Origin of the sequence: Shewanella inventionis, from assembly GCF_014641855.1 — a bacterium.
In the GTDB taxonomy this organism is placed as follows: domain Bacteria; phylum Pseudomonadota; class Gammaproteobacteria; order Enterobacterales; family Shewanellaceae; genus Shewanella; species Shewanella inventionis.
The window spans coordinates 1-47,014 of sequence record NZ_BMII01000036.1; the positions used below are offsets into that span (position 1 = coordinate 1).

Genomic DNA, 47,014 nt, shown 5'->3' on the forward strand with positions numbered 1-47,014 from the left:
TAAGGTGATAATTGTCATCGGCTTTATTTATTGGTCATGTTGATTTGTTTGGCGACAATTATCAGATCATAAATAAGGCCTTTTTTCTATCTAAAATATAGGTTTATTGCTAAAGATCCTGTCTATGAAGCTGTGCATACTCAAACAACGAGACAAGAAATGAAAATGAATAAAACTTTAGTTGCAGCGTTGATTTCTAGCGCACTAATCACACCTTCGGCTTTAGCTACCGAAATTTTTAAAGATGATGTTAATGCCGTTAGCATTGGTGGTTTTGTTGATGCTCGCGTCATCAATACCCAAGGTGAAACTGAAGTCGTTAACGGCGCGTCACGCATTAATTTTGGGTTTGCTCGCCAACTACAAGATGGCTGGAACGCATTTGCAAAATTAGAGTGGGGAGTTAACCCTGTCGGTAGCACAGACATTGTTTACAACAACCGTTTTGAATCAATTCAAGATGAGTTTTTTTATAACCGTTTAGGCTATGCAGGTCTTGCACATGACACCTACGGTAGTCTCACAATTGGCAAGCAATGGGGTGCTTGGTATGACGTGGTATACGGCACAAACTACGGTTTTGTGTGGGACGGTAACACTGCTGGTGTATACACTTATAACAAAGATGACGGCGCAGTAAACGGTGTAGGTCGCGGTGACAAAACCGTGCAATACCGTAACAGTTTTGGCGACGTGAGCTTTGCCGTACAAGTGCAGTTAAAAAACAGCGAGTTTTATACTTGCGACTATGAAGATATTACCCAAGATGATTGTGAAGCGTTATGGGAAACAGGCTCTGCAGAAGCACAGCAGGTTGAATATAACTACACTTACGGTGGCTCGGTAACTTACCAAGCAACTGACAAGCTTGTGTTAGCCGCAGGTGTTAACTATGGTGAGTTTGATGTTGAATTTGGTAACGGCACTAACTCTACCGCTGAAGACATCATTTACGGTGTAGGGGTGACCTGGGGTAACTTCGATCAGTATGGGTTTTATGGTTCGGCAAACATCAACAAAAACGAAAACCACGACACTGACAACATTGGTCGCTTAATTGATGAAGCCGTTGGTGTTGAGTCGTTATTCTCGTACATGTTTGAAAATAACATTCGTGCCTTTGTGTCGTACAACATCTTAGATGCTGGCGATGATTATGTGATTCAGCCAAACTACAATGCTGATCCAGAAGACGAATTTAAGCGTCAGTTTGTGGTGATGGGGCTACATTATGTATTTAACCCAGAAACCGTTGTGTATTTAGAAGTACGTCGTGATTACAGCGACTTTACAAGCAACGATAAAGACCAACAAGCAAGAATGGAACTGTCTGAAGACGACGGCGTAGCTATTGGTATTCGTTACACTCTTTAATGTGACGCAAACTGAATGATATGACTTAGGTTTTATCGTTTAACTGCAAATTAAAAAAGGTTCGACAGCGATGTCGAACCTTTTTTATTGGGATGAGTCTTGCGAAAGGCTCATCCCAGATAACTCAAGCAAAGCCAGTTAAGCCACCGTTGGCTCATCAACAATAGTGACTTTTTCAACCACGATTGGCTCGCGCGGCACATCTTCATGGCCGGCAATAGTGGTGGTTTTTACCCGCTCAATTTGATGAATCACATCCATCCCGGCGGTCACTTTGGCAAATACAGCATAACCCCAACCCGCATTGGTTGTGCCTGTATGGTCTAAAAAGTCATTATTGGCCACGTTAATAAAAAACTGCCCAGTTGCTGAATGTGGCGCATCTGTTCGCGCCATGGCTAACGTACCTATCACATTTTTAAGGCCTTTATTCGCTTCATTGGCAATAGGGTCACGAGTCGGCTTTTCTTTCATTTTGGCCGTTAAGCCGCCACCCTGAACCATAAAGCCTTTAATCACCCGATGAAAAATTGTGCCTTCATAAAAGCCATCTTGGCAATATTTTAAAAAGTTTTTTGAGGTAACCGGTGCACGTTCCATGTCCAGTTCTACAGTAAAATCGCCAAGGTTGGTGCTAAAAATAATCATAAAATGCCCACAAGGTTAAAACAATAATAGCGACCATTATAGCCGCTATTAGTGTTATCACGTTCGAATTTATTGCCCTGTTTTTTGATTAAATAAATCCATCGCAGATTTTGTCATAGCACGAACGCCCGTGCGGATCGTGAGTGAGTAATCAGGTGCAAACTGGCTAGAATGCAACGATGGCAATGCTTCACCCGAGTCAATACTTGCCTGATATTGCTTAGGGTTTACGCCGCCAAGCCAAAACAATGTAATGGGGCGTTTTTCTGGCGTGAGGCCATATAAACCAAAGTCTTCACCCGCCATCACAGGTGGTGCAATAAGCACATTGTCACTGCCAAGCTCGGCCTCAATACTGGCTTTAACCATAGCGGCTAATATTGGATCATTATACGTTGATGGAATAGTTTCATCGTCATGCACATACACTACTGGCGCTAACTCGTCAGGCAAGCCAGCACTCATCGCAATACCGGCGGTAATACGTTTAATCGCAGCAATTTGTTGCTCGCGTACTTCAGGGTTATATGAGCGCAAGGTAAGCTGTAGCTTTACTTCATCTGAAATAATATTGTGTTTTGAACCCCCATGAATCGACCCTACCGTGACCACATTGGGCTCTAACGGCGACACTTCGCGGCTCACTATCGTTTGTAATGCCAGAACAGTGCGCGCAGCAAGCACAACAGGGTCAACCGTGGCATGCGGATAAGCCCCATGGCCGCCTTTACCTTTAATGCTAATATCAACCGAGTCGACATTAGCGAGTGCATAACCGCTTACCGTACCAACCTTGCCCGCAGGAATTGACGCACTCACATGTAACCCAATAATGCTATCGGGCGTGGGGAACTGGCTAAACAAACCTTGTTTAAGCATGGCTTTAGCGCCACCGCCCACCTCTTCTGCCGGCTGGGCGACCATCATTAACGTGCCCTGCCAATCAGCTTTGTGCTTAACCAACTGCTCAGCTGCACCAATAAGGCTGGTCATGTGAATATCGTGGCCACAGCCATGCATAATGCCCACGGTATTATTGTTAGCATCAACTGTGGTGACGGTTGAGGCATAGTCTTTTCCGGTTTGTTCAACAATCGGTAGGCCATCGGTATCGGCGCGGATCATCACCACCGGCCCCTCGCCATTTTGCAATATACCTACCACACCATAACCACCAAAATTAGCCGTCACCTCAAAGCCAAGTTGCTTAAGCTCAGCGGCCATACGCTCGCTGGTGGCTTTTTCTTGATACGACAGCTCAGGATGCTGGTGCAAATGCAGATAAAGCTTTTCAAGCTTAGGTAAAGCTTGAGCCACTGACTGATCAAGCTTGGTATCAGCAACAGCATTCAATGACAGTGACGAAGCAGTAAGCGCAAGCGCTAATAAGGGATAAGCAAGACGAAAGCGGGTCATATTATTATTCTTAAATGTCGGGAATTGAATATGTTAACCTAGCGTTTTAACGACATCATTGCCAATACATAATAAAAAATAAGGGAACCCAATGAAGGTGATTACCGAAACACCAAGGCTCATTATTCGAGAATTTACCCTCGCAGATGCCCCCGCAGTATTGCACTTTAATACCCCGGAGCAAGTGAACCGATATACTGGCGATGCAGGCGTGTGTAACACGTTAAGTGATGCCGAAAACATCATTCGCGATATTTGGCTGGTAGAATACAAGCAATATGGCTTTGGCCGCTGGGCAGTCGTCGTAAAAGACACCAATACAGTGATTGGTTTTTGCGGCTTTAAAAATGAAACCCGTATTAATGCGGTCGATATAGGCTATCGTTTACACCCCGATTATTGGGGCCAAGGTTTGGCTACCGAAGCCAACCAAGCTTGTATTGATTATGCCAAAAAGCATATGGATTTAGACATTGTTTATGCTGATGTGGTTGACGCCAATAGTGGTTCAATTAATGTGGTAACTAAGTTAGGCATGGTTTATCACTCACAGTATCAAGAAGGCGAATTTACCGTTAATCGGTATGTTATTTCACTCAAAACTGGCAGTTATGGAGATAACGCTTAGTCGAAACACGTTGCGACTATTAAGCCATTAAAATCGTATATATTCTCTAATTAAAAATCCCTTAATAGAACCACTATTAAGGGATTGTTAGTATTTGACCATGTCGAATGAGTCGTTACATTTTGGTAACTATTCACCCACGAGCTATTGACGTCGGTTTACACTAAGAACACCGGCGTCTGATAATCCTCTTTGAGCATATGATGCTCGACGATTTCACGTAGCCACTTATAAGCTGAGATTTTCTGAAGTTTTGCGGTTTCTATCAGTGAGAACATACGCTCTCGGAACAGGTCGCCTCGATATGAACGAGTCACGTAACAACACTTTCTCATCAATATATAATTACGCAGAACTCGCTCTGCGGCATTGTTCGTCAATGGGCATTCGGAGTCATCCATAAAACGCCAGAGCATAGCGTCATCAGCGAGAAGGTTTCGACACCGGCCTCGATATCGTTTCGAACATTGATAGCTGCCCAGTTTGAGCCAATGATGCCAACTCTTTCTTAACCGCCTGAGTCGACGGTAATAGTGGTTTTCGGTAATATGTCCCTCGATATATCGATGGTGACACCTGAATACACTGTGAGCGATTAACGCGAGTTTTTCTCCGATTTTTTGGTTTTCAGGACAAACGCTCTCTTCGATAGCGATAACGTTCCTTAATATATGAGCCCAGCATAACTGCCGCTTAGATTCATCTATATATTTATAGGCTGAGTATTGGTCAGTGACCAAAAGGTGTGAGACTGCCTCACCAAGTAGTCGCTTGGCGGCATGTTGGTTTCTGCCGCTGTTAATTTGGAAAAAGGCAACATCATTACTCAGTACAGCCCACATCCAACGTTTATCATTATTGCGTTGATGTGAGGTTTCATCCGCCATGAGTAGTTGAGACGCTTTTACCGTCTCATGGATTTGTGTATGGGTATCCGCTAAGTATTCAGTGACTCGCCCTTGGGCCGCAGAGATTGCGCCTGTAGAGAAGGTGAGTTGGAAGACGTCTTTCAGCATGGATTGTATTTTACCTATGCTTTGATGATGCTGCGTTGCTTGAATGGCGATAAAACTATGTAGATTTGGCCCCATCTGAACATCAGGCACATACTCTGGAAGCTCCGCTTGATACTTATCACCACACCATAAACACTCACCCTTGAAGACTTGATGCTCAACTAGTGTGTACGAAATATCAGGCAAATCGAAGATTTGATGCCGTTTGTAAGGTTTGCGATTGGGAACAACACAACCACCGCAGTGGCATGTTTTCTCTGGTAAGTACTGCTCAACCGAGGCACTGTCTTCAATAGGATGAAGCAGTCGGCGATGCCCTTTATGCCCTGGTTGAGCGCCTTGCTTTTTTCCAGATTTTTTCCTGGTAGGCGAAGTATTCTTAGCTTTATTATGCAATGGCTGCTGAGATGATGGCACAGAAGAGTTGCGACTATTTTGATTGAGTCGGTCTTCAAGTTCAGCCAGCTTGTTCCATAAATAATGGATAATATCTTTCGCTTCTTCAGGAGAATCGAAATCTGGCGGCGGAGGTAATGTTTTCTTATTCATACCTTCATGATTACCACCGAAAAAAGATCACTCAAATTAAATGTGGGATCAAGTTAACCCGGTCACATAATTTTATGTGTCAAGACCTTGTGGGTGAATAGTTACACATTTTGAGCTGCACATCCGAGGTAATTTTAGTTGAACAGGCCAACACAAAACCGGCGGCGATTTCGTCTGCGGTTAATGCCATTTGGCTGGTAGATGTTACCGTACCCGAGATAACCTGACATTTACACGCACCACATACGCCAGAGCGACACGCGGCAATAATCGGTAATTTTTCAGACTCTATGCCTTCTAATAAGGTTTGATCGCCCGAGAGAGATATGTCTTTATCACCAATGCTCAACATAAATTGCTCGGTTGATGCCCTGCCCTCTGTTGCCGCTTTAATACCCATTGCGCTACTGTCACCAAAGCTTTCTTGATGAAACTGCGTCATATCAAACTCAGCTGCTTGCAGCAGTAATTTTACTGCTGCCATATAAGGCTCTGGGCCACACACAAACACCGTGCGCTGCTGATAATCGGGAACCAATTTAGTTAACGCCTCTAGGGTTAACCGCCCCGTCGCACAACCGGTTTGCGCATATTTGTCAGTAAGCTGGTGCTGGTTGTCAGCGGACTCAAGCACATAGTTAAGATTAAACTGTTGGCTGCGTGATGCCATTGACGCCATAGCATCGGCAAATATCACATCATCGACACTTTTAGCGCTGTGTACAAAGGCAATATCACTGTCGGTGGTGGTATCGCATAACCAGCGCGACATAGAATGCATGGGGGTTACGCCACAACCTGCACTTAAAAACAAATATTTGTCGGCAACAATATCAACCAGGTTAAACACCCCATCAGGGCCAGTAACCGTGACCTCATCACCCACATTAAGCGACTGCGCTAAGTAATTAGACACTACACCACCAGCAATTTGTTTAACTGTCACAACAAGTGAAAAAGGCCGCGAAGGTGACGATGATATCGTATAGCTGCGATAGGTTTTAACACCGTTAATGTCGAGTTTAAAGGTAATAAACTGCCCAGGTTTAAAGTTAAATTTAACCGGTGTTATCCCCTGAAATCGAAAGCTCACCACATCATGAGTTTCGTTCCATTTTTCAACACAGCGCAGTTGCACCTCTCCTCGTTGCCAGCTGTCGGCTGCCAACAGTGCTTGCGGCAACACGCTAGCGGGGGCAACGTTAACTTTAGGCTCACTCACAGTTGGAGCCTTTTTTGCGGTTTGAGCTGAAAGCGCTTGTGAAAAAGAAAAACCTAAAGAGGGGATACTACTCATTTTGATACCTTTAACGCAGTAAACAATAGAGGTGGCGATACGCATTGCGCCTTATCGCCTTTAATAGATATCGTGCAGTTAAGCTCACTTAACTGCACGATGTTATGGCTGATTACGCCACGTTTAACATTGCTTTTAAGTCAGATTCAACATCTGTTGTTGTGCGCAAACCAAATTGTTGCTCAAGAATGTTAGCAAGATTTTCAGTTAAGAAACCAGGTGCACTTGGGCCAGTACGAATGTTTTTAACCCCAAGAGAAAGCAAGGTTAACAACACCACAATCGCTTTTTGCTCAAACCATGACAACACTAGGCTCAACGGTAAGTCGTTAAGGTCACACTCAAAAATATCTTTTAACGCTAACGCTAACTGAATCGCCGAGTAAGCGTCGTTACATTGGCCCACATCTAATAAACGTGGCACACCATTGATATCGCCAAATTCCAATTTATTGAATTTGTACTTACCACATCCTAAGGTCAAAATGATGGTGTCATCTGGCACTGATTTGGCTAAATCAGTAAAGTAGCTACGCTCTGCCTTATCGCCGTCACAACCACCAATTAAGAAGAAATGCTTAATTGAACCGTTTTTAACGTTTTCAACAACCGTTGGTGCTGCTGCCATTAATGCATTGCGCGCAAAACCAATGGTGATCATGTGAGGGATTTCATCATAAGCAAAGCCTTCTAGCTCAAGTGCTTTGTTAATCACTACGCTGAAGTCTTCACCTTCAATATGAGTCACACCAGGCCAGCCCACAATGCTACGAGTGAAGATACGATCAGAGTATTCGCCCACATTTGGGTCAATAATACAGTTTGAGGTCATCACCACGGCACCCGGGAAGGTACCAAATTCTTTTTGCTGGTTTTGCCAAGCGCTACCATAGTTACCCACTAAATGCGGATACTTTTTAAATGCTGGGTAAGCAAGTGCTGGCAACATTTCACCATGGGTAAATACATTAATGCCTTTACCTGCGGTTTGTTCAAGAATAAGTTCTAAGTCTTTCATGTCGTGGCCAGACACTAAAATGGCCTTACCTTTAACAGACTTGGTATTCACTTGTGTTGGTTCTGGGTGACCAAATGCAGTAGTTTCGCCTAAATCTAGCATCGCCATTACGCGATAGTTTAATTGGCCAATTTGCATTGCAGTGGCAAATAACTTGTCTGCATCAACTGAGTCTTCACCTAAAAACGCCATAATTTGATGGAACTCAGCCGCAATATCCACATCAGTTTGGTCTAAAACGCGAGCATGCTCCATATAAGCCGCCGCGCCTTTTAAGCCATACAAACATAATAAGCGTAAGCCTAAAATGTCTTCATGCACTTCACCGCGATTAAGCAATGCAACTGGTGCTTGGGCTAGAATCTCAGGCTTAGAAGTGGCAAGTAGTAGTTCGCCTTGTGCGCTCACCATTTCAGGTTCAACGCCCTTACCTTTACAGGCTGCAATGTAAGCCGCTTTTAATTGGTCGCGATACGTTTGCGCCTGATAAGCGTAATCAATTAAGCGTTCATCATCGAAGTTTACGTTAGTTAATGTGGCAAAAAAGGCTTTTGGCACAAAGGTGTCAATGTTGTTGTCTACAATGCCAAACTCACGGGCTTTAACGGCATAAGCTGATACACCTTGAAGCATGTAAATTAATAAGTCTTGGATATCAGACGTTGACGCCAACTTGCCACACATACCTTGCGAGTAACTACAGCCATTGCCTGCGGGTGTTCTAATGGTTTGCTCACATTGCACACAAAACATAACTCTACTCCTCAAATTTAAATCATGTATAAATTTTACATGTTATGAATAAGTTTACTCTTTACTTTGTAAATCGAAACCCATTTTTGATGCTAATGTTTCGTTTTATGAGCTATATCACCTTTAGCAAACACTAATATCAATATGGCTATCAATTGGCGCTAGCCGGCTAAAATACCAAAATCACTTGTTTTTTCTGCACATGATGATGAGTAGAATCTCACTTAAAATAGTTTCCATTTATTGATAAAAAGCACGTAGACTTAACGAATTAGTGACTATCACACAGGATGAATAGATGAAAACCAAACTCAACACGATAGCATCTGCCCTCTTTCTATTACTCGCCCCTACGGCAATGGCAGCTGATGTTGCGGTGATCACTTTAGATAATGGCGCACATGTTCGCCTAAAAGACGACTTCACCTGGGAATACATCATTACAGAAACCGTTGCCCAACCCATTAGCCCAAAAGTCATTGCGCCAGATAGCCCAGGGGCGATGTCTCCTGAGGCCAACGAGAAAACAGCCAATGCCGCCGCAGTTGCCCCGTCGGTCACTTCACTTGCGACTCTGGGCACACAAGAGCAAGTCGCCAAGGCAACGGTTACCAGCACAGAAGCTCTTACAACACGACTTACCGCAAACGCTATGGCGCAGCCAGAGTTACTCAGCAGCACAGCCAAAGATGGCGTAAAAATCACGCTGGCCAGTACCCAATGGAAAGGTGATAAATTAGGGCTTATATTTGATTTTGACAGCACCAGCGACGAACACATTACCGTGGTAAATGTTGAAGCCAGTTTTTTTAACGACCAAGGCAGTTTAATTAAAACCGAAACCATAGAAGCATGGGAAGCCATTTTCCGTATGCCTGAAACCTATCTACGTAAAGGCCAGCACCGCCAATCGCCAATATTGTGGATTGAAGGTATTAACAAACAGCAATGGCAACAACAGCTCATCAGCTTAAAAATTGTTGAGATTGAATCGCGTTAGTAAAATTATTTTTAGCTGCTGCTCAGGCAAATGTTAAAACAAAAGCCCAAATGAAATACCAATTCATTTGGGCTTTTTAAACATAAAGCACTGATTATTTAATTCAAAAGCTCATGATCTTTAGGTAATTGCTTACTAATCCACAAGATCAATTTATGTTTACGGTTAGGGCCATCATCTTTGTCTTCAGCTAATGGCTGTATTAGCTTATCTTGCACTAACAAACGGTAAATACACTCCACCTTATCTTTAGGTGAAATCCCTTTACCAAAATCATCAAAGCCGCGCTTTTTCGCGTAGCCTACGCCAATCTCCATTGCGAGCTTGAGTAATTGGTTATCATGCTTACCGGTTTTCATCTGTTGCCCTCATCATGCCTTTTATCCCTTTAAACTACGCGAAAAAACCGCCATTGCCACGCAAGTTTGCTCTAAAGAGTCCTAAAATCTAACAAACATCACCATTGGTAATTTTAGTTACAAAAATTATGTACCTTTCCCCCCATAAATCTAGGCGCTTGGGCGTAGGCTTGTTATTGTATATGGCTAAACCAAACCGCTAAGTGTGAACAAATATGAGTTTGGTGTTATTTAATTCTGTTTTTATTTCAATGTTTAGCGCAACAAATAATGCTGAACCAGCATAAAAACATTTCAAACGGGCGGAGCCCAAGGATATTTCAATGCGTAAAACCCTTATCACCACTGCCGTTAGTGCAGCATTAATGCTCAGTGCATGTTCAGAGCAATCAACAGACACCGCCATGGCAAGCAAAACCACCGCAGAAGCAACAGCAACAACAAAAACGACTGCCACAACAGAAAACGTACTGTTAACACCAAGCCCATTACAATATATGGCGCCGCAGTTCGACAAAATTAACACTGCCGATTTTTTACCTGCGTTTGAGCAAGGCATGCAAGAGCACAAAACAGAAATTGCAACGATTACTCACAATGCCGACGCAGCCACATTTGAAAACACCATCGTTGCACTTGAAAAAACCGGCGCGATTTTAGACCGCACACAACGGGTATTTTTCAATCTTAATGGCTTAATTTCAGATGACGACTTCATCAATGTTGAAGCGCAAGCTGTACCAAAGCTCACCGCTCACATGGACAACATCTACCTAGACGAAACGTTATTTGCTCGCGTGCAAGCCATTTACAACAACAAAGCGACATTAACAGGCGAAGACTTACGTTTAGTTGAAATGTATTACGACCGTTTTGTGCGTGCAGGTGCTGAGTTGTCGGCAGACGATAAAGCCAAAATGCGTGAACTAAACGGTGAACTAGCAAAACTTGAAACCAGCTTCTCACAAAACGTATTAAAATCATTTAAAGACGACGTGATTATTGTTGAAGACAAAGCCATGCTTGACGGCCTATCAGACAATGACATCGCATCATTAGCCGCTGCTGCAAAAGCAGCAGGCAAAACCGGTTACATGATTACCTTAGTTAACACCACAACCCAACCATTACTGTCTAGTCTTAAAAACCGCGACCTACGTAAAAAGCTTTGGGAAACCTCAGCCTATCGTGCAATGGACACCAACTCACCATTAAACATTAAAATTGCCCAGCTACGTGCAGAAAAAGCCAAATTATTAGGCTACCCAACATGGGCCGCCTATTCTACAGGCGACCAAATGGCTAAAAGCCCAGAAGCAGTATATGGCATCCTTGATGACCTAGCACCAAAAGCCCTGGAAAAAGCCAAAATAGAAGCGGCAGACATTCAAGCTGAAATCGTTAAAGACGGTAAAGACTTTACCCTAGAGCCATGGGACTGGGCCTATTACGCTGAAAAAGTACGTGCAGCAAAATATGACCTGGACGACAGCCTTGTTAAGCCCTACTTTGAAATGAACACCGTACTCACCGACGGGCTGTTTTTTGCCATGGAGAAACTCTACGGCATTACCTTCAAGTCACGTACCGACTTACCTGTATGGCACCAAGATGTAACCGCATACGAAATCTTTAACAAAGACGGCAGTTCACTAGGCTTGTTCTACCTTGATATGTACGCCCGTCCAGGCAAACGTGGTGGCGCATGGATGGACGAATTAGTTAATCAGTCATTCTTAAAAAATACCAAACCTGTAGTATACAACGCGCTTAACGTTCCAAAGCCTGCGCAAGGCCAACCTACCCTGTTAACCTTTGACGAAGTGAGCACTCTATTCCATGAGTTTGGCCACGCCATTCACGGTTTATACTCACAAGTTAACTACCCAAGCCTAGCGGGTACATTAACGGCACGTGATTTTGTTGAGTTTCCATCACAAGCTAACGAAGACTGGAGCATCGACCCTGCCGTACTAGCAAACTACGCTAAGCACTACCAAACAGGCGAGCCGATCCCTGCTGAGTTACTGGCTAAAGTATTAAAAGCACACACCTTTAACCAAGGATTTGGCACAGTTGAATACCTAGCCGCTGCACTGCTTGATATGGAATGGCACTCTATTCCTGCTGGCACTGAAATCACCGATGTTGCCGCCTTTGAAAAACAAGCATTAGCCAAACACGGTTTAGACTACGGCCCAATTGCACCACGCTATAAAACCACCTACTTTAGCCACAGCTTCGGCGGCGGTTACTCAGCGGGTTACTACGCCTATCTATGGACAGAAGTGTTAGCGGCAGACTCGTTTGCTTACATGATGGCCAATGGTGGACTCACCGAAGAGAACGGCCAAAAATACCGTGATGCTGTATTGTCAAAAGGTAACAGCCAGGATCTTATGCAAAGCTACATCGACTTTGCCGGCAAAAAGCCCTCAACAGACGCGCTATTAAAGCGTCGTGGTTTAGTGCACTAGCACGATTTGTTATCTCAACCTCTACCGCCCAATTTGGCAGTAGAGGTTACTAACAAATGCAGTAATAAAAACAGAACGCACCAAAGCAAACCGTGGTAGAAGCAACATATTCAATCGCATTAAGCAGAGTAAAAGAGTAAATATTACGCAAACGTAGTCTTTTTTGAGTGATATTGCACATTTGTTGCGCCATCGCACACATCAAGGCTTTACATTTTCGTCAATACCCTTATTATTCACCGCGTTCGGAGGGATGGCAGAGTGGTCGAATGCACCGGTCTTGAAAACCGGCAACGGTTTACCCCGTTCTAGGGTTCAAATCCCTATCCCTCCGCCACATTCAAATAAAAAGGCCTTATCGAAAGATAAGGCCTTTTTATTTGGGCGAAAGATAGGACTTTGAACCCATGGGTTCCTCTTTATTACAAGCAAGCTATCCCTCCGCCACATTATAAAGTGAAAAAGCCATTGATAATCAATGGCTTTTTTGCTTTCTAGCATTTGAAAAATCATATTCTCAGACCAAATACGGATGACTGTGACATATGTACCTATTTCGAGCCACAAATTGTACCTATTACACCCGCATGGTGTTGCCTGCTTATCTGCGTGATAAAGGCTTCTCTGCCGACATCAAAGTATCCCTGCTCACTAAACAGCGCTCCATCGCTATAGGCCGTAATCTTGTCGTTGCGGGTATCTTACGGCCATTAATCAGCAACTTAACCCCACAATCACAGCCAGATGCGTTTAAAGCACACGTTAATCAATTGATTAATGATGCCCGTGCAGGCTTTGTTGGGGCAACAGAAACGCTTGATGAAAATGCCAAGCCTGTGCGGGAAATCATTCAGTTTATTCCCACTCGACCAACGCAATTAGCACATAATAGTGCGACATATGACAATTATCCCTCACCAACAAACTTGGCATTCTCAAATAATTCGAGTAGTAAAAAGCAAACAAATTCAGTCGCTAACGTCACATTAACTGATGCGTTGATTAAGTTTATTGCGTCTAAACAAAAGCAGTCTGTCTCAGTGTTAACGGTAAAGCAGCTTAATCAACGTATAGGCCACTTTATTGAAAGAACCCACCTAGATGATGTATTCGACATAACCAGCGCTGAGGCGATGGAATACAAGGATTGCTTACTTGAAGAGGGCAGAAGCCACAAAAGTAACAAAGACTACTTAGCTGCGGTGTCGCAGTTCTTTAAGTGGTGCAAACTGATGCGCTACACCACCGCCAACCCGTTTGATGAAGTGAAACTATCAAAGCCAAGCAATCAAGCAGGGCATGACCTAGCGCGCCAACGCTGGCAACCAGAGCAACTAAAACACGTACTGCAATCACAAGACTTTATTGATAAGCACCCTGACTTTAAATGGATAACACTATTGATGCTCTATCACGGTCTAAGGCCTTCAGAGGCTTGTCAGCTACACAGCAATGATATAGCCGTAATCGATGGCATAAGCGTCATTCACGTGACTAATGAGGGCATGAGCCAACAACTCAAGACAACTCAGTCAAAACGAACGGTTCCGCTACATCAAAAACTCATTGAGCTTGGTTTTATTGATTTCGTTCAAACCATTACTGACCGAACATCAAAAAGCTGTCAGTTAAAAAATAGTCATTTAACAAACAGCCCGTTATTTCATTATCAACCCAGTAGCGATGGTGTTTGGTCGCACAGATTCTGCCGTGAGTTTGGCAAATTACTCGACCAACTTCACTTTGTTGCAGGTAAACGACCTACAGCATACTCATTCCGTCACACCTTTATTGATGAACTGAAACAACTGCAAACAGAAGAGTCGATGGTGGCACAGCTTGTTGGACACGTTTATCACAACATCACCTATGGACGATACGGCAAGCAATATGATGTGAAAACACTCAAACCAGTGGTGGATAAAGTCAGTTACACATTGAATTTATTTCTACCAGTATAAGAAGTGGGATTATATGAGAGGATTTTTGCTGAAAAGATAAACCGTAGAGCGTTAATCATGACAACAGTCAGTAAATCCTGAGTGACTTTATACGCCAAAATTTGCTCTCACAGCGGCAAAAATCGACTGAGAAATGATGAAACGTACCCGCGACATCATTTCTCAGCCGCACTTATCAAATCCTACGGGCGAAAATCGATAATACATCTTGCTGAGAAATCGAAATTTCACCTTTTTTCGTGTTAATTTCACGCTCATTTCACGTAACTGTTCACTTAAAGAATGCAATTTAAACCGCTTCGCACTCAGTGAGTGCGAAGCCAAAACAGCCCACTTATTAAGTGGGACTACAACGTAACCCGGTACGCTCCTATCCCACTTTTTGTTCCAAAAAGGTCGGATAGGAGCTACGGGCAAGGGGAGAACCCCTTAACCCCAACAGCCACATGCTGCGCATGTGAAAAAGTCAAAAGAGTGAAAGATAAAATCAGCTGGGACACTTTTATATGGTACGCACTGTTTTTATGTACAGTTATAATGGGATTTCATCGATTTACAACTAAAAAACGATTTAAAATCGTTCTTTAGTTGTATCGTATTAAAAATAGAAAAATCGTAATCATCTGATTTTATTGGCTTTAATTTTTAGTGTACTGAGCCAAAATTCTACTTTACGCGCAACCTCGGTTTGTTTTTGTCTGTTAGGCACAATTAATTGCTTTACTTCAATAAGATAGCAAATGTAGGATGATATTAATCAATAACTTAAACGGCCGACTTTAAATTTATTTGGCCCTTTAATAAGCTGTTGAGGCTGTAGAATTACTCATTTTACAGAAAAACAGCCTTTATTATGGGTTCCAAATGCATTACCTAGTGTTTTAAAAGGGTTTAGGATTGATTTCAGGAGCTCGTTTTTTAATTGAATTTGGCTGTTAGAGTTATTCTACAGTCTCGTTATATTTCAAGGAGGATTAGTGAAGCATTTAGTTTTAGTTTTTTCTTTTCTGGTTGTTGGCTGTACCAGTTTAAAAGATGCTAGTGAAAGCCGCCATAATCCTGAAGTTTTTGTTGGTATAGAAGATGGAAACCTGATTTATCAAGGTGAAATAACTGAAACATCAAATAATGTGATTTTTTCATTGTTTAGGGCTGCTGAATTCAAGCCAAACCGACTGATTATTTCGAGCCAGGGCGGTGAGATTGGTGCCGGAATGAATTTAGGTCAGTGGGTTAGAGATAATAATTTGGATGTTGAGGTCACAAGAGTATGCGCTTCTTCTTGTGCTAACTATGTATTACCAGCTGCCAATACGAAGTACTTAAGAAAAGACTCGATTCTGATATGGCATGGTAGCGCTTGGCAATCCAATTGGCATGTCGATCAAGAGCACCGTGAAGCTTTCAACACTTACATAACTTTAATGCGTAAAAAGGAAACTGATTTTTACGCAGATATCGCAGTCGATAACCTACTAGCTACTTACGGCCAGTCTAAATTTAATTTCTTGGACTCCACTCTGGGCTTTTTTGGTAAAGGAACTGTTGGTTTTGATTACTCTAAAGCTGATATGAAAAAATTTGGACTAGTTAATATTGTACTCTTAGATGGCGAATGGGATTGGAGAAAATATCGGCCTGATAGATCAAATCTGGTTAAGCGTATCAGGGTTGACGATGATTTTGAGTTTAAGCTTCGTAGATTTGAAATATAACAAAAAAATTTTATCACCAGCAAAAGGCGCTGGCTGCGACGTCAACCCGCTGCGTGGCTTTCCGCGCTAAATTTGGGCGTTAATCATTGACAACCTACTCAATAAATATTTAAATGTCATATATCAACTACGAATGTTCACTATCTGAGATGTGATTTTACGATTAGTTATTGATTATAATGAATTTTAATTTTATTTTGTGGCTGATTTCTTGGGTTCAAATCCCTATCCCTCCGCCACATTCAAATAAAAAGGCCTTATCGAAAGATAAGGCCTTTTTATTTGGGCGAAAGATAGGACTTTGAACCCATGGGTTCCTCTTTATTACAAGCAAGCTATCCCTCCTCAAGATTTAAGACCAAATGCCAAATCGACAAATCTAAGGCCTTTTATTTTGGCAAAAGATAGGGCTTTAAACCCACAGGCTCCTCTTTATTACAAGCAAGCTATCCCTCCTCAAGATTTAAGACCAAATGCTAAATCGACACATTTAAGGCCTTTTTATTTGGGCGAAAGATAGGGCTTTGAACACACGAGTTCCTCTTTATTACAAGCAAGCTATCCCTCCTCAAGATACACAACAAAATGCTAAATCGACACATTTAAGGCCTTTTTATTTGGGCGAAAGATAGGACTTTAAACCCACGGGCTCCTCTTTATGATAAGCAAGCAATCCCTCCACAAGATTTAACTAGAAATGTCCAACTTTATGGGGTCACTTCAAATTGATGAGGCTTTTTTGTTTTGGCGAAAGATAGGACTTTGAACCCACGGGCTCCTCTTTATTACAAGCAAGCTGTCCCTCCTCAAGATTCAACTAGTAAGGCATCTAAAAGATAAGGTCTTTAGATGCGTCGAAAGATAGGGTTTTAAACCCACGAGCTCCTCACGCGCGCACATTTATACCAATCCTTGCAATCAACACCGAGCGATTTACGCCGTCAGATTGATAGCGCATTGTTAAGCGCAACTTATTGTTTTACTGTAGACAACATAAGATAAATTACGCAGTTGATACCGATAACGGCAAATACATGACGTTTTACACATAAAGGGAAATAAAATGTATAAACACACTTCAATATTGGCACTTGCTATGGTGCTGCTAATGGGTTGCTCTGGCACTGTACCCACCTTAGGGGTCACCGCCGGAAAATTAACGCCATGCCCAGATTCGCCCAACTGCGTGAATAGTCAGCAATCAACTACAGATGAAGAGCATTATATTGAGCCGATTGCGTTTAGCGGCTCGGCTCAACAAGCTCAAGTCGGCCTATTGCACGTATTAAAAGCGGCAGAGCGAGCGAGTATTGTGGTGGTAGAAGATAATTATATTCGGGTTGAATTTACGTCGCAGATTATGCGCTTTGTTGACGATGTTGAGTTTTATTTTCCGTCAGCTGAGTCAGGTAACATCATGATTCAGGTAAGGTCAGCCTCACGTGTGGGTCACTCAGACTTTGGGGTTAACCGTGAACGAATTGAACAGATTAGAGCCGAGTTTAACGCGTTACCGCAATAATAGACTGCAACATTAAAAAGTCGCAGTACCAAGCCGCTTAAGCAAACTGGCTTTGTAATGCCGTAGCTCTCCGCGATTTAGGGTTAATGGCTATGCCTACGTGATAAACGTCAGCATAGCCATTTGTATTTTATGAGCGTTAAACCACTATTCCGCTAATTTGTCGGCCAACAGCTCAAGTCTATCCTGGCCCCAAAATGGCTCGCTTTGATACACGTAGGTCGGCACACCCAACAAGCCTTTTTCAATCGCAGTCGCAGTATTGGCTTCGTATATCGTTTCAATTTCACTCGATGATGCCTGTGCAATAACCTTATCTGAATCAAGTTGCAATGATGTGAGGATCTGGCCGATCAATGCCACATCGGCAATGTTTTGCTCTTTTGCCCAACATGCCGCCAGCATTTGCGCGACAAACTCGGCGGGGTCTTGTCCCAGTTGTTGGAGCGCAATAGTACATTTGTCGGCCAAGCTTGGGTCTGCTGGGAAAAAAGCCGGATGAAGCGTAAGGGGTAATTGGCGTTTTTTAGACCAGCGCGCTAATTCAATTAAACGATAATCTTGTCTCGCTTGCGGACGTTGCTTTACCGGTAACACGCCTCGCTCGGCAAACAGTTTGCCAAGTTTTATCGGCTTATAGTCAATGGCGGTGTGATGCTCTGCCGCAATGGCGGTAAACGTATGGTGACCTAAATAGGCATAGGGAGAAAAGCTAGTAAAGTAATACTCAATGGCAGTTTTCATGTTTCGCGTTACCGATTAATAAAAGTGATAAACGTGATGGTTTGATAGCGCTTTATAAACCATAGATTAACCTTATCCTGCAACGTTTGATACTGTCTAGCAATGATTTATGAACAAATGTTCTAGTTTATTCATAAAGTCAGTATCAGTCCTAGGGTCTGCTCCTTGAGGCTCTTCAAAAAAGTATTGCTGCGGTTGAGTAAGCTTAGTTTTACTCCGCCAACAAAGGCGCTAAAACAGTTAACTCACCATCAATAGGCTCGTTAATGGTTAACCCTAAAATATCCGCAATGAGTGGATATAGGTGAATATTATCGGCCTGGTCAATATGTTGTTGATTAAATGCAGGCCCTTGAGCATATAACACTGTGTTCATGTCGCTGATAACATTAGCATCATAGCCATGTTTACCTGTTACTCCTGCGCGCGCATCGGTACTGGTAATGTAATGTTGGTTGCTGATGAGTACTGCATCACCAATCGAAAGATTATCGCTAAAGTGTAAATTGGCAGGCACATCGTCACGGCGATAAAACTGCAAGCCTGGCACTTTATTAGCTAATAAGGCTAATGCGTCTAAATCTTGTTGCTTGTTATCGCCAATGGCAGTGACTAACGAAAAAGCGGCGTCGTTATTAAAGCTAAATTTATCTTTTAATGCTGGAGCTTCATCAAACAGTTTGTCGGTATACATTCGTGGAAATTTCGCCACATTGGTCATGCCATGATCAGAAGTAATAATCACGTTCACTGAAAATGGTAATGCCTTAATGCCTGCAAGTAGCTGCCCTATGGCCTGATCAACTTGGTTAACCGCTTGGCGAGTTTGGCTAGAATCTGGGCCGTGAATATGCCCTGCAGTGTCAACGTCTGAAAAGTATAATGTTACAAATTGGGGGCGCTGATCTTGCGGTAAATTAAGCCATTGTAATACCTGTTCAACCCGCTGATTATTTGGGGCATCGTCATTATAGGGTAACCAATAATCTGGACGCTGACCGGCAATTTCCGCTTCTGATCCTGGCCAAAAATACGTCGCACTTTTCATACCTTGTTGGCCTGCCAATGACCATAAGGGGACGCCTTGATAAAAACGTCCGTCGGTAACGGCTTGCTTTATATTCATTGCATAGGTTTGCTGCAATTTTTGATGATAAAAACGATTGGCAACAATACCGTGATGCGCAGGATAAAGACCTGTGACTAAAGTGATATGGTTAGGAAATGTCACCGTTGGAAACGATGGTTTAAATTGAGTCACCTGAGCGGCATTGCGCGCAAATTCAGTTATAAACGTTGGCTTATGCAGTTGGGTGTAATCATGACGGTATCCATCAATAGACACCAATAACACATAAGGTTTTTGGGTTTGTTCAACCTGTGGGTTAGCCAATGCACTATTGATGCTAAGCAATAACCCACAACCAAATAAACCACTAATCAATAAACCTAAAGTGACTGTTACGCGCATGGAGATATCTCAATGAATGATTTTAAAATAACAATCATATCAATAGAATATGACAGCTTTATTGATTTAATAAGCTTTTTAGTTTAGCTGCTCTCTAAACTGTAAATACGCAGTAGTGATGGCTTGGGCATCTTCTACTTGAGGGTAATGCCCGAGTGTCGGCAGGGTGGTAACATTTGCATTGGGGATCAATTGACTGTAGCGATCGATCATATGCTGACCCGAGATCGGATCTAATGCACCCGCAATCAATTTAACGGGTACAGGGCTGTTCACTAGCGCTCCAACCCAACGTTGACGGTGTTGTTTACGTTGGGTCATATAGGTGATGATTTTGTGCATCACTGCAATACCATCATTATGGATTAACAATTGCCAAAGCGTATTGACTACTTCTGGCGTTGGCGGGGTTGCTGGGCCAAATATATGGTGTAAGTTGGCAGCAAATTTTGACTTGGTGATCCTTTTTGCCACAAAGGCCCCTATGGGCGATAACAATAACTTTTGAATCAATACCGGTTTGTGGGTTTCAGGAAATAAGCCGCCATTTAATAAACACACGCTGTTAATGTGCATTTTGCTGTCACCATCAACTTGTCTTGCAAGTAACTCTTGTGCAACAGTATCGCCGTAATCATGGGCTAAAATATGATATTCATTCACGCCTAACTTAGCTAAAAATGCCTGATAAATATCGGATTGTTGGCTGATTAAATACTCGCTATTTTTAGGTTTGTCAGACAAGCCAAAACCCAGCATATCAAGGGTTATCACATAATAATGCTCAATGAGTTGTGGCCACATACCTTCCCAATCCCAACTGGCGCTAGGAAAACCATGAATAAGCAATAATGCTGGCGCAGAGGAATTACCTCCAGTGCGAGTAAAAATTTGCTGGCCATTAAGTTGCTCAAACTGCCCATGTTGTTGCCATTCATCCAATGAAATCATTATGCTAATCCCTTTAATTATTGTGTTATTGGGGCCTTGGTATTTGCTCGTCTGCACAACACTCGTCTTGCAAAAAACCAATGACTGACTGCAAGGTATCATATTCTGTAATACAAAATAACGTTCTCCCTTCGCGGCGCTGCTTAATTAACCCCGCCGACACCAAGCTAGACACGTGGTGAGACAGTGTAGATCCAGGGATGTCTAGTTTTTGCTGTAAACCACCGACCGCAATACCTTGATAACCCGCGCGCACAACCGCACGGTAAATCATCAATCTTGTAGGATGACCTAATTCTTTCAATGCTTTCGCAATAAAATCGATATCCATAACGACACCTTAATGAAATTTATATTTCGATAATACTAGAAATAACTTTCCCTCGCTATCATTGAACTATATATTTCGACTATTCTAGAAATATAGTAAAATTGTATGGGTCACTATCATGTTGCAAGAAACCTTAAATATGTTTGTATTTTTAACCGTAGAATTAACCACGCTATTCTTATTGATTAGCTATTTAGTTGGGGTACTACAAACTTATGTGCCACCGCATAAAATTCAAGCCATTTTGAGCGACAAACACGGGCAAGGTTATATTATTGCTGGTTTTTTAGGAGCTATAACCCCCTTTTGCTCTTGTTCAACAATCCCCTTTTTAAAAGGTTTATTAAGAGCCAAAGCCGGGTTTGGCACCATGATGGTATTTTTGTTTGCCAGCCCTTTGCTTAACCCCATTATTATTGGTCTATTTACCGTAACCTTTGGGCTTAAGGTGACCTTATTTTATTTTGTCATCGCCATGGGGGTGTCGGTTATTGCAGGCTTTGGCTTAGAGAAGCTCGGCTTTGAAAAGTACATCAAACCAGAAGCCTACTTAGCCCCTGCAGCAACGGGATGTAAATCAGCATGTGGGGGTAAATCTGCCCCCGAAAATAAATGGAAAACCATTTGGCTAAGCACTTGGAGCGATTTTAAAAAAGTCTTGCCGTATTTAATTGGCGGTATTGCGATTGGCTCATTAATTTATGGTTTTATGCCAACTGAGTTAGTGGCTAAATATGCCAATAGTGATAACCCACTGGCGATACCTATCGCTGCCGTTATTGGTATTCCGCTATACATACGCGCAGAAGCGGTTATTCCATTAAGTGCAGCACTTGCGGCAAAAGGCATGGGGCTGGGTGCGGTAATGGCACTGATTATTGGCAGCGCGGGCGCCAGTTTAACGGAGGTCATTTTACTTAAAGCTATTTTTAAAAATCAGTTAGTGATTGCTTTTGTCGGTGTCATTATCTCAATGGCAATATTAGCTGGCTTTGCTTATCAGTGGTTGTTTTATACCAATTCCACTAATTATCTGGTCATTCAGCGGGAATTCTGTACCTTCTAGGCAAGTAATAGGATTGTAGGCATAGTTGCTCTCGGCAACTGCTCCTGCGTTGCTCTACCTCCTGCATCCATGCAGTCGTACGTCAAAATACTATTAAGCAGCATAGAAGGCACAGAAACCCGCCTTGCAGGAGGCGCTCAGACTGTCCATTTCTTTGTTGCATTGCCTTAGAAGGGAATAACCATTATTTCAACAATGCGCCTCAAACTGAACAGTCTGAGCGACTCTGATTGGTCACATAATTAATGGAAATGGTATTAAGTGCAAAACCCGCATGTATAGCTTGATGACTCGCCTGTAAAAATCCTGCTTAAATACGCTGCAACTTACCGCTCGCACCAATCGACTTGGTGTGAGTGTTATCAGCACCAATACAGCATTGCTCGCTGCACTCTTTGGCAGATTGTTATGTTTATTTCGCTAAACATGCTTGCTCAAGTCGTTTGTCGCAGTGCACTATGATAGCTAAATGGATATCGTAGCGGCCTAGCCAGGCCGATGATTTAATAGAGGCAACAATGTTAACCGACCCAATCTTTTGGCTTGTTGCCATACCTGCCGTGCTCATTACTGGCATTTCTAAATCTGGCTTTGCTGGCGGCGCAGGCGGATTAACGGTTCCATTATTAGCTCTTGCCATCAGTCCTGCTGCAGCTGCGGCGGTAATGTTACCGCTACTGGTTTACATGGACTTTTTAAGTGTCCGCTCTTGGTGGAATAAACAAAGTAATCAACAATTACTCATTTTATTACCCGCGGCCATTGTCGGTATTGTGCTGGCGTATTTATTGTTTGATCAACTTAATGAGCAGTATCTTCGCGGTATTTTAGGGGTTATTTCTTTAGGTTTTGGGATTTATGGATTAACGTTTGGTGAGTGGTCGCAGCGTAAACCGTCTGCTTTAATTGGCCGAATATGCGGCACGATTGCGGGGTTTACCAGCTTTGTTGCCCATGCAGGTGGTCCGCCACTCAATGCGTATTTAATTCCGCTGCGCTTACCCAAAACTCAATACCTTGGCACTGCAGTGATGTTTTTTGCCGTTGTGAATGTGGTTAAACTCATCCCTTATTCGATGCTAGGGCAAATCAATCTGGGCAATTTAATGGTGTCGGCAATACTAGCTCCCATTGCTTGGATTGGAGTCAAACTGGGTTTGCGGATCCAGAATAAATTTAATGAAAAACAATTTAAGCAGATCATTCTAACGTTGATGATACTGGTGGGTTTGCGTTTATTGTGGACCGCATTTATGCCGTCGTAATAAGGATATGTCATGAGCACTGAAAATCGATTTTTTTATGAACCCTGTAAAGGCCATGGCCTGCCACATAATCCATTAAATGCGATTATTGGCCCACGCCCCATTGGCTGGATTTCGTCGCGTAATGCCCAGGGGCAGCGAAACTTAGCCCCTTATAGCTTTTTTAACTGCTTTAACTACGACCCACCAATCATTGGTTTTGCCAGCACCGCCTGGAAAGACAGTGTGGCCAATATTGTTGAAACAGGCGAGTTTGTGTGGAACTTAACGACTCGCACGTTAGCCGAGCAAATGAACCTAACCTCAGCGGCCTTACCTCGTGGTACAGACGAGTTTGAATTTGCAGGGTTAACCCCAGTAGCAGGCAATATTGTCGCGGCAGATAGGGTCGCCGAAAGCCCTGTCAACTTTGAATGTAAGTTAACGCAGTGCATTCAACTCACTGATGCAAATGGTGATAAAATTGATACCTGGTTGGTGCTGGGTGAAGTAGTGGCTGTTCACATTGAAAAGCACTTACTCAGTGCGGAAGGCATTTACCAAACTGCACTAGCAGAGCCTGTGTTACGCGCAGGTGGCCCCTCGGCTTATTACGGTATTTCAGACGAGCAGCGTTTCGATTTACATCGCCCTACGCTGTAAACGCCAAATAATTAAGGCTACCAATGGTAGCCTTAATTGTCTTGATTATCCGCTCAAATAGATGATTAGAACTGGTAATGTAAACCTAATGCAAGTTGCTCGATTTCAGCATCAATATCATTAACATAGCCATATTCATCGATATCAAGATCACCTTTGCTCATATCGTAACTTAAACGAAGATTAAGGTTTTCGGTCAAAGCCGCATTTAGGCCAATGCCGTAAGTAAAGCCAATACCCGAAGCGGTAAAGTCATCATAATAACCATCAACAACAACCGCCATTGATGCGACACCCACTTTAGCAAAAACCGAAAATGTCTCATTAAAACGTGCAGTAAATGTAGGAGTAAAGGTCAGTGCGCCAGCGACAACATCTTCATAGTCATCACCTACATCGGCGGCAAAAAAGTTACTTTCCAAGCCAAACCAATTGTTAAACTGATAGCCACCGTATATCCCAAAACCCGTAGCATCGACAGAGCCACTGGCATCATCAGAACTGAGTTCTGTTTTATTGATTGCACCACCAATATAAAAACCGCTGTCATCTGATGTTGATAAGTTTGTATCAGTGTTGGCAAAAGCTGGAGTAGCTAAAACAGCGCACAAGGTTGTGGCGAGAAGAGAGATTTTGTACATCATTGTTCCTTAATGATATTAATAAAAAGCGCGAGCATAATACTACAAACAGCTTAAACGTAAATAGCTAATATCATTAATTTTTCACTGTGAGATATCGCGTTAACACATCGATTTATCTACCATTTAAAATCAGTTGTTCTCACAAAACACAAACAGCAAAAAGCCCAAGTGATCGCCTACATTAGGCTGCCACTTGGGCTATTTTAATCAATAAAGGCTATCTTAAAGGCTAATGCCTAATGCTTTTACTGTTTCGATATTGATGTACTTATCGGTTGGTAAATCATTATCTGTTTGGAACGCGTTTACCGCTTTAATGGTATCAACACCCACTACGCCATCAATCTTGCCAGGGTTATAGCCTTTTGTTGCTAATGCCTGTTGAAGATCGGTAATGGTTGAGCGAGTCATGTTGGTTTCACATAAAATGGGACGCCATTCCATGAAGCCATCTTTATCAATACGACTCAGTGACACGGTTTCAAATTCAGCAGGGATTTCAGTACGTAACTCTTTGGCTTCAGAAACCAGCTTAGTCACGTTCATCGTTTCATACTTAGCTTCAATGTCGACACGCTGAGTCGTCGCAGGGCTGACTACAACACGGCGGCTTACCGTTTCATATTCAGCTGGCGTAGCAGTTAAACAAATTTTATTACCGGTACGTGTCGTTTTTGGGTGTTCGTCGTTGTGCACTTCATGCCACACAAACTCAACATCAGCAACTTTTTGAGTCACTTGTACATCTTTATATTTAGCAGGTACTTGAGTGCGCACTTCTTTTGCTTCGCTCACTAACTCTTGCACTCGTACGGTTTCGTATTCTGCAGGTATCTCAACAGTGCGCGAAGTTGCAGGTGATACTAATACACGCTTGGTGAGCGTTTTATAAGTGGCAGGCACTTCGACTAAACACATGATTTCGCCAGTGGCTTCATCAATTTTTTGGATTGGACCCACACCCTTTTTCCAAATATTGTGGGCAGGTACATCGACCACTTCTTCGGTAACCGTTTCATATTGTGCAGGCACCTGCTCCATGCGGGTGCTGGCTTCTTTAACCAATATACGCTTTTCAACCCAGCGAAATTCTGCAGGAATAGTCTCGACAACGTCATAAGCCTCAGCAACTAATACAGACTCGCCCTTTTGCTCGTAACGTGCAGGCATATAATGTTCATGAAAACACATACCTGGGGTTGCGTTATTAAGGTTAATGCCATGATCTGTTGCAGCTTTTAGTAGCTCAGCACTGGCTGGCGCACTACCCTTACGTAAGTCGACTAACCATTGTTCACCTGCTTCACGAACTAACTTTTGCTCGGTAACTACGTCATACGTTGCTGGTACTGCAACCATTTTGTAACTAGCAGGTTGCACCTCAATAGTCTCAGTAACTTGTTGATATTGTGCAGGCACAATATCAACCTTTTCACTGGCCTCTTTCACCATTACGGTTTCGGTATAATTTTCGTATGTTGGCTCAACCCAAACACGGGCATAGCATTCACCCGGTTTTGCATTGGGCGGCAGTAATTCACCTTCGGGGCTGGCTTTCACGGTTAATGCATCTTGAGCTTGAGCCTCACGTTTAGCAACAGCTTTTTCTCGTTCTAGCAAGGCATTATTTCGCTGCTCAAGCTCTTCTGCACTATAAACTGAAACATTGGTTGGTTGTGACAAACTACTACATGCAGTTAATAAAATAGCAGCAGAAATTGTGCTTAGTTTGAAAATGGTTGTCCTTGCAGTGGCCATGATGACTCCTTGTTCGATTAGGCTGACTTGTCAACTAAATGTAACAATTTGTAAAAATTGCTGCATTTTTCCGCACAGGATATCGTCAAATTAATGACGATTCAACCTTGACAACAAAATCATCAAGACCAATACAAACAATAGCTTGCAAATAACTCTTGTTTATTTTGTCATTTTATTGTCACAAATACGGGACGATTGTTTGCAATTTAATACCAATGATTGTTAATAAAACGTTTAAAAACAACCGTTAAATTGATTATTAAAACGCCAGAACCAAATGTATGCTTGGGGTATTTTTTTGTCTTAGTGAGTGCTGAGAAAAAATCGATAAAAAAATAAATTTTTTTATATTCAAGACAAAAAAATATAAAAAGGCGATGTGAAATGAGTTTGTATTCAACCAAAGCTAGTCAATTGATGCCTAATGCTATACCGAAGAGGATATCAACAAGCACCATCACCAAATGTCAGTACTCAAACCAATAAAAGTAGGTTTTATATCAAACAATGATAGTTTGTTATACTGCAAATGAATTTAAAAGTAAGAGGCAACATTGAACATACCTGATGCCGCCGTGCCAGAGCCTATTTTACAGCGCATAACTCAGGCGATGGGCGCCAGTAAAGTAAGTCATATTGAACTTATTCAACCGCTTTGGGGTGGATACGGTCAACTGTTTAGGGCCTATTTACTTGGGCATTCTTTTCCTTCTGTGATTGTAAAATACATCCGTCTACCGCAATCTACAGCCCACCCTCGAGGTTGGAATACTCCATTATCACATCAGCGTAAATTGCGTTCTTATCAAGTTGAAGTGAATTGGTATCAAGATTACGCCAATAAACACTTACAAGCATTTAGCCCTTTACCTCATTGTTTGTGCGTTGAACAAGACTGCGATGAAACCTTACTGGTATTGCAAGACTTAAAAACGATGGGTTTTACTCAGATAAGAACCACTGCAACACCAAATACGATAAGAGCCTGTTTAACGTGGCTAGGACATTTTCATGCTCAATATATGTTTGTAACACCCACAGGGCTTTGGCCCGTTGGCACATATTGGCATTTAGATACTCGACCTGATGAATACAAGGCATTAGCCGAAGGACCTTTAAAGTCGGCGGCCAAGTTGATAGATAACACATTAAAGCAATGTCCGTTTCAAACCTTGGTGCATGGTGATGCAAAACTGGCTAATTTTTGCTTCAGTGAAGACAATCGAGCTGCGGCGGTAGACTTTCAATATATTGGCCAGGGCTGCGGTATGAAAGATGTGATAATGCTGCTCAGTAGTACACTGAATTTTAATGAACCCGATAGCGTCATTAATGATTATCTTGAGCATTATTTTACTGCATTAACAAAAGGGCTTACCGAGTTTACACCCCATATAAACCCACAAGAAGTTGAGCACGTTTGGCGGCCTTTATATTGTGTCGCCTGGGCTGATTTTCATCGATTTGTTAAAGGGTGGAGTGTTGAACACGTTAAAATAAATTCCTATACAGAAAAGCTTACCTCAAAGGCCATTGAGCAACTTTCTACTACATTTTTGATTAGTTATTGAGCAGTTAACTATTAATCACCAACGCTTATTGGCTAAGGTGTTTATTGACGACTAAAGTGTATTAACACGTCATTTTTAACATCCATCTGGTTAATCCACTCACACTTGTGAGTGCTGTGTTTCGCCTATATCCACTCAATAAGAAGACGGCATATGGAAAGTCCATTTACGTACATTTTGATCACCTTATTTTTTTCGAGTATTTTGCTGTCGATTATCTTTTTTATGACCTGGCAAACCATGGGAAAACAAAAGTACGCCTTGATGTTTTCATTGTCTTTTTTAGCATCAACGGTACTTTGGGCAAACAGTTTATTTAAAACATTGTTTTTATCACATAGCTTGTATTGGATGATTGGCTGTAGCGTGTCGATGTTGTCGGTAATATTAGGCACCTGGGGGCATTGCTTACGCACAAACACAAAGCTCCACCCCGCACTGTTGTTAGGCCTTGGTATTATAGGTATGGCATTAACCTACTTTTTTACTTTTATCAGCCCACATATAGGTTTACAAATGTCTTTGTATTTATACATCGACGTTGTACTGCTGCTGATCACAAGCGTAGTGATTATAAAACATCGAAAAAAATCACGGCCCGCTGAAGTTGGCGCATCGATAATGCATTTTGTATTTGCTGGGTGTTTATTTATTGCCGCAAGCATTGCCTTATCTCAAGGCAAAACAGTAGATACTGAAATAGTTAAGTTGTACGGTATTGTTAATTTTACCGCCTTGCCTGCCGCATATGTGGGTATGTCAGTATTTGTTATCTATATGCTGGCGTCTGATTTAGCCGAAGAAATGAAACAACTGGCAATGACAGATTTACTCACCAACTGTTTAAACCGCCGAGGGTTTTATATTCATGCCAAACAACACATGTTAGACCTTAAAAAGCTGGGGCAACATGGTTGTTTAATTTACTGGGATATTGATAAGTTTAAAGCTATTAATGATCAATATGGCCATGCAGGGGGCGATGAGGTTCTTATCAGCATAAGCCATTTAATTAAACAGCATGTCAAAAAAGATGATCTTATCGGCCGCATGGGCGGTGAAGAATTTGTGATATTAATTGGCCGTAGTAGCTATGAAGAAGCCCAAAATGTCGCAGAGCGATTAAGGACAGTCATAAATGACACGCCAATACAATTTGGTGAGCAACACATTAATGTCACCGCCAGTTTTGGCGTTGTTGAATTGGATGCACAAGACATTACCGTAGAGCAAGCAATTGATCTTGCCGATAATGCCTTATACAAAGCCAAGAGTGGTGGTCGCAATAAAGTGGTATTTAACCTTAACTCCAAGTAACTCGGTCATTGCTCCTAAATACTAAATTGTTGTTTTAAGATACTTCAATACGAATATTATCGCTTAACGTTTCAAGCTGAGACACAAGCAATGCTACAGTGACATTATCAGGTAATCTTAGCGTTAACTTAGCGCTGTAAACGGTTTTACCTAAACTGGTCACTTGCACACGGTAACACTCTTGATGATCTACACTGACTTCCAAATCATTTAAAATTTGGTTCATGTCATGGGTTAAACCAGAGCGGTCGTTACAATCTAAAGTCAATTTGCACTCTGTTGAATTATGAATAACCTCGTGTGCATACTCGGCATACACAAAAGTTAACTGAGAAAACTGCTGCTCTAAAGCATGCTTTAAGGCCATTTCTTTATCTGCATCAATCATCACTCGCATCATGGCAACAAATTGGCCATCGAGCTTAATCACTTTACTGGTTTCCCAACTGGCCCCCATATCGCGGCTCACTTGAGCCAAAGACTGCAGTAAATTAGGCTTTAGCGTGCCTAATACCGTGGTAATGAATTTATGTTGCATAGCGCCTCCATTGAGAAATACTCCTAACTACAGACTATATACCCCCTTAAACTTCGTCTGTGCACTAGGACACAATTTGCACAAAACAGTCGCGAATAACATAGGCTGATATTTCAGCAATGCCGTTGTTACAAAATAGTCATGAATGTATTTAGGTGAAAAAATTAATTAACCGAATGATAATTTTTGACAAAAAAATGCCCATTTTGGAAGCCATCACTAACTTATTGGATTATTGTTGCTAATGTCACAAGTTTGTTGGCAATCCCCATGGTTTAACCGGGTTTTAGGCACGGCCGAACACCCTGTTTTTGAGGGGTATCACATTAATGATGACAACTAGCGTTAAATCACCTTGTTGCAGAAGTTTTTTCTATCTAACTAATTTTAAAAGAGTTTATTATCAATCAAGGGTTTTATCGTTATCACCTCATACCATATAAAACCTAAGCAATTGTTTTAAAACAACTTTATTTTATTCCTTTTTGATTGAAATACTCACTACTGAATATTGCTACCTTAGTGCGAGTTATCTAAAATGCGCGCCTTGCCCAACAGGGGTACCGATTAACTTTTAGTTGTTGAACTTTTCCATAAGGGATCACGATGTCTACAAAATTTGCGAATCCAGCTCCGTTAGGATTAATGGGCTTTGGCATGACCACCATATTGCTCAACATCCACAATGCTGGCTACTTTCCAATTGATTCGATGATCCTTGCGATGGGGATTTTTTACGGCGGTATCGGCCAGGTTATTGTAGGTATGATGTGCTTTATGCGCGGCGATACGTTTGGCACAACGGCATTTACTTCATACGGCTTATTTTGGTTAACGCTAGTTGGGTTGATTTTAATGCCAAATATGGGCGTTGCAGCGAGCCCGGTACACTTTATGGGATGGTATTTAACACTTTGGGGTACATTTACCGCCTTTATGTTTGTGGGATCATTACGTTACCCACGCGCTAAGCAATTTGTGTTTGGTTCACTAACAATATTGTTCTTTTTGCTTGCCGCTCGTGACTTTACCGGTAACGAATTAATTGGCACAATCGCAGGTTTTGAAGGCATTATTTGTGGTGCCAGTGCGATTTATTTTGCTATGGCGCAGGTGCTTAATGCTGAATATGGCCGCACTATTTTACCTATTGGCGAATTAACTCAAGTAAAAGCCAATGTTGCACCACTAAAGGTTGAAGCTGAGCCAGCGACACTGCGCTCTGTAAACGCATAAATTGGCAATGGTGCGTTAAGCAAATAGTTAAGTTACATAAAGGCCGATGTATTAATTACATCGGCTTTTTTTATTTTCTCAATGCACTAATCGACACCCGCACACCGTATTACTGGGTTGAAATAACACCACCGCGTAGTCTTTAGTTTCATCTCGTTCAAGTACCTGTACGCTTAATGAGTGCATGCCGCTTTTATTCAGATTAAGACCACTGATATAAGATAAATATTCGTAGTGTTCTGGCGTTTTTTGATCTTTTATTCCGGCATACTCATTTTTGGTCGTCACCGAAACAGCAAACATTTGCCGCTCAATATCAACGCTGTCGACATGACCTGTCATTGCGATGGTACCCGCAGAATGTCCTTCTAAATCGTAATAACGATAGTTGATTTGTGCCAAGCCATCTTTAGACACAAGATCAACGAGCAAGTAGTGATCGCTATCAACACCTGCCACACCATGGTTAAATAATTCTGAACTGCAACTAAGCATAAAGTTATTCGGCTTGGCACTAAGCTGATATATCGCCGCCATACACCCTAATAAGCACACCAACACCACAATATTGATGACCCATAATCCTTTTCTTGTCATTAATTTGCCTCCAGCGATCGGGTAGCCTGCAGAGTTCGACCATTTGAAGTGCTGCAAATATTTAATTGTGTTAGCCATTGCGGCGTTACAAATTGCTTAGGTTGACGTAAATCGCTAATTTTTAAATTGCGGATAAGAGATTGACCATAATGATCGCCCCTTAACGTAATATTAAGCACTTGTTTGTCGTGCGATAACGATAAAAAAGCACGACTCCAGATTGTTACAGGGCACAACTGTAACCCTTTTATAAACTGCTGACTTTGCTCTATAAGGAGCTCGTTATTGGTTTTTGATGGCGAATATAAAATCATATCCACCTGTTGACCAGAAGGTAAGGTGACGGTTTCTAAACTCAATGGCAACGCAGGACTCAACTCTTTGCCTGTGTAGTTAAACCACCATAGGCTAGCCATAATGACACTGACAAGACAAATAGCCACCAGCAAACCAAGCAAAAGTGGTTTAGACCAGTTTCCCCGCAGACCATAGGAGGCTTTACGCGCTCGATGATGCCTCAGTAAATATCCCTGCCCTTTTACTGTCTCTATAAGCGTTTCATATTGTGGTCCAAGAAAAGAGCGTAATGTAAAAATTGCTCTAGCGACTGAGGCAGAGCTTAATTGGGTATCATCTCCATGGCCTGACTCTAGTAAGGGTTTTGCAACCACTTTACCTTGGTACTCTACCAATAATGTCAACACATGTAATTCAGCCCGAGGAAGGTGCCACACTTCACCTGTGTCTTGATTTACCAAATCCCCTTTGCTGATATCGAACCTGCAATGGCCCAATTGCATTTTTACCGCCTCAATCATTAACACACACTTCGACGAATTAAGTGTATGCAAAAAAACTGATGAATACTGTGATCCTGATATCTAAGCGCTTTATTCCTTAGCAAAAGTAAGTGATTAAATTTACATTCTCAGCGATACGTGAATAAGATCACATAATTTAATCCTTTTAAACTGCACAGATATTGCGATAAATATGCACAAATACAGCAAATAACGAGACTTAACTCACAAATACGTTTGTTTTTACGCAATATAGCCATTAAATAATCGATGTAAAATCCTAGTTAACCACAATTGTTAAGCTATGATTTTTATCTGCTTTGAATCACATCTTTAATCATCCCATCGCTTATCGTTAAGTCATCAAGTTGCTAAGGCGTTTTTGTTAGCAACTCAAAAACTCCCAAATGGGAATACTAAAAATAAGTAAAGGGTGATTATTATGAGCATAAATAGACGTCAAGCATTAACACAAATTATTGGTATTAGCACCGCTGCCGCTGGGGCGACCTTACTCGGAACATCGGCTTTTGCAGCCACCGACGCTGATGGCAATTACCGTTTAGCACTCGGTGAACAATTAAAATATGCGCCACTCGATGCCATGGCAACCGCTAAGCTCGCCTATGAAACCGGCGGTGGCTGTATGCATCAAGTATTTCACGCCATAGTCACTATGTTGGCTGCATCAGCCAGTGCCGATGCCACTAAATTTGCCACCATTCCTACCGCACTTGCCGGATATGGTTGGGCTGGTGTAGTTGGTCAAGGCACATTATGCGGAAACCTTAATGCTGCAGGTATGCTAATCAATATTCTTGATGATATTAATGGCCAAAATAATGCCATTATTGGTGCCTCATTCCGTTATTACGAAACTGAAGATTTACCATTATCGTCAGATGAATTTATTGCAGGTATTGGCTCTACTGCAGAAAAATCACTTGAAGTAGGTGCAACATCAGTGGCTAACAGTCCTTTATGTCACTCTTCTATCAGTAATTGGTCTGCGGCATCTGGTAAAGAGTTTTCCTTAAAAGGTGAACGCTGCAAACGCTTATCGGCCAGCATGGCTTATTACATTGTTGACCTCCTAAACCGCGCTTATGGTGGTGAGGATATTTCACTATTAGCCATCGCCAAACCATCAACTGAAGCGCAAGCTTGTCAATCTTGTCATGGTGTTAGCTCTACTATGGGTTCTGCTGCCAGCGTGAAAACAGACATGGAATGTACCACTTGTCATACAGGTCATTTCAATTAAGGAGCGCATCATGAAGATCACATATCTTAGCGCCATTTTGGCCAGTAGCTTGCTCATTTTTGGCTGTAATAGCGATAGCGATGATGACGATATCGTTGTGGTTGAGCCACCCGTCGTTGTTGTGCCGCCCGTCGTTGTTGACCCCGTCAGTGAAGCGGTTGATGTTGATGAAGCATCTGCTATCACGATGAAGCTTGACTCATTTGATGCCGCATCGGGCGCATTAACATTTACCCTAACCGACGCTGACGGCAAAGCCATTACTAATGCCACTGATTATGACATTGCTTATTTTGGCTATCCTGATCCAGCATCACCGTCGATTAAACCTAAAGCCTGGAAACGCTGGCATGTCACTCAACGCTTTCAATGCGACCAAACTGACATAGACAATTGCGTTGGCTTATTACAAGAAACGGAGACTGAAGGACAATATACCTTTGACGCTACAGGCTTAGATCTTGGCAGTAAAGCCGCTGCGGGTGCGGTAGAGGTTTTCAAAGTGGCTGTACAAATTCATGGTTCTAATGCCAGCAATGACATCACCCTCATTGCAGCAGATGAATGATGATTTCCCCCCCGCATTAGCTAGGGAAATAGCCAATTTACCTAGCTAAACTTGGACATAAGCCGCAGGATCTCTGCTGCGGCTTTTTTTAATATACTCTGCAAAAAAAAGAGCCTCATCAATGAGGCCCTTTTCTATATGCGTATATACCCAATCAACTAACGTAATTGCTGCATTAAATAGGCATATACCATTGAAATAAGCTCTGCGGCTTGGGTGTTGTCAGCAGCACCGGCATGGCCTCCTTCAATGTTTTCGTAATAAAGCACGTCAATACCCATGTCTTCCATTTTTGCGACCATTTTACGTGCGTGAGCAGGGTGAACACGGTCGTCACGGGTTGACGTAGTAAAAAATACTTTAGGGTATTTAACCCCTTGTTTTAAATTATGATAAGGCGAATAGGTTTTAATGTATTGCCATTCTTTTTCAATGTCTGGATTGCCGTATTCGCCCATCCAACTGGCACCGGCCAACAGCTTGTTATAACGCTTCATGTCTAGCAATGGCACTTGGCATACCACGGCATTATATAAATCTGGACGACGCGTAAACGCAGCCCCCATTAACAATCCACCATTACTGCCACCTTGAATACCTAGATGCCCACTGGTGGTAATTTTGCGAGCAATTAAGTCTTCTGCTATGGCTTCAAAGTCTTCAAAGGCTTTATGACGGTTTTCTTTTAACGCGGCTTGATGCCATGCAGGGCCGTATTCGCCACCACCACGAATATTAGCCAACACATATACTCCGCCCTGTTCTAACCAGTTTTTACCTACTGTGGCTGAATATGCTGGCAAGCGTGACACTTCAAAACCACCATAAGCATAAAGCAAGGTAGGATTGGTGCCGTCTAACTTAATGTCTTTAGCCATGACCACAAAGTAAGGTACTTTGGTGCCGTCTTTGGACTGAGCAAAAAATTGTTTGGTTTCAAATTTATCGGCAGCAAATTGCTGTGGCATGCCTTTCACTTTTTCAGCTTTTAAGCTTGCACCATTCACTCGATACAAGGTGGATGGTTCTAAAAAGCTAGTGTAATCAACAAAAAACTCATCGCTGTCGCGCTGAACATCAAACACACTTAAGGTGCCATTAGCCTCAAATGGAGCGGTGTCGCTTTGCCACTCGCCTTTGTTGTTTTGGGTATAGCGTACGAGTTTACTTTTAACATTGTCTAACCAGGTAACAAATATCGCACTTTTACTAAAATTAATTTGTGAGATAAATGCGCTCGCGCTAGGTGAGACAAATTCACTAAACTCGGGCTGTTGTGCCATGAGTTTATCGACCGGAGTCGATACGACAGCACCTTGCTTAAAGGTTGCTTTATCGGTGACTAATTCGCTTTTCAGCTCAATGTATAACTGGCCTTTAAAATAACCTTTAATATCGGCATCTGCGGGTAACGGCAGCGCGATGAGTTTGTCGTTCTGATACACGTAATGTTTAGCGGTATAGAAAGTTAGGCTTTCGGTGATGATGTTAAGTGGCGTTTTGTCATCAAAAATAACGTAACCCGCTGAGGCTACCGATGCTGTATCACCTGTAAAAATGGTTTTAGCTTCAGATAACGGCGTGCCGCGTTTCCATAGTTTCACTACACTTGGATAGCCAGAATCAGTCATGCTTTTACCATCACCAAAGTCAGTGCCGATAAATACTGTGTCTTTATCAATCCAGCTTACTATCGATTTTGCTTCATCGACCATAAATGGTTTTTGCGCTTTATCAACAAAGCTTTTAGTGCTGAGGTCAAACTCACGTATTTCAGCAGCATCTGCACCGCCGCGTGATAACGACACTAAGCAGCGTTCATTTTGAGGGTATTGGCAGTTCATGCCTTTATACACCCAGTTAACACCCTCGGCTTTACCTAGGGCATCAATGTCTAGCACGGTTTCCCATTTAGGATCTGCTTTGGCGTATTCTTCTAGCGTGGTGCGACGATAAATACCGCGGGTATGGGTTTCGTCTTTCCAAAAATTGTAAAAATAGTCGCCAGTGCGGCTGGCATAAGGGATCCGTTCTTTGTTGTTAAGAATATCGAGGCTATTGGCGACTAAGGTATCAAAGCCTTTATAGCTTTTGATGTGGGTGGCAGACAGGTCATTTTGCTGCTTTACCCATGTCATAGGTTTGGCACCTTCAACATCTTCTAACCAAATAAATTTGTCTTCGTCTGCTTTAATCGGTGTTGCCATGGTCATCGCACTCGCTACGCATAAAGGTATGATTCGCTTAAGCATCTAATTATCCTTTTAGTTGTTTGCTCATGTATTTTTATTTTTGTGTGTTTACTTTATACCAATTAAGCAGATGTTCAATCGATAAGCTGCTACAAACTGTTACAGGAATTTATCTAGAGAAAATAGTGCCAATGTTAACGATTAAACAGTTTTAGCCACGACATTTTTTATTTTTACCATCAGCACAGGCAATAACTTTGGGTATATAATCCCCACGACATTTTTTATTTTTACCATCAGCACAGGCAATAACATGGCTAAAACCGCAGCGGCACTTCACATTTTAGTAAAACACCAAACTCAAGCTGAAGACATTATTAAGCAGCTTAATAAAGGTGCTAAATTTGATGTATTAGCCAAAAAACACTCTAGTTGTCCTTCAGCTAAAAATGGCGGCAATTTAGGAGAATTTAAAAAAGGTCAGATGGTACCACAGTTCGACAAGGTCTGTTTTACCGGCGAGTTAATTACCCCACATTTAGTGAAAACCAAATTTGGCTGGCATGTGGTAAAAGTGTTATACCGCACCTAACGTTTGTAAGAAAACGCAGAGTGACAGTGAACGGCGATACATGCCCAATGTCATTGGCATTGATTAACAGTATTTATTGACGCAGTTTAATGTATAACTCGCCATCACGAATTTGAATATCTTCAACGCCATCAGCAAAGGTATTCCAAAAGCCTCTATCGCCAAACTCGCTCACCAAATTGACGTTTTTCATGTTACCTAGCCAGGCATTAGGTATGGGTACGCCCATCAGGCTCACCCCCACTAACGCCACAACGGGGCGGCGATTAACATCTAAACGGATATCCAAACCGGTATTCACCCGTAATATTTCACCCGCCATAATAGGAAAATCTTTTGGGATAGGGATCAGCATCGTTGCACTAGCCAGGTTGTCTGAAAAATCAATGGCTACCCGCTTGGCAAAATCAGGGTTGCGGCCAATCATAGAATTGACCTCTTTTTCGCTAAAACTCACCTCGCGATCTGCATCAAACTCCTGATACGCCTGCGGTGTTAATTCACCCGCGGCATTGTATTGTGCTTGCTTGTTACTCGAAGGCCTTACCTGTTTTGAAGTTGAAGATGTCCTAGTGTCTACCTGCCAACCTAACTGGGTTAATTTTTGCTCCAGCTGTTGCGATTCCTTTACGTTTAACGTGACTGGAGTTAAAGGTGACGGGAAAATATAAGTACGAATGACAAAAAACGTCAGCCCTGCGGTGACCAACACGGTAGCCAAAATAATCAGCAATAATTTAACGCCTGATGCGCCAATGTGTTTATAGCGTAAAGCTAACGAGTAATTGGATGATGCTCGCATTAACCCCCTCCTTTTATTATTTTGGGTTCAATAGTACTTCCCCGTGAAGCTAAACGGCAAATAAAACACCCATTTACTGCCGTGTAGCAAGCCTATATGTTGGCCCTATACCAGTATAAGTCGTTAAGCCAGTTAACAATTGTATAAAATTTGAGTTACAAACAAAGCGGGGTGTATTACAGTATATCCATCGAAAGTATGCCAACTGGCTTATTGAGTAAAATAAAGGATTATTTTAAATGCAGTTACCAAACCGCACCACGTTAATGCCAATGATGATTGGCACTAGTCTTCTACTCGCAGCATGTGGCGGTGGGGGCTCATCAAGCAGCGATAACGACAACACCTCAGGTTCTTCAAGCCCACAATGGGTACAGGGCACATTTGCTAACTACTCAACTTTAGCTAACCAATGTAGCGTACCATTGACACAAAAACTGTGGTTACGTTCATGGAGTAACGACACCTACCTGTGGTATGACGAAATCATTGACCGCGACCCAGCGCCATACAGCGTAGCCGAGTATTTTGATCTGTTAAAAACCAATGAACTATCTGACACGGGCAACGAAAAAGATAACTTTCATTTCTCGATGTCGACTGAAGAATGGGAGCTGTTGAACGGCTCTGGTGCTTCAGTAGGATACGGTATGGAGTTGAGTTTACGCCAGGCATCAACTGGAGTAAGCAGACAAGTCACTGTGGCATACAACGAACCCAATAGCCCAGCAAGTGAAGCTGGTGTGAGTCGTGGAGCGATAATCGTATCTGTTGATGGCGTTAGTGTCGCCAACGCGAACGATAGCGACAGTATTGATATCTTAAATGCGGGGTTATTTCCGAGCGAAAGTGGCCAACAAACGGTATTTATTGTGCGTGACCTAAATGCCCAAACCGACAGAAGCGTTACACTCACGGCACAAACTGTGGTGTCGACACCAGTACAAAATACTAAAACAATACAAACCGCAAACGGCAAAGTGGGTTATTTACAATTTAACTCACATATCGCAACAGCTGAAAAAGGCTTATATGATGCGATGACCACCCTAAGCAACGCACAAGTTGATGATTTAGTGATCGACATCCGTTATAACGGCGGCGGACTATTAGCCATTGCAAGCCAATTGGCCTACATGGTTGCCGGTGATAGCGCCACAGAAAATCATGTGTTTGAACGCACCAGCTTTAACGACAAATACCCCACCATGGACCCCGTTACAGGGCAAGCGTTAACACCCATGCCATTCATTAATGAGTCACTTGGTTTTAATACATCATTATTAAGAAGCGGCGTAACATTGCCTACATTAAACCTTAATCGTGTATTTGTACTCACAACCTCAGGGACATGCTCTGCCAGTGAAGCATTAATGAATGCATTGCGTGGTATTGATGTTGAAGTGATTCAATTAGGCGACACCACATGCGGTAAACCTTATGGTTTTTACCCAACAGATAACTGTGATACCACCTACTTTACGATTCAATTTAAAGGCGTAAACGACAAAGGTTTTGGCGAGTATTCTGACGGCTTTGTACCATCAACAAACCCAACCGTAGACAGCGAAGTACCCGGTTGCGCACTCGATGATGACCTAACTCATGCATTAGGTGATACCGATGAAACACTGTTAAGTGCTGCGCTCTATTACCGTGACAACAACAGCTGCCCAGCAACCGCTACGGCTATCGCCCGTGCACCGGCTAAAACAACCTTTATTGACCCAGGCTTTATGTTGCAAGACACCCGCAATCAAAATGTGTTGCAAAACAATCGCATTTTAACGCCGCTGGCTTCGGAGCAATAATGCTAAAAGCACTCATAGGACTTTTTGGTATTGTATTTATAAGCGGTTGTGTGGCGACAGCAAGCGAGGTAAACACCTCGCCACAAGCTGCAACAATAACAAATCCAAATGAGCAAACCCACGATGAGTTGCAACAAGCAATAGCAAGCTTGTTGGGCGCAAGTAGTGTGGTGATTAGCGACAATGCCTTTGTGCAATACAGCCAAGAGGTGATTGAACGCAAACAGCACAAAGATGCCAACGGGTTGTTGATAATGGGCCGCAGCACTGAAATACCTGATGCGATTCAGTTATTAAAACAAGGTGATGCTTGCTTATTACGCCATGTGCAAAGCACTAAAACGATTACGTTGTCGCAAGTCCACTGTAAGTTTGAAGACGCGCAATAGCAGCACTTTAAGTGTTGTAATATAAGCTCATCAATAACAAGGCCAGAACATATCCTAATATGTTCTGGCCTTTTTTTACGCGTTACTTCATTTCACTGCACTGTCACTTAACTTACTGCACAATAACTTACTGCATTGTAATTTACTGCACTGTCATTTACAGGATTGTCATTCATAAACGGTTAACTCACGACACTGTAATACCATTTCACGTTAATAAGTCACCTAACATAACAATAAAAACAGCTAGCCAGACGGATATACAATGCCAAGAATCCTCCACCTCAGAGGCTTGCCCTCAACAGGCTAAAACGTGATAAAATCTTGCCCTACTCACTTTTAACCAACAAGGTCATGCAATGAATCCGATTATTGCCATCTTAAAAGAACACAACATCAGCGATGCACAAATTAATGAGTTGTTTCAAACGTTAACTGAAAATCCATTTGCAGCAATGGCAACTATAGGCCAATTAGGTATTCCACCAGAAAAGCTTCAGCAGTTAATGGCCCTTGTAATGCAAAACCCAGCCTTAATTAAAGAAGCCGTAGTTGAGCTGGGCTTAGATTTCTCAAAAGTTGAAGCAGCAAAAGCGCAATTGCAAAAGTAGTTCCCATGCTCGTGGCTCAATAAAGAAAAAACGGCCAGAGTCTAAGCTTCTGGCCGTTTTTTGTTAAGTCGTTAAATTAACCTCACTCAAGCTCAAAAGCCGTTACCCAAGGTTTTGAGAATTGGTTTAATGCTTGGCGGATAAACTGGCAACGAGTTTGTGTTGCACTAATACATGTTGCTCTATCATCGCATCAATCACTGTAAGGCCTATACCAGACAGCCCGATAGAGGCCACGTCGATACTGAATTGAACATACAATAGCTAAAAATAAAAAAGGATAAGTCATGACTTATCCTTTCGCGTTTTTCAACCTACACGTGATCTTACATCACTGGCACTTTGTAAGGCATGGCGCCTAAGTAGTCTTTTTTACCCACTTCCACGCCGTTGTGGCGCAATATTGAGTAAGCCGTAGTGATGTGAAAATAAAGATTGGGGATCGCATGTTCAATGGCAAATTCGTACCCAGTTAAATACTTACCTTCCCAGCGTGGTTGAGACACATGCACGCTGTCAGCATGGCCAAAATCGGCCTCACTAAATCCGTCAAGATAAGTCAGCACTGAGGTAATGCGTTGGCGTAATTCCTCTAGCGTGGTTTCGCTATCATCGTGCTTGGGCACAGTGTCCATGTTACCCGTTAAACGTGCCACACCAATTTTTGCCGTGTCGCACGCAATTTGCACCTGGCGAATAAGATTAAATTGATCAGGGGCTAAGCGAGAATTTAACAGCACTGCCATGTCGACTTTTTTTAGTGCGGCAAAGGCTTCAGCTTTATCAAGAATATGAGTTAAATTGTTTAGCATTTTGCTAAATTGCACTACCGTTAGATCGTAAAGCATGGAAAATCCCTCCATTGGGGCTGCAAGCTGTAACGCGTTAGCAATACCACATTAGATTGCAACCAAATCAAATACATTTTTAGCCCGTATTAACCACAATAATCCCAGTCATCATCCAACACAATAACCGATTCAAATAACTCGCTTACAACTCATCAATACAGTTATTATATTACTGACAGAAAACAAAATGAGGAGCAAGATCGCCATGGAAAGAGGCACGTTAGTTCGTTGGAACGATGAAAAAGGCTTTGGGTTTATTAAACCTGAAGCGGGTAATGATCAAGATGTGTTTATTCATATATCAGCGTTAAAGCACATGGCTAGAAAGCCCAAGGTTGGCGATGAAATTGTATTTCATCGTGAAAACCAACCCGATGGAAAAGTCAAAGCCATAAAAGCCAGCATTGAAGGCGTCGCCGTTATTGCGAGCAGTCAACACCCATCAAAAAATAACACCACAAACTCGCCGCATAGACCCAGCCAAAGATATAATCATAGCGCCAGCAGCCCAATCCTTGGCCGTATGTTCATGATTATTATTTTTCTTGGTGTCGGCATTTTCGGCTATAAGCAATATGAAAAAATGACAGCGGTCCCTGTGTTAACCAATGCAGATATTGAACAAATGCAATGGGAGCCTTCAGAGCCAAATCCAAGCGCTAAAAACCTGCAACCACAATTTAGATGTGAAACCGGTAAAATACACTGCAGCCAAATGCGCTCATGTGCCGAAGCAACGTTTTATATCAATAACTGCCCAGGTACTGAAATGGATGGTGATCGTGATGGCGTACCATGCGAAAGACAGCATTGTGGTAACTTACGTTAATCGTTTACGCACGGTATTTATCAAATGTAAATTGTTCTGTGTAATAACGCCAAAACCACGCACAGGTAAAGAGCCTGTCTAAACTGGATAATAAAATCAGTCTAGCTCGCGTTTTGTACACACAAACAAGGCATTGCCTGAGGCTAAATCCCACGGGATAATCCTGTCATAATCATGTTCAAATATTTGCACGTCAAAATACGGGCTTAACAATGTTTGCAGCTCAGTAAAGCTTGTGGCGACCATAGCATGAGAGTCTTGCCACAACTGTGTGGCGTCAAACTGGGATTTGGCAATACTCAAGTTAAGTGCCTGCATGTCGCCTGTACCGCTGTAATACCAACCAGACTCAAACACAAACTGGCTACCTTCAAACTCGGCGCTGTGACGCACAAGAGAGTGATTATTGATTTGATGTTTATCGACCGAGTTAAAACAAAATAGTCCGCCTGGATTAAGCGCTTTATGCACACTGGCAATACAGGCTTTAAGCGCCTCGGTACCCGGCGAATAATGAATGGAATACAAAAAACAGGTGATTAAATCCAGTTTTTGTTCTACATAAAACTCTGTCATATTTTGCAAACTAAACTGCGCTTCAGGGCAACGACGCATCGCAATATCAAGCATAGGCTGATTAATATCAAGGCCACTGCTTTGAAAGCCTAAGTCGATAAAATGCCTAACATGCGGCCCAGTGCCACAAGCTAGATCTAAATGTTGTTTACCTTTATTGCCCAAAATTTGATGCAAGCGGGCTACGCTATTGCTTTGCTGTTGGTAATTAATATCACAACACATTAAATCGTAATAACCGGACAAATCGGTATAAAGGGCATTGGTAGACATAAAAAGGGATCGGTGACACAGGCAAATTTAGGGTGGCGCATCATATATTAATTTGCCCGCTTGAGACATCATTAATGTTTAAATACCCATCAAAATCTACTTAACCTCAACATAGTAGGCTTAACCATAACCACAGAGTCTCGTAGCGCAACACACTTAGCACACAAATTTATGCGTTTGATATTACCGTACTCATGCTTGGGAGTAACTCAAGGCTAAATACCCTATCCCAACAGCACATTTGTAATACAATATTATTGTAGTATTCTGGTTACTTATTTAGTCATGATCCTAAGGAGCCATTCAATGAGAAAGATCCCGCTGAGTTTGTTAACCACCTGCATGATCGCTGGCTCTGTCGCGGCTTCAATTGAACTTGATACCGCCAAACGCTTCAATCTTGATCCCACCAAGGCTCCGTCACAAAACTTTGATCTATCAAAATGGAAAATCACCTTACCGGAACTCTCGACTAAAAATGCAGGCAAAGCCTTAGAAATAAACAAGCAACAACTGCGCGATACCCAAACGCCTTACTCTCATCCGCAGTGGTTTTATACCGATAAAAACACCGGTGCATTAGTGTTTGTTGCGCCCAATGAAGCGCCAACCACGCCAAATAGTAAAAATACCCGCAGCGAACTACGCGCCATGTTGGCCGACAAATACGATGATCCTAAAAACAATTTCGTCGTGGCATCGCACCCCAATGCTAGTGAATATGGCGCTATTGGCGGGCAATTAAAAGCGACCTTGTCTGTGGACCAAGTGAGTTTTAGCGGTAATGACACAAAAAATGGTGCATTTGCTGTGGTGATAGGCCAAATTCATGGCTCTGACAACGAACCGCTTAAAATTGTTTATCGTAAACTGCCGGAGCATGAATATGGCTCTTTATCTTGGAGCTACGAGCTAAACCCAGAGCCAAAACTACAAGATGCTGTCGACAGTAACGGCAAAAAGCTTCGTCAAGATATTCGTCACAATGTGTTTGGTAAATTCAACCTTCGCCAAGGCGATGTCGATCCTAAAGATGGCATTAAATTAGGCGAAATCTTTGCATATGAAGTGAATGTTAAAGGCGACAGCATGACGCTGACATTTACCAAAAATCCAGGCAGCAACAAGCCAATAATAAAGACCTTCGACGTCAACCTAGCACAAGGGAATTACCAAGGTCACAAGGTTGATCTCGGTTATCAAAATGATTGGATGTATTACAAAGCAGGCGTTTATAACCAATGTAATACCAAAAAGAGCAGCTCAGATTGCCAATGGCGTGGCATGGACGCTGGCGACTACGCCCAAGCCAGTTTTTATCAACTTGAGTTAAAGCAATAATTTAGCCTATATAAACAAGAAGCCTGCTAATTATCAGCAGGCTTCTTGTTTAGCCAAGGTGACTATGTCGAACTTAACACACCTAGCGCACCCATCGCATTAGCTCATTTGCATCAATAACCGCAAGCTGCCTTTTAACGAGGTTGCCTGCTGGGTCAAATAAAAATAACTCAGTTACTCGTGCATTATGTTTAGCAATAAACGCCTCACCCTCTGGCGTTGCAATTCTAGCCAGCAAAAAGTGCACATTATCACCAAGATGAGCTCGCGCTTCGTTCATCTGTTCGGTTTGAGTGGTACCAGACACAAGATTAGGATCGTAGACAAACACAATCGCAGGTTTACCTGTACCGATTTTCTCAAGATCTGACGTAAATCCTTTAGGCATCAATGTTAACAACAGCCCAAACAATAACATTAATGATCCTATAATCCCTATGGCCATCCAGGGCATTTTTCTTGTTGGGTTAGTGTTTGCGTTATCCATAATATTAAGTCTCAGTTAAATGTTACAGCCCATACTCAATTAACACAGTGTAATCGCTCAACCTGAGGCTGAGATTAAAAAATGAGTCATATTCAACTCAGTACCTAACCAACAATAAAGTTCACAACACCACTTATCGTCAACCTAATGGTGGTGAGATACACTATGCGACAGACAAAGTGCAAATGACACATTATCTTGCTTGCCATAATTTGTCATCACAGTTAAAGTTTATTATCTTAATTGATTTGCCGTAAATGGCTACATTGCTTTTTTAGCGTATTTATTTAAAGGGTTAACTATTTTTATGGAAAGAATTTTTGAAAAGTTGATGTATGCATCGCGCTGGATCATGGCGCCGATTTATTTGGGATTAAGCTTAGTCTTACTCGCATTGGGCATAAAGTTCTTTCAAGAGATCTTTCATATCATTCCGATTATTTTCACCATTGCAGAAGTCGACTTAGTGCTCATAACCCTGTCACTCATCGACATCACCTTAGTCGGTGGCCTACTGATTATGGTGATGTTTTCAGGTTATGAAAACTTCGTATCACAACTTGATGTCGGCGAAAACAGTGAAAAACTCAGCTGGCTAGGCAAGATGGATTCAGGCTCACTTAAAAATAAAGTAGCCGCATCGATTGTGGCCATTTCATCAATTCATTTACTCAAAGTCTTTATGAATGCCGAAAACATCGAAAACGACAAAATCATGTGGTATTTATTCATCCACATCACCTTCGTGTTATCGGCCTTCGCCATGGGATATTTGGATAAAATTACTCGGAAGTAACCAGTAATACCCAAATAAAAAGCCCTGATACATAACAGCATCAGGGCTTTTCTTTATCGATTAGTACCATACTTTAGGATCTGCGTTATGATTCTGCGCGACATCAATACTAATTCCCAAACCATTAAGAATTTTGAACACTGTCGAAATATAAACATCATTGCCTTTCTCAACACGAATTAACGTCTTTTTGGTCACGCCACACAACATCGCTGCCACATCTTGAGTCAGTGCCGCGCTGTTTCTGGTTTCTTTAATGAGCAAGCCTAAAGATTGTTGATTAAGTGCTTGATTGAGTGAAAGTGCCATAATGTTAGTCCAAAGTGTACATTGCTACACTTTAGCTCTCAATGCTTGATATTTCAACAGCAAAGTGTAACAACCTACACTTTATAGTGGTTTACTTTTTTGCCACCACTGAAAGTGTAACATAGTACACTTTTCAGTACCTAAGTTGTTAAGCGAGCTAAAAGTGTACATTGTTACACTATACGATTGTTGAGTAATTTGACGGTTAAATGTAACCACTACAAACAGTGAAATTGCCCCAATAGATACATGAGCATCAATACCGCAAATATCGAAAACGACAAAATCATGTGGTATTTACTCATCCACATCACATCTGTGTTATTGGTATTCGTTTGGGAATCTGGATAGTGAAGTAGAAAGTTTGATCTGACCCCACTTGTTTACAAAGTGTACATTGCTACACTATACGATTGTTGAGACATTGGACGGTTAAATGTAACCACAACAAACAGTGAAATTGCCCCCAGTAGATTCATGAACATCAATACCGAAAATATCGAAAACGACAAAATCATGTGGTATTTACGTAAGCGGTTAATTAACCCCACATTCCAATAAAAATCAGGCTTTGGCATAGTGCTTCTTTACAAAGGAGATGCTATGAATCAATTGCAAAAACATGACCACTGGACTCAAATACTGACTGAGTTCAA

Annotated in this window: 44 protein-coding genes and 1 tRNA gene; 23 read left to right on the plus strand and 22 right to left on the minus strand. The window is 42.2% G+C overall.

Features of this window, described 5'->3' with window-relative positions; translation table 11 throughout:
* Window positions 1-165 precede the first annotated feature (165 nt).
* Window positions 166-1,374 (plus strand): porin, encoded by a 1,209-nt coding sequence (locus IEW93_RS17975; protein WP_188740639.1) that lies wholly within the window; start codon window positions 166-168, stop codon window positions 1,372-1,374.
* 138 nt (window positions 1,375-1,512) lie between these two features.
* Here IEW93_RS17975 and IEW93_RS17980 read toward each other — a convergent pair whose 3' ends face one another.
* Together IEW93_RS17980 and IEW93_RS17985 are read right to left on the minus strand one after the other, a co-directional pair.
* Window positions 1,513-2,022: a peptidylprolyl isomerase gene (locus IEW93_RS17980; RefSeq protein ID WP_188740640.1), complete on the minus strand. Its 510-nt coding sequence runs from the start codon at window positions 2,020-2,022 to the stop codon at window positions 1,513-1,515.
* A 69-nt stretch (window positions 2,023-2,091) separates the two neighbouring features.
* The gene (locus tag IEW93_RS17985) at window positions 2,092-3,438 is read right to left on the minus strand and encodes a M20 metallopeptidase family protein (RefSeq protein WP_188740641.1); all 1,347 of its coding nucleotides are present in this window, start codon (window positions 3,436-3,438) and stop codon (window positions 2,092-2,094) included.
* A 91-nt stretch (window positions 3,439-3,529) separates the two neighbouring features.
* Between IEW93_RS17985 and IEW93_RS17990 the strand changes: the two genes are divergently transcribed.
* Entirely contained in the window at window positions 3,530-4,066 is a 537-nt protein-coding gene (locus tag IEW93_RS17990) for a GNAT family N-acetyltransferase (RefSeq protein WP_188740642.1), read from the plus strand.
* A 158-nt stretch (window positions 4,067-4,224) separates the two neighbouring features.
* On the opposite strand, the gene tnpC is transcribed toward IEW93_RS17990, so the two are convergent.
* The 3 genes from tnpC to hcp form a co-directional block, all read right to left on the minus strand.
* Window positions 4,225-5,631, minus strand: coding sequence for an IS66 family transposase (gene tnpC, locus IEW93_RS17995; RefSeq protein ID WP_188740643.1), 1,407 nt, complete (start codon window positions 5,629-5,631; stop codon window positions 4,225-4,227).
* Window positions 5,632-5,710: 79 nt separating this feature from the next.
* The gene (locus IEW93_RS18000) at window positions 5,711-6,928 is read right to left on the minus strand and encodes an FAD-binding oxidoreductase (RefSeq protein WP_188740644.1); all 1,218 of its coding nucleotides are present in this window, start codon (window positions 6,926-6,928) and stop codon (window positions 5,711-5,713) included.
* Between the two features lie 112 nt (window positions 6,929-7,040).
* A complete protein-coding gene (hcp, locus tag IEW93_RS18005; protein ID WP_188740645.1) occupies window positions 7,041-8,699 on the minus strand; it encodes a hydroxylamine reductase in 1,659 nt (552 codons plus the stop codon).
* A gap of 298 nt (window positions 8,700-8,997) precedes the next feature.
* On the opposite strand from hcp, the gene IEW93_RS18010 reads away from it, so the two are divergent.
* On the plus strand, window positions 8,998-9,699 hold the full coding sequence (locus tag IEW93_RS18010; RefSeq protein ID WP_188740646.1) for a DUF3157 family protein: 702 nt from the start codon (window positions 8,998-9,000) through the stop codon (window positions 9,697-9,699).
* Between the two features lie 98 nt (window positions 9,700-9,797).
* On the opposite strand, the gene IEW93_RS18015 is transcribed toward IEW93_RS18010, so the two are convergent.
* The gene (locus tag IEW93_RS18015) at window positions 9,798-10,058 is read right to left on the minus strand and encodes a DUF5062 family protein (protein ID WP_188740647.1); all 261 of its coding nucleotides are present in this window, start codon (window positions 10,056-10,058) and stop codon (window positions 9,798-9,800) included.
* A 323-nt stretch (window positions 10,059-10,381) separates the two neighbouring features.
* On the opposite strand from IEW93_RS18015, the gene IEW93_RS18020 reads away from it, so the two are divergent.
* The 5 genes from IEW93_RS18020 to IEW93_RS18040 all read left to right on the plus strand — a co-directional run bounded on the left by IEW93_RS18020 (window position 10,382) and on the right by IEW93_RS18040 (window position 17,733).
* A complete protein-coding gene (locus IEW93_RS18020; RefSeq protein WP_188740648.1) occupies window positions 10,382-12,535 on the plus strand; it encodes a M3 family metallopeptidase in 2,154 nt (717 codons plus the stop codon).
* A 247-nt stretch (window positions 12,536-12,782) separates the two neighbouring features.
* Window positions 12,783-12,872 (plus strand) — tRNA-Ser (locus tag IEW93_RS18025).
* Window positions 12,873-13,080: 208 nt separating this feature from the next.
* Window positions 13,081-14,496: a site-specific integrase gene (locus tag IEW93_RS18030; protein ID WP_188740649.1), complete on the plus strand. Its 1,416-nt coding sequence runs from the start codon at window positions 13,081-13,083 to the stop codon at window positions 14,494-14,496.
* Between the two features lie 977 nt (window positions 14,497-15,473).
* Window positions 15,474-16,211, plus strand: a complete 738-nt coding sequence (locus tag IEW93_RS18035) for a hypothetical protein (protein ID WP_165872441.1) — start codon at window positions 15,474-15,476, stop codon at window positions 16,209-16,211.
* Window positions 16,212-17,274: 1,063 nt separating this feature from the next.
* Window positions 17,275-17,733 (plus strand): DUF1499 domain-containing protein, encoded by a 459-nt coding sequence (locus IEW93_RS18040; protein ID WP_188740650.1) that lies wholly within the window; start codon window positions 17,275-17,277, stop codon window positions 17,731-17,733.
* Between the two features lie 147 nt (window positions 17,734-17,880).
* On the opposite strand, the gene IEW93_RS18045 is transcribed toward IEW93_RS18040, so the two are convergent.
* The 4 genes from IEW93_RS18045 to IEW93_RS18060 form a co-directional block, all read right to left on the minus strand.
* Window positions 17,881-18,477 carry a 2-hydroxychromene-2-carboxylate isomerase gene (locus IEW93_RS18045; RefSeq protein ID WP_188740651.1) on the minus strand — a complete coding sequence of 199 codons (597 nt, stop codon included), beginning with the start codon at window positions 18,475-18,477 and terminating at the stop codon, window positions 17,881-17,883.
* Window positions 18,478-18,688: 211 nt separating this feature from the next.
* Window positions 18,689-19,948 carry an alkaline phosphatase family protein gene (locus IEW93_RS18050; RefSeq protein WP_188740652.1) on the minus strand — a complete coding sequence of 420 codons (1,260 nt, stop codon included), beginning with the start codon at window positions 19,946-19,948 and terminating at the stop codon, window positions 18,689-18,691.
* A 78-nt stretch (window positions 19,949-20,026) separates the two neighbouring features.
* Entirely contained in the window at window positions 20,027-20,899 is an 873-nt protein-coding gene (locus IEW93_RS18055; protein WP_188740653.1) for an alpha/beta fold hydrolase, read from the minus strand.
* Between the two features lie 25 nt (window positions 20,900-20,924).
* Window positions 20,925-21,230 (minus strand): ArsR/SmtB family transcription factor, encoded by a 306-nt coding sequence (locus tag IEW93_RS18060; RefSeq protein ID WP_188740654.1) that lies wholly within the window; start codon window positions 21,228-21,230, stop codon window positions 20,925-20,927.
* A gap of 118 nt (window positions 21,231-21,348) precedes the next feature.
* Here IEW93_RS18060 and IEW93_RS18065 point away from each other — a divergent pair, with 118 nt between their 5' ends.
* The 3 genes from IEW93_RS18065 to IEW93_RS18075 all read left to right on the plus strand — a co-directional run bounded on the left by IEW93_RS18065 (window position 21,349) and on the right by IEW93_RS18075 (window position 24,203).
* A complete protein-coding gene (locus IEW93_RS18065; RefSeq protein WP_188740655.1) occupies window positions 21,349-22,296 on the plus strand; it encodes a permease in 948 nt (315 codons plus the stop codon).
* A 518-nt stretch (window positions 22,297-22,814) separates the two neighbouring features.
* Window positions 22,815-23,561, plus strand: a complete 747-nt coding sequence (locus IEW93_RS18070; RefSeq protein ID WP_188740656.1) for a sulfite exporter TauE/SafE family protein — start codon at window positions 22,815-22,817, stop codon at window positions 23,559-23,561.
* Between the two features lie 12 nt (window positions 23,562-23,573).
* Entirely contained in the window at window positions 23,574-24,203 is a 630-nt protein-coding gene (locus IEW93_RS18075; protein ID WP_188740657.1) for a flavin reductase family protein, read from the plus strand.
* Window positions 24,204-24,268: 65 nt separating this feature from the next.
* On the opposite strand, the gene IEW93_RS18080 is transcribed toward IEW93_RS18075, so the two are convergent.
* Both IEW93_RS18080 and IEW93_RS18085 read right to left on the minus strand, forming a co-directional pair.
* Entirely contained in the window at window positions 24,269-24,847 is a 579-nt protein-coding gene (locus tag IEW93_RS18080) for a porin family protein (RefSeq protein ID WP_373284943.1), read from the minus strand.
* A 222-nt stretch (window positions 24,848-25,069) separates the two neighbouring features.
* Window positions 25,070-26,605, minus strand: a complete 1,536-nt coding sequence (locus tag IEW93_RS18085) for a peptidoglycan-binding domain-containing protein (protein ID WP_223419272.1) — start codon at window positions 26,603-26,605, stop codon at window positions 25,070-25,072.
* 557 nt (window positions 26,606-27,162) lie between these two features.
* Here IEW93_RS18085 and IEW93_RS18090 point away from each other — a divergent pair.
* Entirely contained in the window at window positions 27,163-28,179 is a 1,017-nt protein-coding gene (locus IEW93_RS18090) for a phosphotransferase (protein ID WP_223419271.1), read from the plus strand.
* A gap of 153 nt (window positions 28,180-28,332) precedes the next feature.
* Window positions 28,333-29,496, plus strand: a complete 1,164-nt coding sequence (locus IEW93_RS18095; RefSeq protein ID WP_188740658.1) for a GGDEF domain-containing protein — start codon at window positions 28,333-28,335, stop codon at window positions 29,494-29,496.
* Between the two features lie 34 nt (window positions 29,497-29,530).
* On the opposite strand, the gene IEW93_RS18100 is transcribed toward IEW93_RS18095, so the two are convergent.
* Window positions 29,531-30,034 (minus strand): glycine cleavage system transcriptional repressor, encoded by a 504-nt coding sequence (locus IEW93_RS18100; protein ID WP_188740659.1) that lies wholly within the window; start codon window positions 30,032-30,034, stop codon window positions 29,531-29,533.
* Between the two features lie 606 nt (window positions 30,035-30,640).
* Here IEW93_RS18100 and IEW93_RS18105 point away from each other — a divergent pair.
* Window positions 30,641-31,270 carry an acetate uptake transporter gene (locus tag IEW93_RS18105; protein ID WP_188740660.1) on the plus strand — a complete coding sequence of 210 codons (630 nt, stop codon included), beginning with the start codon at window positions 30,641-30,643 and terminating at the stop codon, window positions 31,268-31,270.
* Window positions 31,271-31,348: 78 nt separating this feature from the next.
* Here the strand turns inward: IEW93_RS18105 and IEW93_RS18110 are convergent, their stop codons facing one another.
* Both IEW93_RS18110 and IEW93_RS18115 read right to left on the minus strand, forming a co-directional pair.
* Window positions 31,349-31,867, minus strand: coding sequence for a hypothetical protein (locus IEW93_RS18110; protein WP_188740661.1), 519 nt, complete (start codon window positions 31,865-31,867; stop codon window positions 31,349-31,351).
* Window positions 31,867-32,685 carry a winged helix-turn-helix domain-containing protein gene (locus IEW93_RS18115; RefSeq protein ID WP_308419233.1) on the minus strand — a complete coding sequence of 273 codons (819 nt, stop codon included), beginning with the start codon at window positions 32,683-32,685 and terminating at the stop codon, window positions 31,867-31,869. Before IEW93_RS18115 ends, IEW93_RS18110 begins: the two co-directional genes overlap by 1 nt.
* A gap of 424 nt (window positions 32,686-33,109) precedes the next feature.
* Between IEW93_RS18115 and IEW93_RS18120 the strand changes: the two genes are divergently transcribed.
* Both IEW93_RS18120 and IEW93_RS18125 read left to right on the plus strand, forming a co-directional pair.
* The gene (locus tag IEW93_RS18120; protein ID WP_188740662.1) at window positions 33,110-33,931 is read left to right on the plus strand and encodes a cytochrome c3 family protein; all 822 of its coding nucleotides are present in this window, start codon (window positions 33,110-33,112) and stop codon (window positions 33,929-33,931) included.
* A 10-nt stretch (window positions 33,932-33,941) separates the two neighbouring features.
* Window positions 33,942-34,499, plus strand: a complete 558-nt coding sequence (locus IEW93_RS18125; protein WP_188740663.1) for a hypothetical protein — start codon at window positions 33,942-33,944, stop codon at window positions 34,497-34,499.
* Between the two features lie 158 nt (window positions 34,500-34,657).
* On the opposite strand, the gene IEW93_RS18130 is transcribed toward IEW93_RS18125, so the two are convergent.
* Window positions 34,658-36,712, minus strand: coding sequence for a prolyl oligopeptidase family serine peptidase (locus IEW93_RS18130; RefSeq protein ID WP_373284944.1), 2,055 nt, complete (start codon window positions 36,710-36,712; stop codon window positions 34,658-34,660).
* Between the two features lie 292 nt (window positions 36,713-37,004).
* Here IEW93_RS18130 and IEW93_RS18135 point away from each other — a divergent pair, with 292 nt between their 5' ends.
* Window positions 37,005-37,283, plus strand: coding sequence for a peptidylprolyl isomerase (locus tag IEW93_RS18135; RefSeq protein WP_188740665.1), 279 nt, complete (start codon window positions 37,005-37,007; stop codon window positions 37,281-37,283).
* Window positions 37,284-37,356: 73 nt separating this feature from the next.
* Here IEW93_RS18135 and IEW93_RS18140 read toward each other — a convergent pair whose 3' ends face one another.
* On the minus strand, window positions 37,357-38,085 hold the full coding sequence (locus tag IEW93_RS18140) for an arginine N-succinyltransferase (RefSeq protein WP_188740666.1): 729 nt from the start codon (window positions 38,083-38,085) through the stop codon (window positions 37,357-37,359).
* Between the two features lie 239 nt (window positions 38,086-38,324).
* On the opposite strand from IEW93_RS18140, the gene IEW93_RS18145 reads away from it, so the two are divergent.
* From IEW93_RS18145 to IEW93_RS18155, 3 genes are all read left to right on the plus strand, one after another.
* On the plus strand, window positions 38,325-39,896 hold the full coding sequence (locus IEW93_RS18145) for a S41 family peptidase (RefSeq protein WP_188740667.1): 1,572 nt from the start codon (window positions 38,325-38,327) through the stop codon (window positions 39,894-39,896).
* Window positions 39,896-40,285, plus strand: coding sequence for a hypothetical protein (locus tag IEW93_RS18150; RefSeq protein WP_188740668.1), 390 nt, complete (start codon window positions 39,896-39,898; stop codon window positions 40,283-40,285). Before IEW93_RS18145 ends, IEW93_RS18150 begins: the two co-directional genes overlap by 1 nt.
* A gap of 359 nt (window positions 40,286-40,644) precedes the next feature.
* The gene (locus tag IEW93_RS18155; RefSeq protein ID WP_188740669.1) at window positions 40,645-40,896 is read left to right on the plus strand and encodes a DUF2999 family protein; all 252 of its coding nucleotides are present in this window, start codon (window positions 40,645-40,647) and stop codon (window positions 40,894-40,896) included.
* Window positions 40,897-41,222: 326 nt separating this feature from the next.
* Here IEW93_RS18155 and IEW93_RS18160 read toward each other — a convergent pair whose 3' ends face one another.
* Window positions 41,223-41,744, minus strand: a complete 522-nt coding sequence (locus tag IEW93_RS18160; RefSeq protein WP_188740670.1) for a DUF1993 domain-containing protein — start codon at window positions 41,742-41,744, stop codon at window positions 41,223-41,225.
* A gap of 208 nt (window positions 41,745-41,952) precedes the next feature.
* Here IEW93_RS18160 and IEW93_RS18165 point away from each other — a divergent pair, with 208 nt between their 5' ends.
* Complete coding sequence (locus tag IEW93_RS18165; RefSeq protein WP_188740671.1) at window positions 41,953-42,576, plus strand: excalibur calcium-binding domain-containing protein; 624 nt, start codon at window positions 41,953-41,955, stop codon at window positions 42,574-42,576.
* Between the two features lie 96 nt (window positions 42,577-42,672).
* On the opposite strand, the gene IEW93_RS18170 is transcribed toward IEW93_RS18165, so the two are convergent.
* Window positions 42,673-43,425, minus strand: a complete 753-nt coding sequence (locus IEW93_RS18170) for a class I SAM-dependent DNA methyltransferase (RefSeq protein ID WP_188740672.1) — start codon at window positions 43,423-43,425, stop codon at window positions 42,673-42,675.
* A gap of 306 nt (window positions 43,426-43,731) precedes the next feature.
* Between IEW93_RS18170 and IEW93_RS18175 the strand changes: the two genes are divergently transcribed.
* Window positions 43,732-44,766: a polysaccharide lyase family 7 protein gene (locus IEW93_RS18175; RefSeq protein ID WP_188740673.1), complete on the plus strand. Its 1,035-nt coding sequence runs from the start codon at window positions 43,732-43,734 to the stop codon at window positions 44,764-44,766.
* Window positions 44,767-44,848: 82 nt separating this feature from the next.
* Here IEW93_RS18175 and IEW93_RS18180 read toward each other — a convergent pair whose 3' ends face one another.
* Window positions 44,849-45,253, minus strand: a complete 405-nt coding sequence (locus IEW93_RS18180; protein WP_188740674.1) for a hypothetical protein — start codon at window positions 45,251-45,253, stop codon at window positions 44,849-44,851.
* 307 nt (window positions 45,254-45,560) lie between these two features.
* Here IEW93_RS18180 and IEW93_RS18185 point away from each other — a divergent pair, with 307 nt between their 5' ends.
* The gene (locus IEW93_RS18185; protein WP_188740675.1) at window positions 45,561-46,049 is read left to right on the plus strand and encodes a TIGR00645 family protein; all 489 of its coding nucleotides are present in this window, start codon (window positions 45,561-45,563) and stop codon (window positions 46,047-46,049) included.
* Window positions 46,050-46,109: 60 nt separating this feature from the next.
* On the opposite strand, the gene IEW93_RS18190 is transcribed toward IEW93_RS18185, so the two are convergent.
* Window positions 46,110-46,358: a helix-turn-helix domain-containing protein gene (locus tag IEW93_RS18190; RefSeq protein ID WP_188740676.1), complete on the minus strand. Its 249-nt coding sequence runs from the start codon at window positions 46,356-46,358 to the stop codon at window positions 46,110-46,112.
* A 383-nt stretch (window positions 46,359-46,741) separates the two neighbouring features.
* Window positions 46,742-46,936 carry a hypothetical protein gene (locus IEW93_RS18195; RefSeq protein WP_188740677.1) on the minus strand — a complete coding sequence of 65 codons (195 nt, stop codon included), beginning with the start codon at window positions 46,934-46,936 and terminating at the stop codon, window positions 46,742-46,744.
* Window positions 46,937-47,014: the final 78 nt, after the last annotated feature.

Coding starts and splice junctions, on each gene's coding strand:
- IEW93_RS17975 (WP_188740639.1), top strand. CDS start 166: ATGAATAAAACTTTAGTTGCAGCGTTGATTTCTAGCGCACTAATCACA.
- IEW93_RS17980 (WP_188740640.1), bottom strand. CDS start 2,022: ATGATTATTTTTAGCACCAACCTTGGCGATTTTACTGTAGAACTGGAC.
- IEW93_RS17985 (WP_188740641.1), bottom strand. CDS start 3,438: ATGACCCGCTTTCGTCTTGCTTATCCCTTATTAGCGCTTGCGCTTACT.
- IEW93_RS17990 (WP_188740642.1), top strand. CDS start 3,530: ATGAAGGTGATTACCGAAACACCAAGGCTCATTATTCGAGAATTTACC.
- tnpC (WP_188740643.1), bottom strand. CDS start 5,631: ATGAATAAGAAAACATTACCTCCGCCGCCAGATTTCGATTCTCCTGAA.
- IEW93_RS18000 (WP_188740644.1), bottom strand. CDS start 6,928: ATGAGTAGTATCCCCTCTTTAGGTTTTTCTTTTTCACAAGCGCTTTCA.
- hcp (WP_188740645.1), bottom strand. CDS start 8,699: ATGTTTTGTGTGCAATGTGAGCAAACCATTAGAACACCCGCAGGCAAT.
- IEW93_RS18010 (WP_188740646.1), top strand. CDS start 8,998: ATGAAAACCAAACTCAACACGATAGCATCTGCCCTCTTTCTATTACTC.
- IEW93_RS18015 (WP_188740647.1), bottom strand. CDS start 10,058: ATGAAAACCGGTAAGCATGATAACCAATTACTCAAGCTCGCAATGGAG.
- IEW93_RS18020 (WP_188740648.1), top strand. CDS start 10,382: ATGCGTAAAACCCTTATCACCACTGCCGTTAGTGCAGCATTAATGCTC.
- IEW93_RS18030 (WP_188740649.1), top strand. CDS start 13,081: ATGTACCTATTTCGAGCCACAAATTGTACCTATTACACCCGCATGGTG.
- IEW93_RS18040 (WP_188740650.1), top strand. CDS start 17,275: ATGTATAAACACACTTCAATATTGGCACTTGCTATGGTGCTGCTAATG.
- IEW93_RS18045 (WP_188740651.1), bottom strand. CDS start 18,477: ATGAAAACTGCCATTGAGTATTACTTTACTAGCTTTTCTCCCTATGCC.
- IEW93_RS18050 (WP_188740652.1), bottom strand. CDS start 19,948: ATGCGCGTAACAGTCACTTTAGGTTTATTGATTAGTGGTTTATTTGGT.
- IEW93_RS18055 (WP_188740653.1), bottom strand. CDS start 20,899: ATGATTTCATTGGATGAATGGCAACAACATGGGCAGTTTGAGCAACTT.
- IEW93_RS18060 (WP_188740654.1), bottom strand. CDS start 21,230: ATGGATATCGATTTTATTGCGAAAGCATTGAAAGAATTAGGTCATCCT.
- IEW93_RS18065 (WP_188740655.1), top strand. CDS start 21,349: ATGTTGCAAGAAACCTTAAATATGTTTGTATTTTTAACCGTAGAATTA.
- IEW93_RS18070 (WP_188740656.1), top strand. CDS start 22,815: ATGTTAACCGACCCAATCTTTTGGCTTGTTGCCATACCTGCCGTGCTC.
- IEW93_RS18075 (WP_188740657.1), top strand. CDS start 23,574: ATGAGCACTGAAAATCGATTTTTTTATGAACCCTGTAAAGGCCATGGC.
- IEW93_RS18080 (WP_373284943.1), bottom strand. CDS start 24,847: ATGATGTACAAAATCTCTCTTCTCGCCACAACCTTGTGCGCTGTTTTA.
- IEW93_RS18085 (WP_223419272.1), bottom strand. CDS start 26,605: ATGGCCACTGCAAGGACAACCATTTTCAAACTAAGCACAATTTCTGCT.
- IEW93_RS18095 (WP_188740658.1), top strand. CDS start 28,333: ATGGAAAGTCCATTTACGTACATTTTGATCACCTTATTTTTTTCGAGT.
- IEW93_RS18100 (WP_188740659.1), bottom strand. CDS start 30,034: ATGCAACATAAATTCATTACCACGGTATTAGGCACGCTAAAGCCTAAT.
- IEW93_RS18105 (WP_188740660.1), top strand. CDS start 30,641: ATGTCTACAAAATTTGCGAATCCAGCTCCGTTAGGATTAATGGGCTTT.
- IEW93_RS18110 (WP_188740661.1), bottom strand. CDS start 31,867: ATGACAAGAAAAGGATTATGGGTCATCAATATTGTGGTGTTGGTGTGC.
- IEW93_RS18115 (WP_308419233.1), bottom strand. CDS start 32,685: ATGATTGAGGCGGTAAAAATGCAATTGGGCCATTGCAGGTTCGATATC.
- IEW93_RS18120 (WP_188740662.1), top strand. CDS start 33,110: ATGAGCATAAATAGACGTCAAGCATTAACACAAATTATTGGTATTAGC.
- IEW93_RS18125 (WP_188740663.1), top strand. CDS start 33,942: ATGAAGATCACATATCTTAGCGCCATTTTGGCCAGTAGCTTGCTCATT.
- IEW93_RS18130 (WP_373284944.1), bottom strand. CDS start 36,712: ATGACCATGGCAACACCGATTAAAGCAGACGAAGACAAATTTATTTGG.
- IEW93_RS18135 (WP_188740665.1), top strand. CDS start 37,005: ATGGCTAAAACCGCAGCGGCACTTCACATTTTAGTAAAACACCAAACT.
- IEW93_RS18140 (WP_188740666.1), bottom strand. CDS start 38,085: ATGCGAGCATCATCCAATTACTCGTTAGCTTTACGCTATAAACACATT.
- IEW93_RS18145 (WP_188740667.1), top strand. CDS start 38,325: ATGCAGTTACCAAACCGCACCACGTTAATGCCAATGATGATTGGCACT.
- IEW93_RS18150 (WP_188740668.1), top strand. CDS start 39,896: ATGCTAAAAGCACTCATAGGACTTTTTGGTATTGTATTTATAAGCGGT.
- IEW93_RS18155 (WP_188740669.1), top strand. CDS start 40,645: ATGAATCCGATTATTGCCATCTTAAAAGAACACAACATCAGCGATGCA.
- IEW93_RS18160 (WP_188740670.1), bottom strand. CDS start 41,744: ATGCTTTACGATCTAACGGTAGTGCAATTTAGCAAAATGCTAAACAAT.
- IEW93_RS18165 (WP_188740671.1), top strand. CDS start 41,953: ATGGAAAGAGGCACGTTAGTTCGTTGGAACGATGAAAAAGGCTTTGGG.
- IEW93_RS18170 (WP_188740672.1), bottom strand. CDS start 43,425: ATGTCTACCAATGCCCTTTATACCGATTTGTCCGGTTATTACGATTTA.
- IEW93_RS18175 (WP_188740673.1), top strand. CDS start 43,732: ATGAGAAAGATCCCGCTGAGTTTGTTAACCACCTGCATGATCGCTGGC.
- IEW93_RS18180 (WP_188740674.1), bottom strand. CDS start 45,253: ATGGATAACGCAAACACTAACCCAACAAGAAAAATGCCCTGGATGGCC.
- IEW93_RS18185 (WP_188740675.1), top strand. CDS start 45,561: ATGGAAAGAATTTTTGAAAAGTTGATGTATGCATCGCGCTGGATCATG.
- IEW93_RS18190 (WP_188740676.1), bottom strand. CDS start 46,358: ATGGCACTTTCACTCAATCAAGCACTTAATCAACAATCTTTAGGCTTG.
- IEW93_RS18195 (WP_188740677.1), bottom strand. CDS start 46,936: ATGCCAAAGCCTGATTTTTATTGGAATGTGGGGTTAATTAACCGCTTA.